Annotated in this window: 47 protein-coding genes and 1 pseudogene (2 of these 48 running past the window's edge); 23 read left to right on the top strand and 25 right to left on the bottom strand. The window is 38.1% G+C overall.

Features of this window, described 5'->3' with window-relative positions; translation table 11 throughout:
- On the top strand, positions 1-543 hold the 3' end of the coding sequence (adeS, locus tag ACZ5QH_RS08605) for a two-component sensor histidine kinase AdeS (RefSeq protein ID WP_303577313.1). 549 nt of this gene lie to the left of the window's left edge; the window shows 543 of its 1,092 coding nt (coding positions 550-1,092); the start codon falls outside the window, past its left edge; the stop codon is at positions 541-543.
- 176 nt (positions 544-719) lie between these two features.
- Here the strand turns inward: adeS and mobR are convergent, their stop codons facing one another.
- Positions 720-2,402 (bottom strand): phenol degradation transcriptional regulator MobR, encoded by a 1,683-nt coding sequence (gene mobR / locus ACZ5QH_RS08600; protein ID WP_303577314.1) that lies wholly within the window; start codon positions 2,400-2,402, stop codon positions 720-722.
- 406 nt (positions 2,403-2,808) lie between these two features.
- On the opposite strand from mobR, the gene ACZ5QH_RS08595 reads away from it, so the two are divergent.
- The 8 genes from ACZ5QH_RS08595 (at position 2,809) to ACZ5QH_RS08560 (ending at position 9,525) form a co-directional block, all read left to right on the top strand.
- On the top strand, positions 2,809-3,099 hold the full coding sequence (locus ACZ5QH_RS08595) for a phenol hydroxylase subunit (protein ID WP_056512494.1): 291 nt from the start codon (positions 2,809-2,811) through the stop codon (positions 3,097-3,099).
- Positions 3,100-3,117: 18 nt separating this feature from the next.
- On the top strand, positions 3,118-4,119 hold the full coding sequence (locus tag ACZ5QH_RS08590) for an aromatic/alkene monooxygenase hydroxylase subunit beta (RefSeq protein ID WP_303577315.1): 1,002 nt from the start codon (positions 3,118-3,120) through the stop codon (positions 4,117-4,119).
- Positions 4,120-4,131: 12 nt separating this feature from the next.
- Positions 4,132-4,401 (top strand): MmoB/DmpM family protein, encoded by a 270-nt coding sequence (locus tag ACZ5QH_RS08585; protein ID WP_034615112.1) that lies wholly within the window; start codon positions 4,132-4,134, stop codon positions 4,399-4,401.
- A 66-nt stretch (positions 4,402-4,467) separates the two neighbouring features.
- On the top strand, positions 4,468-5,994 hold the full coding sequence (locus tag ACZ5QH_RS08580) for an aromatic/alkene/methane monooxygenase hydroxylase/oxygenase subunit alpha (protein WP_004820631.1): 1,527 nt from the start codon (positions 4,468-4,470) through the stop codon (positions 5,992-5,994).
- A gap of 94 nt (positions 5,995-6,088) precedes the next feature.
- Positions 6,089-6,451 (top strand): phenol hydroxylase subunit P4, encoded by a 363-nt coding sequence (locus ACZ5QH_RS08575; RefSeq protein ID WP_004721365.1) that lies wholly within the window; start codon positions 6,089-6,091, stop codon positions 6,449-6,451.
- A gap of 11 nt (positions 6,452-6,462) precedes the next feature.
- On the top strand, positions 6,463-7,524 hold the full coding sequence (locus ACZ5QH_RS08570) for an NADH:ubiquinone reductase (Na(+)-transporting) subunit F (RefSeq protein ID WP_096733830.1): 1,062 nt from the start codon (positions 6,463-6,465) through the stop codon (positions 7,522-7,524).
- A 124-nt stretch (positions 7,525-7,648) separates the two neighbouring features.
- Positions 7,649-8,569, top strand: coding sequence for a catechol 1,2-dioxygenase (gene catA, locus ACZ5QH_RS08565; protein ID WP_303577316.1), 921 nt, complete (start codon positions 7,649-7,651; stop codon positions 8,567-8,569).
- Positions 8,570-8,643: 74 nt separating this feature from the next.
- On the top strand, positions 8,644-9,525 hold the full coding sequence (locus ACZ5QH_RS08560) for a SphA family protein (RefSeq protein WP_303577317.1): 882 nt from the start codon (positions 8,644-8,646) through the stop codon (positions 9,523-9,525).
- Between the two features lie 192 nt (positions 9,526-9,717).
- Here the strand turns inward: ACZ5QH_RS08560 and cntB are convergent, their stop codons facing one another.
- The 6 genes from cntB to ACZ5QH_RS08530 all read right to left on the bottom strand — a co-directional run bounded on the left by cntB (position 9,718) and on the right by ACZ5QH_RS08530 (position 17,308).
- Positions 9,718-10,674, bottom strand: a complete 957-nt coding sequence (gene cntB / locus ACZ5QH_RS08555) for a carnitine monooxygenase, reductase subunit CntB (protein ID WP_303577318.1) — start codon at positions 10,672-10,674, stop codon at positions 9,718-9,720.
- Positions 10,675-10,785: 111 nt separating this feature from the next.
- Positions 10,786-12,237, bottom strand: a complete 1,452-nt coding sequence (locus tag ACZ5QH_RS08550; protein ID WP_303577319.1) for an NAD-dependent succinate-semialdehyde dehydrogenase — start codon at positions 12,235-12,237, stop codon at positions 10,786-10,788.
- A gap of 128 nt (positions 12,238-12,365) precedes the next feature.
- Positions 12,366-13,481 (bottom strand): carnitine monooxygenase subunit alpha, encoded by a 1,116-nt coding sequence (gene cntA, locus ACZ5QH_RS08545; RefSeq protein ID WP_004721375.1) that lies wholly within the window; start codon positions 13,479-13,481, stop codon positions 12,366-12,368.
- A gap of 66 nt (positions 13,482-13,547) precedes the next feature.
- Positions 13,548-14,501: an alpha/beta hydrolase gene (locus ACZ5QH_RS08540; protein ID WP_303577320.1), complete on the bottom strand. Its 954-nt coding sequence runs from the start codon at positions 14,499-14,501 to the stop codon at positions 13,548-13,550.
- Positions 14,498-16,153: a BCCT family transporter gene (locus tag ACZ5QH_RS08535; RefSeq protein ID WP_464016792.1), complete on the bottom strand. Its 1,656-nt coding sequence runs from the start codon at positions 16,151-16,153 to the stop codon at positions 14,498-14,500. Before ACZ5QH_RS08535 ends, ACZ5QH_RS08540 begins: the two co-directional genes overlap by 4 nt.
- Before the next feature lie 42 nt (positions 16,154-16,195).
- Entirely contained in the window at positions 16,196-17,308 is a 1,113-nt protein-coding gene (locus ACZ5QH_RS08530) for a tartrate dehydrogenase (RefSeq protein ID WP_303577322.1), read from the bottom strand.
- A 100-nt stretch (positions 17,309-17,408) separates the two neighbouring features.
- On the opposite strand from ACZ5QH_RS08530, the gene ACZ5QH_RS08525 reads away from it, so the two are divergent.
- Both ACZ5QH_RS08525 and ACZ5QH_RS08520 read left to right on the top strand, forming a co-directional pair.
- Entirely contained in the window at positions 17,409-18,389 is a 981-nt protein-coding gene (locus ACZ5QH_RS08525) for a LysR family transcriptional regulator (RefSeq protein ID WP_004721384.1), read from the top strand.
- Between the two features lie 75 nt (positions 18,390-18,464).
- Positions 18,465-19,298, top strand: coding sequence for a DMT family transporter (locus tag ACZ5QH_RS08520; protein ID WP_303577323.1), 834 nt, complete (start codon positions 18,465-18,467; stop codon positions 19,296-19,298).
- A 112-nt stretch (positions 19,299-19,410) separates the two neighbouring features.
- On the opposite strand, the gene ACZ5QH_RS08515 is transcribed toward ACZ5QH_RS08520, so the two are convergent.
- The 14 genes and pseudogenes from ACZ5QH_RS08515 to ACZ5QH_RS08450 form a co-directional block, all read right to left on the bottom strand.
- The gene (locus ACZ5QH_RS08515) at positions 19,411-20,595 is read right to left on the bottom strand and encodes a TonB-dependent receptor (protein ID WP_303577324.1); all 1,185 of its coding nucleotides are present in this window, start codon (positions 20,593-20,595) and stop codon (positions 19,411-19,413) included.
- Positions 20,596-21,024: 429 nt separating this feature from the next.
- The gene (locus ACZ5QH_RS08510; RefSeq protein WP_303577325.1) at positions 21,025-21,693 is read right to left on the bottom strand and encodes a tetratricopeptide repeat protein; all 669 of its coding nucleotides are present in this window, start codon (positions 21,691-21,693) and stop codon (positions 21,025-21,027) included.
- A gap of 83 nt (positions 21,694-21,776) precedes the next feature.
- Positions 21,777-22,232, bottom strand: coding sequence for a hypothetical protein (locus ACZ5QH_RS08505; RefSeq protein WP_303577326.1), 456 nt, complete (start codon positions 22,230-22,232; stop codon positions 21,777-21,779).
- Positions 22,233-22,363: 131 nt separating this feature from the next.
- Complete coding sequence (locus tag ACZ5QH_RS08500) at positions 22,364-22,612, bottom strand: hypothetical protein (RefSeq protein ID WP_056512549.1); 249 nt, start codon at positions 22,610-22,612, stop codon at positions 22,364-22,366.
- A 108-nt stretch (positions 22,613-22,720) separates the two neighbouring features.
- Complete coding sequence (locus tag ACZ5QH_RS08495; protein WP_303577327.1) at positions 22,721-23,164, bottom strand: hypothetical protein; 444 nt, start codon at positions 23,162-23,164, stop codon at positions 22,721-22,723.
- Between the two features lie 260 nt (positions 23,165-23,424).
- Positions 23,425-23,772: a hypothetical protein gene (locus ACZ5QH_RS08490; RefSeq protein ID WP_303577328.1), complete on the bottom strand. Its 348-nt coding sequence runs from the start codon at positions 23,770-23,772 to the stop codon at positions 23,425-23,427.
- A gap of 513 nt (positions 23,773-24,285) precedes the next feature.
- A complete protein-coding gene (locus ACZ5QH_RS08485; protein WP_303577329.1) occupies positions 24,286-24,711 on the bottom strand; it encodes a tetratricopeptide repeat protein in 426 nt (141 codons plus the stop codon).
- A 29-nt stretch (positions 24,712-24,740) separates the two neighbouring features.
- Positions 24,741-25,427: a tetratricopeptide repeat protein gene (locus tag ACZ5QH_RS08480; RefSeq protein ID WP_303577330.1), complete on the bottom strand. Its 687-nt coding sequence runs from the start codon at positions 25,425-25,427 to the stop codon at positions 24,741-24,743.
- A 195-nt stretch (positions 25,428-25,622) separates the two neighbouring features.
- Positions 25,623-26,723, bottom strand: a complete 1,101-nt coding sequence (locus tag ACZ5QH_RS08475) for an SEL1-like repeat protein (protein WP_303577331.1) — start codon at positions 26,721-26,723, stop codon at positions 25,623-25,625.
- Between the two features lie 112 nt (positions 26,724-26,835).
- Positions 26,836-27,300 carry a hypothetical protein gene (locus tag ACZ5QH_RS08470; protein WP_004820591.1) on the bottom strand — a complete coding sequence of 155 codons (465 nt, stop codon included), beginning with the start codon at positions 27,298-27,300 and terminating at the stop codon, positions 26,836-26,838.
- A 157-nt stretch (positions 27,301-27,457) separates the two neighbouring features.
- A pseudogene (locus tag ACZ5QH_RS08465) lies at positions 27,458-27,850 on the bottom strand (RHS repeat-associated core domain-containing protein); the annotation flags it as partial.
- Complete coding sequence (locus tag ACZ5QH_RS08460; RefSeq protein ID WP_004820588.1) at positions 27,850-28,284, bottom strand: hypothetical protein; 435 nt, start codon at positions 28,282-28,284, stop codon at positions 27,850-27,852. The pseudogene ACZ5QH_RS08465 and the gene ACZ5QH_RS08460, both read right to left, overlap by 1 nt.
- Positions 28,285-28,286: 2 nt before the next feature.
- Positions 28,287-33,155, bottom strand: coding sequence for an RHS repeat-associated core domain-containing protein (locus tag ACZ5QH_RS08455; protein ID WP_464016791.1), 4,869 nt, complete (start codon positions 33,153-33,155; stop codon positions 28,287-28,289).
- A gap of 69 nt (positions 33,156-33,224) precedes the next feature.
- Positions 33,225-36,809: a type VI secretion system Vgr family protein gene (locus tag ACZ5QH_RS08450; RefSeq protein WP_303577333.1), complete on the bottom strand. Its 3,585-nt coding sequence runs from the start codon at positions 36,807-36,809 to the stop codon at positions 33,225-33,227.
- A 702-nt stretch (positions 36,810-37,511) separates the two neighbouring features.
- Here ACZ5QH_RS08450 and sbnA point away from each other — a divergent pair.
- The 9 genes from sbnA to ACZ5QH_RS08405 all read left to right on the top strand — a co-directional run bounded on the left by sbnA (position 37,512) and on the right by ACZ5QH_RS08405 (position 49,880).
- Positions 37,512-38,516 (top strand): 2,3-diaminopropionate biosynthesis protein SbnA, encoded by a 1,005-nt coding sequence (gene sbnA, locus ACZ5QH_RS08445; protein WP_004820582.1) that lies wholly within the window; start codon positions 37,512-37,514, stop codon positions 38,514-38,516.
- Between the two features lie 22 nt (positions 38,517-38,538).
- A complete protein-coding gene (sbnB, locus tag ACZ5QH_RS08440) occupies positions 38,539-39,552 on the top strand; it encodes a 2,3-diaminopropionate biosynthesis protein SbnB (RefSeq protein WP_004820581.1) in 1,014 nt (337 codons plus the stop codon).
- Between the two features lie 17 nt (positions 39,553-39,569).
- Positions 39,570-41,264 (top strand): IucA/IucC family protein, encoded by a 1,695-nt coding sequence (locus tag ACZ5QH_RS08435; RefSeq protein ID WP_303577334.1) that lies wholly within the window; start codon positions 39,570-39,572, stop codon positions 41,262-41,264.
- A gap of 3 nt (positions 41,265-41,267) precedes the next feature.
- Positions 41,268-42,473: an MFS transporter gene (locus ACZ5QH_RS08430; protein WP_239045927.1), complete on the top strand. Its 1,206-nt coding sequence runs from the start codon at positions 41,268-41,270 to the stop codon at positions 42,471-42,473.
- Positions 42,470-45,997, top strand: coding sequence for an IucA/IucC family protein (locus ACZ5QH_RS08425; RefSeq protein ID WP_303577335.1), 3,528 nt, complete (start codon positions 42,470-42,472; stop codon positions 45,995-45,997). Before ACZ5QH_RS08430 ends, ACZ5QH_RS08425 begins: the two co-directional genes overlap by 4 nt.
- Positions 45,990-46,763, top strand: a complete 774-nt coding sequence (locus ACZ5QH_RS08420) for an HpcH/HpaI aldolase family protein (RefSeq protein ID WP_244015663.1) — start codon at positions 45,990-45,992, stop codon at positions 46,761-46,763. The genes ACZ5QH_RS08425 and ACZ5QH_RS08420 overlap by 8 nt, the downstream gene beginning before the upstream one ends.
- Before the next feature lie 162 nt (positions 46,764-46,925).
- Positions 46,926-49,154, top strand: a complete 2,229-nt coding sequence (locus ACZ5QH_RS08415) for a TonB-dependent receptor (protein ID WP_303577336.1) — start codon at positions 46,926-46,928, stop codon at positions 49,152-49,154.
- Positions 49,155-49,291: 137 nt separating this feature from the next.
- Complete coding sequence (locus tag ACZ5QH_RS08410) at positions 49,292-49,603, top strand: BrnT family toxin (protein ID WP_004820567.1); 312 nt, start codon at positions 49,292-49,294, stop codon at positions 49,601-49,603.
- Positions 49,566-49,880, top strand: a complete 315-nt coding sequence (locus ACZ5QH_RS08405; protein WP_004820566.1) for a BrnA antitoxin family protein — start codon at positions 49,566-49,568, stop codon at positions 49,878-49,880. The genes ACZ5QH_RS08410 and ACZ5QH_RS08405 overlap by 38 nt, the downstream gene beginning before the upstream one ends.
- 161 nt (positions 49,881-50,041) lie before the next feature.
- On the opposite strand, the gene ACZ5QH_RS08400 is transcribed toward ACZ5QH_RS08405, so the two are convergent.
- From ACZ5QH_RS08400 to ACZ5QH_RS08385, 4 genes are all read right to left on the bottom strand, one after another.
- Complete coding sequence (locus ACZ5QH_RS08400; RefSeq protein ID WP_303577337.1) at positions 50,042-51,220, bottom strand: thiolase family protein; 1,179 nt, start codon at positions 51,218-51,220, stop codon at positions 50,042-50,044.
- Positions 51,221-51,371: 151 nt separating this feature from the next.
- Positions 51,372-52,019 (bottom strand): 3-oxoacid CoA-transferase subunit B, encoded by a 648-nt coding sequence (locus ACZ5QH_RS08395; protein ID WP_004721431.1) that lies wholly within the window; start codon positions 52,017-52,019, stop codon positions 51,372-51,374.
- 2 nt (positions 52,020-52,021) lie between these two features.
- Entirely contained in the window at positions 52,022-52,723 is a 702-nt protein-coding gene (locus tag ACZ5QH_RS08390; RefSeq protein ID WP_004721433.1) for a CoA transferase subunit A, read from the bottom strand.
- A 147-nt stretch (positions 52,724-52,870) separates the two neighbouring features.
- Positions 52,871-53,752, bottom strand: a complete 882-nt coding sequence (locus tag ACZ5QH_RS08385; protein ID WP_004820562.1) for a LysR family transcriptional regulator — start codon at positions 53,750-53,752, stop codon at positions 52,871-52,873.
- Between the two features lie 653 nt (positions 53,753-54,405).
- Between ACZ5QH_RS08385 and ACZ5QH_RS08380 the strand changes: the two genes are divergently transcribed.
- From ACZ5QH_RS08380 to ACZ5QH_RS08370, 3 genes are all read left to right on the top strand, one after another.
- Positions 54,406-55,830, top strand: a complete 1,425-nt coding sequence (locus ACZ5QH_RS08380; RefSeq protein WP_004820560.1) for a GntP family permease — start codon at positions 54,406-54,408, stop codon at positions 55,828-55,830.
- A gap of 33 nt (positions 55,831-55,863) precedes the next feature.
- Positions 55,864-56,649 carry a 3-hydroxybutyrate dehydrogenase gene (locus ACZ5QH_RS08375; protein ID WP_096733811.1) on the top strand — a complete coding sequence of 262 codons (786 nt, stop codon included), beginning with the start codon at positions 55,864-55,866 and terminating at the stop codon, positions 56,647-56,649.
- Positions 56,650-56,855: 206 nt separating this feature from the next.
- Positions 56,856-57,671: the 5' portion of a 3-hydroxyacyl-CoA dehydrogenase NAD-binding domain-containing protein gene (locus tag ACZ5QH_RS08370; RefSeq protein ID WP_234622947.1), read on the top strand. The gene runs 141 nt beyond the window's last position; the window shows 816 of its 957 coding nt (coding positions 1-816); the start codon lies at positions 56,856-56,858; its stop codon lies beyond the right edge, outside the window.

Here is a 57,671-nt window from a genome sequence, read left to right as displayed (position 1 = left end):
GTTGAGCAACTGTCATTTTTAATCGAAGATCTAAGAACCCTAAGTCTGGCGGATAATCAACAACTTCGACTTAACCTAGAGTCAGTTTGTCTATCTGACGTCATTACACAATCTGTAAACTTACTTCAAGACCGTTTTGATCAAGCAAAATTAATCATCGAAACCGATCTATCAGATCAAGCCTGCTTTTTTGACCGACAACGGCTTGAACAGATTTTAATTGCATTATTTGAAAATGAAATTCGTTATGCACAGGCAGGGATTTTACGGATTAGCACCCAAAAAAAATCAGAAGGTTTGGTTTTAACCATTGAAGATCAAGGACCCGGTATTGCAGATCAGCATATCCCCTTTATATTTGATGCGTTTTATCGACTTGAAGAATCCAGAGGCAAGAAGAATGGTGGCAGTGGTTTAGGTCTATCTGTTGTCAATGCAATTATGATCGCGCATGAAGGTCGGATTGAATATTCCAAGTCACAAGCTTTAGGGGGAAGTTGTTTTAGTATTTTATTTAAGCCCGACGATTTAAATAAAATATAAGATCAGCATCCAAGTGTAAAATCGACTTCATTGAAACAAGCATTCAACTCATCTGTTTTAAATTGACAACTATCAGCAACTATAGACAGATAACATAGCGGCCTGTAGCTGATCAAAGCGCTATCCAAACACATTTCTATGGCTATTGGTCTATGGTTATTGATGCAAATTTGATTTTAACCTAGCGTAATTTTCTTTAAACGGTAATCCAATGTTGCTCGACTAATTCCAAGCATACGTGCAGCTTCTGAGACATTCTGTTGGCTTTTATCCATTGCGCTACGAATAATATTTTGTTCAAGTTGATCTAAAGAGAAATTCTCACTAAATAAATCTTCTACATTGATCAGCGATTGTGCAGTTTCACTCACTGCTTCTAAATCCTTATGTTGTGGAAACAAACTGTCTAATTTAATTTCCTGTTGATGATCGGTCAGTAAGGTGGCTCTTTCCAATAAGTTTTCCAACTCACGAATATTGCCAGGCCAATCATATTTCATCATAAAGTTTTTCGCTTTATCACTGAGCCCTTTTAGGGTCTTGTTATACATATTTTCAAAGCGTACCAAAAAGTGATTAATCAGCAAGGGAATATCTTCTCTTCGCTCACGTAAAGGCGGAATAATCACGGGAAAAATATTTAAGCGATAATATAAATCTGCACGGAATTTTCCATCTTTAACGGCCTGCTCTAAATCCTCATTCGTCGCAGCAACAAGTCTGACATCGACTTGGCGGGTGCGACTATCTCCTACCCGTTCAAACTCACCTTCTTGTAGCATTCGTAATAACGCAGCTTGTGCACGCGGTGAAAGCTCAACCACTTCATCTAGAAAAATTGTTCCGCCATGTGCACGTTCAAATTTTCCCATTCGAGATTGAACCGCACCAGTAAATGCGCCTTTTTCCACTCCAAACAGTTCTGACTCAATCAGATCAGGAGGAATACAGGCACAATTCACTGCCACAAACGGTTGCGCTTGACGCTGACTGCCATTATGAATACCACGTGCAAATGCTTCTTTGCCAACGCCTGTTTCACCTTGTAATAAAACTGCGACTTTACTCCCTGCTGCTTTTTTAAGTAGATCACAGACTTTGCGGTAGGCGACCGACTCGCCTACCGCATTAAACATGGTGTAATCACTTTCAGCATCGGTATAGATATTTTTCTTTAATTGATTGAGTTCCGCCTGTAAGGCAATGATTTCGTCCGAGACAGCATCGGGTGACATAAAGCGAATCAACTCATCGGCATTTTCCCATTCACTCAACGGCTTTCCAATGATTCGACAATGCTCATCACCCTGAGCAACGCAATGTGTCTCTTGATAGATAATGGTCTGCCCCATGACAAAGCTGCTATAGCCACAGGCATAGCCCAATAACATCCAACAAGCAGGTTGATCTGAAGCACCAAATTCACTTAAATGCACCTCTGCCTCAAATGAATTAAGCCAGTTAAAATCAGCATAAAACTGTTTTAAATCATGACTTAAATGCAGCTCATTGACGTCAACCTGCACCATGCCACGGATGCCATGCATTTGCGGTCCAGCCATAAAAGCTTCTGCTTCATTTAAATTTGGTCGTAGTTTTGAGGTTACTTCTGCATCGCGCATGCCAGCTTGGTAACCACAACGAATAAAAAAGCGTTTGGTGCGTTCAAGCCCCAGCATTTGATAGAGATCTTTTCTTAAAAAGCCCAGAATACTGGTATGCATTAATAACATCCGATTTTCATCAAACCAGATTTGTCCGTGTTGAGCATCAAAAACGATTTTATCAAGTAAATCTTGAATATCTTTGTTCTGTTCCAGTATTTTTTTATATACCTTCACATCTTTGGCTGGGGGCATGATATATCCATCCTTGGCTATATGTCTTTGTGAATGCAATCTTGATATTACCTAATTCTGACCCAAAAGCTTCACTACCTTTTCTTATATTTTCATACCTTTAAGGTATATTGTTTTTATTTTAATCGATATCAAGTCTTTATTGGTTTTTATAAACATTAACTCGACCTTCCCCCATCAAAATCACTGTTTCATCTTTTGATGAAATCAGCATCTCTTTAGGTTCATTATTTGATGAAAATAATGCTGTCGTTCTTCATACCTTAATGACCAATAAATAGTAAATAATTGAATTTTAATTAAATTTTAAAGTTGGCATGACTTTTGGAATATCTAGATCAAACCTAGCACATGAGCATGAAGCTCTACATCAAAATTGTTTTGATGTTGATAAAAGGATAAGCACATGATTGACGCTAAACAGCCTACCGCATTGGTCAAATATATCCGTATTACTGGTGAGCGGAATGCCAAATTTGTCGAGTTCGATTTTGCCATTCAAGACCCCACGCTTTTTGTTGAACTTATTCTCCCCCAACAGGCTTTCCAGCATTTTTGTGAAATTAATCATGTCATTGAAATGACCGCAGAACAACAAGCTTGGAACGATGCGCAGGAAGATAAATGGCGTTATGGCATTGAACCAACTGTTTTAAATCATGCTCGCCAACATTCTGATCAAGAAGATCAGGCTTAATTCTACAAGGAGAAGCTAATGACTTTAGAAATTAAAACATCCAATTTGCAACCGATTCGTCAGACTTATGCGTATATCGAACGCCGTTTTGGAGCCAAGCCCGCAACACGCTATCAAGAAGTCAGCTTTGATATTCAAGCTTCGACAAATTTTCACTATCGCCCCTTATGGAAGCCAGATAAAACCTTAAATGATAAAACCCATACCGCTTTGCAAATGCAAGATTGGTATGCATTTAAAGACCCTCGTCAATTTTATTACGGCGCTTATGTGCAACATCGTGCACGTCTGCAAGATACCGCTGAAAGTCATTATGCTTTTTTTGAAAAACGTCAGTTGGTCAATAATCTCAGTGATGAAGTGAAACAAAAAATCATCCAGTGTTTATTACCTTTTCGCTATGTCGAACAAACGGCCAACTTACATATGATGTCAGGCAGTGCCTATGGTTATGGCACCGTCATCACCCAAGCATGTATTTTTGCGGCTATGGATCGTCTCGGTATGGCGCAATACATTTCACGTATTGGCTTGATTCTTGATGGCAATACAGGTGAATCCTTACAACAAGCCAAACACGCTTGGCTAAATGATGAAACTTGGCAACCCTTACGTAAACTTTGTGAACAAAGCCTAACCGAACAAGACTGGTTCAAACTTTATATTTTGCAAAATCTTTTGATTGACAGCATGTTACAAGAGCTGGTTTTTGGACAACTCGATGAATGGCTGGTTGAAAATGGCGGGCGTGATATTGCCATTCTTACTGAATTTATGAAGGACTGTTTAACTGATTTAGCGAAGTGGTCAGACAGTGTTTTAAAAACTGCAATTTCTGAATCTGAAGACAATAAAACCCTGATTCAATCATGGATCACGGAATTACTACCCCAAGTTAAACAAGTATTTAGTACTTGGGCACAAACCGCACTCACGGATTCAGGGATTGATTCAGGTCTAAATAAGATCTCTGAACGTAGCAAAAAAGCCGGCAACATTTTACTCGATTTAGCAGCATAAGGATTTGCCATCATGACCTCTAAAGTTTATTTAGCATTGCAAGACAATGACACCTCACGCTACATCATTGAAGCGATTGAACAGGACAATCCTCAAGCAACAATTCAATATCTTCCCGCGATGATTCGGGTCGAAAGCACTGGCGAGCTGGTGGTACGTGCAGAAACAGTATCAGAAAAACTTGGGCAAAACTGGGATATCCAAGAACTACAACTCAACATGATTACCTTGGGTGGCAATGTTGATGAAGATGATGACAGTTTTACCTTGAAGTGGAACTAGCCGTACTTCCCCTAGATTTAAAGCATAAGTAGCAGGCAGCTGCATGTAAGTTAAAGGATGATCAAAATGAATAGCCAAGCCAAAGTAAACAATAAAAAGCTCAATGCCAAAGAACGTTATAGGATACTCACCCGTGATCTAGATTGGGACTTTTCCTATGCAGATCGTAAAGATGCCTTTCCGTATGAAGAGTTTGAAGGCATCAAAATTACCGACTGGTCGAAATGGGAAGATCCTTTCCGTTTAACCATGGATAACTATTGGAAATACCAAGCAGAAAAAGAAAAGAAGCTATATGCCATTTTTGATGCTTTTGCACAAAACAATGGGCAAATGAATGTTTCAAATGAACGTTATGTCAACGCGATTAAATTGTTTTTAACCGCGGTAACCCCGCTTGAGTATCAAGCTTACCAAGGCTATGCCCATGTTGGGCGTCAGTTCAGTGGCATTGGTGCACGTATCGCCTCGCAAATGCAATCCATTGATGAATTACGTCATGTACAAACCCAGATTCATGCGATGAGCCATTACAACAAGTTCTTTGATGGCTTCCAAGACTGGGCACATATGCATGACCGGGTCTGGTACTTGTCTGTACCTAAATCATTCTTTGAAGATGCACGTTCAGCGGGGCCTTTTGAGTTTTTATTAGCAATCAGCTTTGCCTTTGAATATGTTCTAACTAACTTATTGTTCGTTCCTTTCATGTCGGGAGCAGCTTACAACGGTGATATGGCAACCGTAACATTTGGCTTTAGTGCACAATCAGACGAAGCACGCCACATGACGCTAGGACTGGAAATCGTAAAATTCTTACTGGAACAGCACGAAGATAATGTGCCAATCGTACAAGAATGGATTGATAAATGGTTCTGGCGAGGAACTCGCCTGCTGTCCATTGTCGGTATGATGATGGATTACATGTTGCCAAATAAAGTCATGTCATGGAAAGAAGCTTGGGAAACTTATTTTGAAGAAGCAGGTGGTGCTTTGTTTAAAGACTTAAGTCGCTACGGGATCCGTATGCCGAAATATAGTGAAGTGATTAGCAAAGAGAAAGAACATGTTTCGCATCAAGCATGGTGGATTTTCTATAACTTCGGTCATGCAGCAGGCTTCCATACGTGGATCCCAACAGATGAGGAAATGGATTGGCTCTCAGAAAAATATCCTGACACGTTTGATAAATACTACCGCCCACGTTGGGAACTTGCTCGAAAAATGGAAGCTGAAGGTAAACGCTTCTATAGCGCGGGTTTACCTCAATTGTGCCAAGTGTGCCAAATTCCAATGACCTTTACAGAAATGGATGGCGACCCAACACTATTTAGCTATCGTGATTCAATTTACAAAGATGAGCGTTATCACACTTGCTCTGATGGTTGTCATGACATTTTTGAACGCGAACCTGAGAAATACATCCAAGCGTGGTTACCTGTACATCAAATTTTGCAGGGTAACTGTGGTGGTCCAGATTTAGAAAGTATTTTAAGGGATTACTACAACTTTAATGTCGGTGCAGACAATCTCGATATTGAAGGTTCACCTGACCAACAGCGCTGGAAAAAGTGGAAAGGCAACGCAGCTTAAACCCTCATCCAAAAATTAAAAAATAAGCAATGGATGTTGTCTAACTCGACAGCATCCGCTCAAGGATTTATTCAAAAGTTTAAGGAAATACACCATGACTGTACAAGCGATTGTTGAAAAATATCAATTTGAACCACTAGATCTACAACAAAATTACGGCGAAAACATGTTGTTGTTTATTGGTTGGGATCATCACACCTTATTTTGTTCGGCACATGCTTTTGTGGTTTCACCAAAACAAAGCTTACAAGCCTTGATTGATGGGCAAATTCAAGCAGGTTTTGAGCAACATCCCGATTTTAAACATATTGATTGGTCTAAAGTTGAATTCCGTTTAAACCGCAATCTTTTACAGGCTGATTTTTCTAAGTCCCTAGAAGATTTGGGTTTTGATCATAAATCTCTCCTGCGCTTTGTAACGCCTGATTTAGCAGGTTACCAAGGCACACATGTTTAAGGAGAACACAGATGAGCTATCAAGTCACGATTGAACCAGCAGGAACCATCATTCAAGTTGAAGAGGATCAAACCATTTTAGATGCAGCATTGCGTCAAGGTGTTTGGTTGCCCTTTGCTTGCGGACATGGCACTTGTGGTACATGTAAAGTTCAAGTCACAGACGGTTTTTATGATGTAGGTGAAGCCTCGCCTTTTGCACTTATGGACATTGAACGTGAAGAAAATAAAGTGTTGGCTTGTTGTTGCAAGCCCGAATCTGACATGGTCATCGAAGCGGACGTGGATGAAGACGAGGATTTCTTAGGCTATTTAGTCCAAGACTACCAAGCTAAGGTTATTGAAATAACGGATTTATCGCCGACGATTAAAGGTGTCCGACTTCAACTTGATCGACCAATGCAGTTTCAAGCAGGCCAATACATCAATATCCAACTCCCTAATATTGAAGGAACCCGGGCATTTTCAATCGCCAATACACCGAGCGAAGCAAATCTGATCGAATTACATATTCGTAAAGTGCAAGGGGGTGCTGCAACACGCTATGTGCATGATGAACTGAGTGTTGGTGAAGAAATGGCGCTTTCAGGACCTTATGGACAATTTTTTGTGCGTAAGTCTGATCAGCAAAATGTCATTTTCATTGCAGGTGGTTCAGGTCTTTCAAGCCCTCAATCGATGATTCTGGATCTTTTAGAACAAGGTGACACCCGTATCATTTATTTGTTCCAAGGTGCACGGGATGTTGCTGAATTATATAACCGTGAAAAATTCGAACAGCTTGTCAAAGAATATCCAAATTTCAGATACATCCCTGCCTTAAATGCGCCTAAGCCAGAAGACCAATGGACAGGGTTTACAGGTTATGTACATGAAGCGGTTGCCAATTATTTTGAAAATAAATGCAGTGGGCACAAGGCATATTTATGTGGCCCGCCACCGATGATTGATGCCGCCATCTCCACCTTGATGCAAAGCCGTTTATTTGAAAAAGACATCCATACTGAACGCTTTTTAAGTGCGGCAGATGGTGCAAATGGGCAATCACGTTCGGCACTTTTTAGACACATCTAAAGTTGAGTGGTTGAACCCTTAAATTATCCAATATAGCAACACCAGCGTGAGTGATCTGCACCAATTCCAGATCGCTCTCAAGATACTCATGCCAAATACTCATATCAATCAAAGGAAGATGATGATGAATAGACAACAAATCGATAGCCTCGTTCAGCAAATGAATGTCGCGACAGCAACAGGTGAAGTCAATCTGCGTGTTCAGCAAATCGTTGTTCGTTTACTTGGTGATTTATTCCAAGCCATTGAAGACTTAGATATGTCTCAAACCGAGCTTTGGAAAGGCTTAGAATATTTGACAGATGCAGGTCAAGCCAATGAACTGGGACTTTTGGCAGCAGGTCTCGGGCTAGAACATTACTTAGATTTACGTGCAGATGAAGCAGATACTAAAGCCGGTATTACAGGTGGAACACCACGAACAATTGAAGGACCGCTTTATGTTGCAGGTGCGCCTGAGTCCGTTGGCTTTGCTCGTATGGATGATGGCTCTGAATCTGGGCACGTCGATACCTTAATCATTGAAGGCATTGTCACAGACACTGCTGGACAGATTATTCCCAATGCAAAAGTAGAAATCTGGCACGCCAACAGTTTAGGCAACTATTCATTCTTTGATAAATCTCAGTCTGCATTTAATTTACGCCGCAGTATTTTCACCGATACACAAGGTCAATATATCGCTCAAACCACCATGCCTGTCGGTTATGGCTGTCCACCTGAAGGTACAACACAAGCTTTACTCAATTTGTTGGGTCGACATGGTAACCGCCCTTCGCATGTTCACTACTTTGTCTCTGCGCCGGGTTATCGCAAACTGACCACTCAATTTAATATTGAAGGTGACAAATACCTTTGGGATGACTTTGCCTTTGCTACTCGTGATGGACTGATCGCTACTGCGCTGGATGTAACGGATCTCGCGAAAATTAAACAATACAATTTGGATAAAGCCTTTAAACACATCAAATTTAATTTCCAATTGGTCAAAGACGTTGATCAAGTCCCCTCTACAGAGGTTGATCGTCGTCGAGTAGCCGCTTAGTCAACAATGTAGTGATACTAAATCCGTTTAACTACAGCTACCTGCAATAAAAATATCATTGAAAAGGATTTTCTATGAAACAACTGATGTTCAAACTTTCAGTTCCATTGATGCTCGGTTTAACCAGTAGCATTGCCTGTGCCACAGAAAATGGGGCTGACTCATTTGCCCTCGGTGCTGAAGGTATGATGGCAGGCGCACTACCACCTGCTGGCGTGTATCTATTAAGTTATTATCAAAATTACCATGCTGGAAGTTTTGATAAGGGCCCAGCGAATTTTCATTTAGATGTAAATGCCTTTATACCCCGTTTGGTCTGGATGACAGAACAAAACTATTTCGGTGGTCAACTGGGTTTCTATGCCATACAGCCTATGGTTGATCTCAGATTATCTGCAGCGGGGATGTCAGATCATAACACTGCCTTAGGTGACTTAATGTTGGGGTCAATGTTAGGTTGGCATCAAGGAGATCACCACTGGATTGCTGCGATAGAAACAGTACTCGCCACAGGTCAATATGATAAGGCCACAGCACAACAGCCTTTGGTCGCCAATATTGGCAAAAACTACAATACTGTTCGACCGATTTTTGCCTACAGCTATGCCCCAAAAAATGGTTTAGATATTTCAACTAAAATTTCTTATAGCTTTAATACTGAAAATGATGATACCCAATACAAATCTGGGGAATATTTTGCTGGTGATTATAGTCTTGGATATAAACTTACTGATCAGGTTAAAGTGGCTGTTGAAGGCTACGCTTTTAAGCAAACCAAGTCAGATAAGCAACAGGGTGAAAATATTGCGATGCGTGGACAAGTTTTGGCAATTGGTCCTGCAATACAATATCAAGATAAAAACTGGTCAATTGAAGCAAAGTATTTAAAAGAAACTCATGTTGAAAATCGCCCTGAAGGCCATACCAGTGTATTAAAATTTGTTTGGGCTTTTTAGTGGCTATGCTTTGCACTCAGCAATATTTGGTTTTTTGCGCAGATGCTCAATTGTAGTCGCTAAATCATACTATTAACCAGTCATTAACGCCGAATGAAACTCATTCGGCGTTAATTTAGAAACCGTCAATTCGGGTTAAAGTAAAACTGCAATATATCAACATAAATCACTTCGGTTTACGCCAATAATCATTTATAAATCTAATACCAATCTTTTGCCTTTGGCACGAGATACACAGATCATCATCGATTGCTGTGATGCCTTTTCATCATCACTCAAATACTGATCAAAGTGCTCTGCTTCACCATCTAGAATTGCAGTTTCACAGGTACCACACACCCCTTCACGACATAAACACTCAACATCAATATTCAATGCTTCAATTGCCTGTAAAATAGTCTGGTTGCCTTGAACTTCGACTTGCTGATTGGATTTCGCCAAAACCACAGTAAATGCTTCACCATCTTCAGGTACGGTTGAAGCAAATTGTTCCCAATGAATATATTCATCTCGATAACGATGAAAATTACAACGATCAATTACCGCATCAATCATTGGCTTTGGCCCACAGACATAAACGTGTGTGCCCTTTGGCTGTGCGGAAATTAATTGATCGAGATCAAGGCATTTCCCATCTGAATCGACATAACTAAAAATATGTTCAGCATGTTTTTGTTTGAGCTCTTGCAACAGTGCAGCATGCTCTGGTGAACGATAGGCATAATGCAATTCGTAATCTGCCCCACGTGCAGCCAACTCATCCATTTGCGGCACAAAAGGCGTAATCCCAATCCCACCTGCAATTAAAATATGTTTTACACCATTTTCAGCCAGTGGAAATAAATTTTTAGGTTCTGAAATCAGAATTTCACAGCCTTCATTGCATTGCTCATGCATATAGACCGAGCCACCTTTACCTTCTACATCTTTGCGTACGCATACTTGGTAAGTGCTAAGATCCTGAGCACAGCTCATCAGTGAATAGGCATTGGAAAGCTGATCATTCATTTTAACAATGATATGACTGCCCCCATTAAACTGAGGAAAATTTTGTCCATCCTGACGTTTAAATGTAAACCGTTTGATCAATGGTGTAAGTTGCTCTACCCCTGTGACCACTGATGCAAACATTTCATAATGACTTGCCATGTCTAAATCCTCTTTACCACATGTTGCTTTTTTAAGTACTTATTCAAGCGCTTTCTCATTGGAGGGCAGCGTGTTGGATGATCATCAATGAATGTCCAACACGCCTTTATCCTATAGCCCTAAACACATATATTTAATGGTCATGAATTCTTCTAAGCCATACTTAGAACCTTCACGACCTACCCCAGATTGTTTCACGCCACCAAACGGGACCACTTCATTTGAAATTGCAGTTGAGTTCATCCCCACCATGCCATATTCAAGTTGTTCTGCGACACGCCAGATCCGTGAAATGCTTTCGCTATACACATAGGCTGCCAAACCAAAGATGGTGTCATTGGCCTGAGCAACCACATCTGCTTCATCACTAAATCGAATCAGCGGTGCCACTGGCCCAAAGATTTCTTCTTTGACAATTTCCATGCTTTGATCCACATCAGTAAGCACGGTCGGTTCAAAGAAAGTCTGTCCAAGTGCATGCTGTTTACCACCACAAGCCACTTGTGCACCTTTTTTACGTGCATCATCGATTAACTGTTGTGCTTTAAGGACGGCCTTTTCATTGATTAAAGGCCCTATCTGTACATTTTCTTCAAGACCATTGCCAATCTTAAACTTTTCAACTTCTTGCACAAATTTCTCAGTAAATGCCTGATAAACCTTGTCATGTACATAAATGCGGTTGGCACAAACACAAGTTTGCCCTGCATTACGGAACTTGGCAAAAATTGCACCTTGTACTGCTTTATCTAAATCTGCATCATCAAAAATAATCAATGGCGCATTTCCACCAAGTTCGAGCGCAAGTTTTTTAATCGTGTCTGAACATTGCTGCATCAATAAACGACCAACAGGTGTTGAGCCAGTAAAAGTCAGTTTTTTGACTTTTTCATGACTGGTAAATACTGCACCGATTTCTTGTGACTGACCTGTTACAACATTGATCACCCCAGCAGGAATCCCTGCCATTTCTGCAAGTTTTGCAATGGCCAAGGCGCAATAAGGCGTTTCATTGGCAGGTTTAATCACAATCGTACAACCCGCAGCTAAAGCTGGCGCAGCTTTACGGGTAATCATAGCGATTGGGAAATTCCAAGGCGTGATCGCTGCAACCACACCTACAGGTTCCTTGGTAATGATAAAACGCTGTTGATTATTGGTGGTAGGAATCACATCACCATAAACTCGCTTGCCTTCTTCTGCGAACCATTGAATAAATGAAGCAGCATATTTCACTTCACCTAAGGCTTCAGCCAAAGGCTTGCCTTGTTCAATGGTCATGATACGAGCCAGTTCGTCAGCATGTGCCAATACCAACTGATACCAAGCCAATAATAAATCTGCGCGTTTTTGTGCAGTTAAGGCTTTCCACTTTGCTAAGGCTTGATATGCAGCATCAACCGCTAGGCTTGCTTCTGCCGCCCCCATATTGGGAATAAGCCCAATCTCTTCACCTGTTGCTGGGTTGGTGACGGGTACAGTGGCATTGGATTGTGCATTGATCCACTGACCATTTACCCATCCACGTTGTTGAAATAGCGGACTACCTTGCAAACTTGACATGTCATGATCCTATGGTTTGAAAGCAAGGTACGACTTTATTTGCCGCACCTTTAACTTGAGCGCTTCTCTAAACAACACATGATCGAGCTCTTGGCCCCAGTGATATTTTGAGAGGCTCCCTTAAATGATTATTTGTGATATTGCGCAACGAGGTTTTGGAAATAAGCAATGCCGTGTTCACTAATCCCCGAACGTTGCTTATCCGTCATGATTCGCCCTTGACCGCGATAACCACGTGACTTTAAGCCACGTTGCACACTTTCAACCAGATTTAAATCTTCTGGGCGGAAGACATTACGATACCATTCAATCAAATCTTTTTGGTCTTGAGTCAGTTCTTCATTGGTAAAGTAAATATCATAATGTTGTAATGTCGTTTCAGCATCTACAGGAAATTCATAGATCACGGTCATAAAATTACCGCCTGGTGGCACATTAAACATGGTGCAAGGCCATGTCCAAAAACCACTAAAGGTTGGATCTTGTACCGATGGATCCAGCTTGAATGATTTTTCTGAAGAACGTGCATATCCATATTGCAAGGTCCAGTTTTGATGTGTGGTATGCCAATATTTATCCACCTGAACAGAATCAGCAAAGCCTGGATGCGCAGGCCCGCAGTGATAACATTCCATATAGTTATCTACAATCACTTTCCAGTTCGCTGGTGTTTCCGTCACAAAGCGTGCTGCAAGTTTTAAATCTTTGATCACCGCACAAGTTTCATTGAGCTTTTGTGCAAACTCAGGCAATTGATCTTCAACACAAGTGGCATTTTCATCCATATTGATAAAGATAAAACCGGCATACTCTTCAACTTTTACAGGCACCATACTTGAGTTTTGTTTATCAAAGGATTCAACATGATCACAGTTACGTGCCAGCGCCAAACTTCCGTCTAGCTTAAATGTCCATGCATGATAAGGACAGGTAATCACATTCTTCGCTTTACCACTGCCACTTAACAACTCATGCCCACGATGCGGACAGACATTATAAAAAGCCCGTAATACGCTGTCTTTACCGCGAATCACAATAATATTTTCACCAATGACCTTACGGGTAATATAGTCATTGGCCTGTGCCACTTCACTGCCGTGTGCAACGCAAATCCAGCTTTTTGCAAAAATTTCTTCTTTTTCACGCTCAAAAACCTGAGAAGATGTATAGAACACTTTGGGAAATGTCCAAGCAACGTCTGGGTTTGAACAGAAATCTTCTGGTAATTTTTCAACTGCATTCATGTTTTTACTCCATTAAACTCTTTTTTGTCCTAACGACCGTTTGTTTAAAATTGGCTGATGTTCAAATCAATTGAACATTGGCTTTAACGAACTCAGCATGCGCTGATATAAATCTTGCACCACAGGACAGTCACGTACTAACCGTAAACTGCCATGTAGTAATCCTTTACCGAGATAAAATTCGGTTGCAATATTGGCCTGTTTTAACTTGTCAGCAAAAATACGCCCATCATCACTGAGAGGGTCATACTCAGCGACGGCAATAAAACTACAGGGCATATCGGAAAAATCCTGTGCCAACAGTGGTGATAAACGTACGTCCTGCCAGTCGCTTGTATTTGGCGCATAGGCTTGCAAGTAATCATGCATATCCGCTAGCGACAGTAACGGTGCATCTGCTTGCTGCTGACAGGATGCCGTATCAAAACCACTACTCAAACATGGATAAATCATTGCAAGACCACAGGCTTGAGCCCCTGTATGTTGTAATTGCACTGCAAGTGCAGCCGCTAAATTACCGCCCGCACTGTCCCCCATCAAAACTATTTGATTTGGATTAATCTTCCATTGCAGGCCATGTTGATAGAGCCAGTGATATACCGTTTCACAGTCTTCATATGCAGCTGGAAAATGGTGTTCTGGTGTTAAGCGATAATCCACACTCAGCACAGCAACATTTAAATCACGACATAAATAGCGAGTGATAAACTCATGTGAATCAAGATTTCCCACCATCCAACCACCACCATGAAGATATAAAATACATGGCCAACCTGTCGCTGGTGCTTCACCCAATGGTGAATACAACCGAACATTGACTGGATGATTGAGCTGCGGCACAGTTTTATCTTCAATATTGACCGTACCATCACGTGGTAAGGTGTAATGTAAGCACATCGCATCATACGCAGCCCGAATAGAATCGATATCATTATCCGCCGGTGAATAAATGCTGCTCCAATACACCAGACTTTGCATTTCTTCACTCAATCTATAGTGCATGCTCGGTTGTTGTGTCATGACAATTCCTTTTGACTGGTTTTATCCGCAGTGGGTTCAATTGCAACATCAATGTGCATATGTTTATTTGCATCTGTTTGATCTAAAGATTCCAACTCACTAAAACTCATTTGCTCTATCAGATGGGATGGAACCTTTGAATAATCCTCAATCAACCATTTCACCAAGCCATAGGTCTGTATCAAAATAATCACAATGAATGGCAAGGCAGTCACAATGGTCGCGGTCTTCATGGTGTCCAAAGGCGCTTTAGAGAAAATCATCGCAATCGAAACAAGAGTTAACATCACACACCAGAACAAACGGGCATTTGGTGATGGGTCTTGCCCCTCACGTAAACCACGGGTACAAGTTGCCGACACTGCATAGCCCACAGCATCCATATGTGCTGCAAGAAAAATCACCATAATCCCAAGGAAAATCCACATCATCAGCTTGCCAGCAGGCAATAAACCAAGCAGTTGGCTAATCGCAACTTCACCACCTTGTTGGCTTAAAACTTGTGGCACATTGACCATACCGTGAATAAAGTTATAGACACTGTAGTTTTCAAACACCCCAAAGATGAACCATAAACCAACGCTACCACCGATGACCATGGCAAGAATCACTTCTTTGATGGTACGTCCCTTTGAAACACGCGTTACAAATAACGCCACACCCGGTGCATAAGAAATCCACCATAACCAATAAAATACGGTCCATTCACGGGTGAACTTTCCATCGCCCATTGGGTCGGTAAATAAACTCATATCGACAAAATTGGTTGCCATTAAGCCAAAGCTCATCAGCGAGTTATTCATAATGAATTGGGTCGGCCCAAAGCACAGCACATAAATCGCAAACAACACCACACCTAAACACACCATATGGCTGAGACGTTGCATGCCCTTATCCATCCCCACATAAGAACTCAGGGCGAATAAAATCGATACTGCAAAAATAATCACCACTTTGGTCATAAAGGTATTGGGGATACCTGTCAGCTGCGACAAAATATTGGTAAAAGTTACCGCAGTCAGCACCAAAGAAATTGTTAAAGCACCGAACATACACAACAAGAACATCAGATCGACAAGGCACCCAACAGGTCCAGTTGCCTTAAAACCAGTGACCGCTTCAATCATTGACGCCAAACTTAAGCCTTTATTTTTTCTGACGTGGTAGCTATAACATAGTGAAATTGAAGCCAGCGCATAGATCGACCAAGCACTCAATCCCGAATGAAAGAATGAGTAAGCAACGCTATATTTCAGTGCTTCCGCAGATTCAGGAGTTAAATTTAAACCCGGTGTTTGATAATAATAAGCCCAGTCTAAGAAGCCCCAATATAAGGTTGAAGAACCAATACCCGATAAAATGAACATGAAAATCCATGACATAGTACTGTATTGCGGTTTGCCTTCACCTAACTTGATTTTTCCATACTTACTGAACGCCAAAGCAAAGGTAAAAATAATTGATAAAAATGCAAATAAAAGCACTGGTGTAGTAAAAACAGATGTTGTCCACTTCATCCATTGAGCAGCAAGCTGTATAGATTCAGTCGAGTAAATTGCCAAACCAGCCACCGAAATAAACACAACGGCAAGACTGGTTATTGCAAGTGTCTTATCTGTATAAAGTTTTGTATTTTGATTATCCATATCCATTCAATCCATCTTGGATCCTGATTGTTTATTCCCTAAGGGCGATTACTCCATCGCGAATAAGTCCATTTTTTGATGTGTTACAAATGCTGCTATCGCATCACCAACATCGTCCGTTTTGGCTGTTCCACCCACATCTGGTGTTTTTGGGCCATGTAACAATACATGTTCAATTGCCTGCATAATCTCTTGACCTGCTTGAACCACTTGTTCGTCGCCATCTGCCAAGAAATCTAACATCATTGCGCCAGACCAGATTGCAGCAATTGGATTGGCAATGTTTTGACCATAAATATCGGGTGCAGAACCATGTACAGGTTCAAACAACGATGGGAAATTACGTTCTGGATTTAAGTTTGCAGAAGCAGCTAAACCAATCGTTCCTGTACATGCAGGTCCCAAATCCGACAAAATATCACCAAATAAGTTTGAAGCAACCACGACATCAAAACGTTCAGGCTGTAACACAAAACGAGCGGCCAAAATATCGACATGCTGTTTGTCTGCCTTGATTTGCGGATATTGTTTTGCCATCTCATCAACACGTTCATCCCAGTACGGCATACTGACTGCAATACCATTTGATTTGGTTGCAGCGGTAACTTTTTTAGCATCGCGTTGATTGGCAAACTCAAAAGCATATTTCAAAATGCGGTCTACACCATGACGGGTAAACACAGCTTCTTGTAAAACAAACTCACGCTCAGTACCTTCAAAAGCCTTACCACCAATCGCAGAATATTCACCTTCGCTATTTTCACGTACCACGTAGAAATCAATATCCCCTGGTTTTTTACCTGCAAGTGGGCATTTCACCCCTGGCATTAAACGTACTGGACGTAAATTCACATATTGGTCAAAACGACGACGGAACTGTAGCAATGACCCCCAAAGAGAAATATGATCTGGCACTTTTTCAGGCCAACCCACTGCACCAAAGAAAATCGCATCGTATTGCTGTAAAATTTCAAACCAGTTATCCGGCATCATTTTTCCGTGTTCAAGATAGTAATCACAACTTGCCCACTCAAACGCATCGAACTGTAGCGCTATGCCATATTTGTCTGCAGCTGCCTTTACAACCTTGATCCCTTCTGGTAGAACTTCTAACCCGATTCCATCGCCTGCAATCGTCGCAACTTTATACTTTTTTGCCATAACGCTCCCTTACACCTTTGGTTAATATCCTTAGCTGTAAACATGCTATTTTCAGCAAAAATGATCAATAATAAAACTATCACCCCAATGGACACGGATCGTGAATAATCTACCTAACCTATCGGATTTAAAGGTTTTTTGCACAGTCGCAAAACGTAAAAGTTTTGTTGATTCTGCTGAGGAACTGGGTGTTTCGCCTGCGTTTATTAGTAAGCGCATCAATATTTTAGAAAACAATTTAAACTGTAAATTGTTTCATCGCAGTACCCGTCATGTCAGTTTGACTGAAGATGGCAAACTGATTTTGGAGCGAGTCGCTCATATTTTGGATGAATTTGATGAAATCAGTGAGTTGGTCAATAACCCATTAAGTACCCCCACAGGCCATCTGGATATTGTCAGTAGCTTTGGTTTTGGACGGAAACATGTTGCACCGATCCTGTCTAAACTGCTGACCATGTATCCAAAATTAGAAATTCAGTTTGATACAATTGATAATACGAAAGATTTAATTCAACACAGTATTGATCTAGATATTCGGATTGGTAATGAAATTGCACCCAATATGATTGCCAAAAAAATGGTTTCTAATTTCCGAATTTTTTGTGCTGCACCAAGCTATTTACTAAAAAATGGAATGCCTGAAAGTTTAGACGATTTGCGTAGTCATGATTGCTTAACCATCAGTGAACGTGATCAATCCTCAGTATTATGGAAATTACGCCACGCTTCAGAAGATATGTCGGTACATGTCACCCCACGTTTTATTTCCAATAATGGTGAAATTATTCACCAATTGGCAGTCGAAGGTCATGGCATTATCTTACGTTCAATTTGGGATGTTGCAGATGAGTTGATTAGCGGTCAGTTACAGCATATTTTGCCTGAATACTGGCAAGATGCCGATGTATGGGCAGTCTACCCGTCACGTTTAAAAAGCTCATCTAAATTACAGACCTGTATCCTGTTTATCCAAAATGAATTACAGAATCGATTGCAGCATGTTCAGAACCTATCACGTGGACAACTGATTCAACCGGTAGAATCGGTAACACAACATGCTGAAAAGGTATTTTTATAATCGAGATCAGCTGCCTGCTTTCTTTTTTTAACAACATCATGCACATTAATTCAATCATGAACATGCAGGCAGCATATGAACACGGCAATATTTGGCCTTATTTTAATCGCAGCGGCATTTCACGCCACATGGAATGCTATTGTCAAAGCAGGCTCAAATAAATTTTTAACCACTGTATTGGTGACTGCATCAGCAGCAGTTTTAGCAGCGCTACTACTGCCCTTTTTCCCGATACCACATCGCGCTAGCTGGTCTTATATTTTAGCCTCAACGGGAATACAGATTCTCTATTTTGGTATGGTTGCCAAAATTTATCGCGTCGCGGACATGGGACTAAGCTATCCTCTGATGCGTGGTACTGCACCGCTTATTGTGGCAGTTTTAGGGACATTCTTGCTGCATGAAACACTAGAATTCAATGCTTGGCTTGGGATCATTACCATTTCCATCGGCATTTTATCCATGATCTTCGCAACCTCTCAAACAGGACGAAAAGGAATTGGTTTAGCCTTGCTCAATGCAGTTTTAATTGCTGGCTATACCTTGGTGGATGGTCATGGAATTCGTCTCTCAGGATCACCCATTTCTTATATCTTATGGAGCTTTGTGCTCTCGGGTCTGATCTTTTTTATGTTTGCCTTGAAAATGCAATATCACCAGATGGGTAATTATTTTCGTCATAATTGGCATTTCGGTTTAATTGGTGGGATTGGCTCATTTTTCTCTTATGGACTCGCATTGTGGGCGATGACACTTGCACCAGTTGCTATTGTTGCCGCACTGCGTGAAACCTCGATTTTATTTGCTACGCTAATTTCGATTTTTATTCTTAAAGAACAAGTTAATGTTATACGTATTGTCTCGTCATGTATTATTTTAATCGGGGCATTGGTCCTAAGAGCTGCCTAACCCTAACAGCCGATTATTCCTAAGTACCATCTATTCCTAAGAGTTGCTGGCGTAGGCAGAACTGAAAGAACCAGCCTATTTTAAATAGACTGGTTGATCTTCAATGTTAATTTTAGAAGTAATAACCCAGTGATAAGTAAAATAATTTATTCCACTGATTACTGTCGCCTTGTGCAAGACCGTTGGCACTGCCGCCTGTCATTGGATCATTACGACTCCAAATATATTCGCCCTGAATCCCTACTGCTTTATAATTAAAATACACCCCAGCTATTAAACGATCTGAATCTTGATAGCTCTTTTGATCTTTAAAGAAACGGCTATAGGACAGATAAGGTTTAATATTTTCCAACTGATAAAAGGGTTGAGCCAAAGTGTAATTAATTTCATTGGCCATAAATTTGCCTTTATTGGCCACTTGGTAGGGATAATCAAATGCCCCGATGGTTGAGCTATTTGGCAGAAGATTATCGGCATTTTTAATGTTCTGTTCACCTGCAAGGAAAAGCCATTGCCATGCTTGATAATTGGTTGTACTAAATACACTCCATGTACTTCGGTGACCATCTTGCTGCGTGCGATTATTTTCCAGATCTGAGTACCAGAATGAACCACCAATCTCAGTTGAAAACTTTTGTGCTGGGTCCAACTCAAATTTTTTAGATAAGCGAGTCACCCACATATTTTTTTCATCGATATCTGTGCCTTGGCTTAAATCATCGGCTTGAACAAAGTTACCACTATAGCGGCTGGCGTCTTTAGACGTTCCTGTATAATTACCACCATCTGTTGGGTAAAAACCTAAAATAAAATTGTATTGATCATTTTTAAACTGATACTTCGCACCTAGATTTTGAATATCTTCTAAGCCCACCGTATTTAGCAAGGTTTCATAATAGCTGTTACCCCACAGTCGACCAAATCCAAAATCAACTGATTGAAAGCCCACGGTAAAGCGTTGTTGGTCTGAAATTTTATATCCAGCCCAAGCATCTTTTAGAAATAATCCATCACATAAACGGCTGTATTGGTAACAGCGTAGATCTAATGAGGCAATCCAATTTGGATTTTCATAACTCAATACTGTTTTAATATCTGCAAGCTGCCAATCCTTGTTTTTAGAACCTTCATTTGCCTCAACGATATAATCTTTGTACATATATCGGGTACGGATTGCGCCAGAAAGTTTAAGTTCACCTGATTCTGTTTTAGGGTCACCTATACTTAAATCTGCTGCAAAACTAGGCATGCTGACCAAAAGCCCCATTGAACCTATAAATAGAAATAACTTCTTCATTGTTGTACATCCTTGTTTAACCTCATATAAAAATGAAGAATTTATGTACAACAAACAATGGGCAAACTATAAAGTCGGAATTTACAGACTGTGTTTAATGCGGATTGATTCAATCACGATAAGGGGGTAAAAAGCTGTGATTTTTAGGTTTTATTGAAAAACCAAACTTATGGCAACGATTCAAATCAAAGCGTCTTAAAATCAATAAAATCGTTTGAATTTTGATTACATGCAGCTAACTTTGATGTACTGTTATAAACAGAAATCTGCCAGAAATTAATGTCATCATAGCTTAATGGAATACCTGCCGGAGTCTTTGCGAATTTTCCTAATGGATATAAAATAATTAGAGAAAAATCTTCTCTAAAAAACCTAACTATAAGTATTTTTTAATTCTATTTGGCACTTTGCTTAAAAGACCTAATTTTTTCATCTCTGCATAATATAGAGCGTAGTTTTTCCTTGCGTGAGCTTCATTTTTTGTGCAACATATATATCGGCTATATTTAAGTAAGCTACTGCTCTACTTGGATCTAGCTTTATAACATAGTTTAAAATGCTTAAAGATTCATTGTAATAACCTAATTTATATAAATAAAATGCAGAATCATTAAGCTCTTGAATATCATTTTTGCTATATACAGGCAATTGGCAATTTATACTTTTGATTATTTCATCTATTTCTAATCTTTCAGACTTTTTCATTTTTTTTAAATTTTGGCTTGTTGAATAATTCATATAAACAACTGCGCCTCTTCCCCCACCTACATCAGCCTCCCAAATAGGTAGATCTTTTTGCTTATCCCACTTTCCAGCACACATATCACTTAACATTGTTGGAATAGCATCGACAATCACTTTATTTTTATTATTGATAATTAAACAGTAGCGTTGATCTTGATCTGAAATCGGTAACGTCAAAAAGTTATAATTTTTAGTGATGTATGAATATTCAGGAAAGACATCTTTCGATGAAAGACTAAAATTTGCATCACTTAAATTTAGCGGACTGCAATTTTTATAGCTTAAAAAATCAGGAGTTGCATGTACTGAAAAAATTGTACTGCTTAACAATATAAAGAGCGTTTTCTTTAGCATTATCGTTGTCCTAATGTTTATATCTTTATTATACGTACAGGTTCATTCATTGGCTCATAGAATTTGTTACTTTATAAAGTAATTTAGAGGCTATATGCTGTTTTAATTTTCTTAGGCCGATAAAGTGTAATATTCCAATCAATTTCATTTTGTCTCAATATATCGCCATCTTCTAGTTCAGAATTTCCTATAATACTTTTAGGAATAAACACTTCTAATTGACTTTGGTTTCTACAAAAAATTTGACTAAAACCTTCACTCCTTAGATATATCCATACTCTTTGCTTAATTTTACTCATTTTTAAATTATTAAATGATTTTAAATCCATATTTTTAGGCTTAATTTTAAATATTACATACTCAGCACCAGCTGAGTTATAATAAGTCATATTTTCAGGGTTAGCTTCACCAAAAATCATATTAATTTCATGAGTAGAATCTTTCTGATTCTCTGTAATATTTTGACTTGAATCAGGTTTCACTTCTGTACAACCACTAATGTATACTAAAGAAAAAATTATTAATAAATATTTTAACATTTCAATCACCTAAACCAAATCTATTTTTTACTTTATTAACAACTTCTTCTAATGAAATAAAATCACTTCTAGCAATATCAAAACATTTTCCACTGGTTGAAAACATTATCACTATCTATAATTTTATATGTTTATCTTTCAACATTCTCTCGCCCTATCTCACAAATCCTAGCAATAAAACTTATTAACAGTCCAATAAATAAAGAACAACCAACTAACCAATTTAAACTTACCACTATTTCTTTCCCACTAGATTCAAAAATAATTAAAAATAATGCCGTTATTAGACTAATAGTAACAGTCCTTATGAAAAAAGTTAGATATGGCTTATCCTCAATCCTTAAAAAGCTTGATATCAAAGTGATAACAAATTCTAACATTGTAATTTCCTAAAATTTAAAAATTAGTAAACAAACTTCACTTTTCTATTTATCAATTATTACCATATATTTCAATAGAATACTTAATTAAAATATACGATTAGGAGATTATTTTTTACGACAATCGTTAACTTTTCCCTCGCCATAATCAAGGAAGATTATCCAACTATTTTTACTAGAAGGCATAACCTCATGTCCAATAAAGCTATAGTATTTATCTTTCTCTGGAAATAAAGCTCCGAGATAAATTTTTTCTCCTAAACAATACTCATAAAAATGATCTTTATTAGAAATCATCCTCCATCCATCCTTTTTCAATTTTGAATGCACTTGATTGTATTCAACTAGTGATAATTTAGATTTCTGTATTTTAACAATTGAATATTTATTTTCTGGCTTATCAATAGAAACATATTCATCAGGATCATAATTTTTAAAATATTTATGAGTGATAGTCTTGAAAAATCGCGCATCCTGAGTAGTTTCACTATTTACACATGAAGAAGTTAAAACTATGAGAATAGTAATATAGCTGAATTTCAAAAAATTCATTTCGCATTTTCCTTATAAATAATTTTAACTTGAAATGAATTACTCCATTCTCAGTTTCAGAAATATCAAATTTGCTTGAACCTGTACCCATCTTAACACCAACTTTAGCATCAAGATTAAACCATTTTCTGCTTCGAGAGTGCTTAATTCACTATTTAAAATATTTTTTACAATTAGTGGTTCCATATACATTATATACATAGGATATAACCCATTTATCCAAATTCCAATCTCCCACACTCATACTATTACCTTCTTCATTACGATAATTTACGCGAGTTGGATAAACTATACTTATTGCATTTTTTATCGAAACAATACATATATTGATCATCAAATAATGCTGGTATTTTTCTCCAACCTTTGTTAATTAATTTATTTTCGACTACATTTTCAAAGTCTTCTTTGCTCATTTTATCTTTTGAAATATATACATTACTCCCGTCAGATGTTTCTTTTGAATTGTGCATTTCATATCGATAGCCATATGATGAAAATAATTCTTTAGATAATTCTTCAAAATTAACACGATCATTTTTATTATTTTTAATTGTGCAACCTGAAATAAAAATTTTACAAAAAATCATTATAACAACCAGTTTTTTCATTACACCTCTAGTTTTATTTAAAACCTTCAACTTACAACCTGTATCATAGCTCACAGACTCATTAATTAGAATAATTATTTTTAAAAATCCTCATCTTTCTTGTCAGGAAATAAATAATCGATTAAAAAAATTACTAAAACTATTACTCCTATTGCTTGTGTTATTAAAAGGAAAAATATTAGGTCGTTAAAAGGCATTAGATAATCATCATTAAAATAATTATAACTGACCGCTAAAAAAAACCTATCAGCCCCAATAAACATCCCTTTATAAAACAAAATAAATAGGGATGATTCTCTGCTTTCAGATTAGATATAAATTGACCCAACACAACTTCAATAATTATGGTAAACATATAAAAACACTTTCTTATTTATTGTACTGTGATTCATTTAACTTTAGACTCGATTTCTCTTGATAGACTTCGTTACAATGGCTTTTATGAGCTAGCAATCTCAAAAAATCTCTTAAATTATCCTATTTAAGAGATCTTAAAAATCAATTTAAAAAGATCTATAGTTCTTTTAACATATCCTTAGCAGGCTCATAACCTCCATTTGCAGCTATTTCCAAGAACTCTTTAGCTTTAATTTTATTTTTTGGTACACCTAAACCATTTAAATACATATATCCTATGTTTGAGGCAGAAACAACTTTAATATCTTTATCTGTAGAGTTAAATAACATTAAAAAAATATCCAAAGCTTGTCTATAGTTTTTATCACAATTTCCTCCTGTTAAGTATTCTGCACCTAAATTTATACCAGCAGGCATATACCCATTTTCAAAAGAATTTTTATATAATTTACAAATTTCAGGAGTTCTTAAATTTTGATAATGAAAAACTTTTGCTTTGACAAAATCACCAACGATCACATCATGTTCAATTAGTTTGTTTGCCAATAAATCAGCTTTTTTTAGATCACGATAATCTTCCAAGTTTGGCATTTCACCTAAATATAAAGAGGCTAAATCAACAAGTGCAAACCAATATTTTTTTCAACTGCTATATTATTATTTTCAATAAAACCATCAACATCTCCTTTTTGTAAATCTAGTAATGCTATTTCCGAATAAGAGGCTGGAATAAATTCTTTTGATTGATTTAATAAAAATAATGCTTTCTCTGTATTTTTTTCAACACCACTCCCTCTAATATACCTTGCACCTAAATTATGCATTCCCAAAGGACTACCCAAATCTGCCGCTATTTTTATGTATTTAATTGACTCTTGAATATCACCTTTTTTTGAAAAATAATCTCCTAACCAAGCATTCGCCTCAGGATTATTATTATCTGCAGAAAATTTTATAAGTTTAAATCCTTCACTTTCATTCTTAGTAAAATATTTACCATAATATTTAAAATTCCCTAAGATATATGCATCAGCTGGTCTATTATAGTTTTCTTCTAAACATTTCTTTTCATTTTCAGTAAAATTATTAAAATCTATATCACAATTTGGATAAAGCTTTTTGTTTACCTCATCATTAATGCTAATAGGTACTTTACCACATCCTATTACTCCATTTGCATTGGTTATTTCACAAGGAACTTTTATAACATCAAAACGATTGGATTCAGTATTAGAATTTATACATCCATTTAAACCTCCCAATATTAAAAAAAATGGTATTAACAAAAAAACTTTCATAAACCCTCTATATAAAACATTCTTCATCTACAGAAATCAAATTTTTATTAGTCAAATTCTAATCTTAAATTTCCTATTAAATAAATATAATTTCTATTGTTTAAAATTAAAAATCCCAAACAATAGAAAAACAATAAAATTATTTTACTTTTTCAACATATCTATAGCAGGCTGAAATCCATAGTTTTTAGCATATTATAGATATTCTTTTGACTTATTTAAATCACGATTAACTCCCAACCCATTTAGATACATATAACCTAAATTAGAAGCCGCTACAACTTTTACGTCTTGATCTGACTGACTATATAGTGAATTAAAAGTAGTTAATGCTAATTTATAATTTTTAGAACAATTATTACCTAACAAATATTCAGAACCAACGCTTAAACCAGCAGATAAATAACCTTTATCAAAAGATAATTTATATAAATCACAAATCTCAGGATTAGCAACTCCATCTGATTTATATTGTAATACTCTAGCCTTCAATGCATACCCTACAGAAACATTATGTTCTATTAATTTATTTGACAAATCAATAACCTTATCCAAATCACGATAACCTTCAAGATTAGGCATTTCTCCCAAGTACAAAACAGCTAAATCAGCATAAGAAAACCAATACTTTTTATCAATTGCAATATTATTATATTTAACAAACCCCTCAACATTACCTTTTTGGAATTCGATCAAAGCTATCTCTGAAAAAGAAGCAGGAATATATTCTTTCGATTGATTTAATAATAATAATGCTTGATCTAAATTTTTATCTACACCAATCCCTCTGCTATATCTTGCACCTAAACTATGTATTGCCAGAGGATTTCCTAGATTAGCTGCTTCTTTTATTAATATAGTTGTGGAATTAATATTACCATCTGCTTCATATTTTTTTGCTAACCAGAATTTTGCTTGAGGATTCTGATGCTCTGCAGCATATTCGATATATTTTAATCCTTCTGCCTCATTTTTATCATAAAACTCTCCATAAAATTTTAATTTTCCTAAGATATAGGCATCAGCAGATCTTTTATCATTGTGTTCTAAGCACTTTTTACTACTATCATTAAAATTTTCAAAGTCTATTTGACAATTTGGTATCAATTTTTGATTGACTTCATTTTTTAGACTTATTGGGATCTGTCCACATTTGATCGTGCCATACTCATTTGCAATTTCACATGGGATTGAAATTATATTTGGATTTTTATCCTCAATAGTATTTATCTTTGAGTTTGTACATCCGCCAAGCAAAAACACAAATGAAAAATTAAATATCAATCTATTATACATCAAATGCCCTATCTAAAGACTCCAAATAATTAGATTACCGTAAATTAAACAAGATTAAATTTCGACCTACCCAATTATTTTTAATGAATTATTTCCAATAAGAATAATAAATTTATTTGCTTTGCAAATAACATCTATTTAATGTTCCATTAATTGTATGACTTAATATAATGTTCCATTTATTTTCTATTTGCTTACCTATATCTCCACCACCTAAAATTTTATTGCCTACTAATTCCTGTGGAGGAATAACTTCTAATTGTCTTGTTCCTTGACAAAAAATATTTGCTTGATCTTTCTTTTTTAAAAAAACCCATCCCCTGTCTTCAATCAAATTATTTTTGATAATATTGAATTGTTGCATGGATAAATTATTAGAACTGATTTCATAAAATACATCACTAGAAGAATATGATTTGTAACTTCCCTCATTTTCTAACTTATTTTTAAAAATTTCTTTAGCTTCATGTTTTAGCTCTTCATTTATAGGATCATTACTTTGTCCTCTACCAATATTATTATCTTTCACACAAGCTACTAATAAGATAATTAAAAAAAAAGGAAGTATTTTTACCATTACTCTTCTCCTGATACGAGCCCTATTCCTGCAAAATTTCCATTAATGCCACTACTACCAACAACTTCATGTGCTGTAGCCCCATATACCATACTATCTTTCGGTACAACAGGTTTAACTCTATTATATCCAACTCCTAAAAGTGGAGTTCCTACTAGTCCCCTAACTCATTACTTAAAGTTTGTGGTGTGCCCACTTGGTCATAGTGGTAAAAGGCAACACGTTCTAATTCAGCTTTGTTCTTTCTGGTTTCAGTTTTCCATACAGGATCTTTATAAATCGAATAAGGTACGTTTTGGAATTGGCGATAGTCAGGTGTTTCTATCAGTTTAATAAAGCCTGCATAATCTGTCTGTAATAACGGTACAAAGCTATTCGGTTCATAAACATAGTGTTTGGTATAGTCTTGCTGTTTTGATTGAGTTTGGTTTGCTTGATATGACTCCCATATCATTAAATCACCATCCCAACCAAATAATGTCAGACTATTTTCATTCGCATTATTCTTAAATAATCGGCGACCAAACACATCATAACCATAATCAGTAATTATTTACAAAGATCATCACCCCATTTATTGTAAGAATACAAAACACCATCGACATTATTTTTTGGTAATTTTCCACCTTTAAAATCATAAAGTTCCCCATTCCCAACAATTACTACATTGATACGATTATTCAAACCTAAACAATATGTATTAACGCCTACTCCTTTTCCTTTAAGCATCCATCCATCTTTTTCTAATAAATTTGTTATTTCTAATATTTTCTGACTATTATTAGAACTCTTTAGATCAAAATATGAAACTTGTACTTCTGCTCTTCGTAATGAATCAATAACGTCCAAATTTTCACCTAAAACAGTTTTCATTTTTTCATCAAAAGGGTATTTATCTGAAGGTTCATTATAAATTTTATTACTACTGCATCCTATTAAAGTGATCATAGAACATATTAAAAAACTTAAACTGCAAAATTTCATATTTAATCCCTAATTTTTTCTGTAAGAGAGCGGCCTTGACCTTCAACACCATATCCAACATTAAAATCAGCACCTGGAGTACCAACCCCAATTTCAAAACCTTTCATCGTTTTAGAGGTAAAATAAGCTTTAACTTTTTCACTAACCGATGTAGAACTTGTATCAATAGGTAATACTAAACCTGCACGTACTCCCCATATACCACCACTTGCACTTCCTGCTAAACCAGTTAAAAATGCATCTGTATTATTTGCATCACTATCCTTTACTGGTTTATTAAAAATATAACCTGCCATGCAACTAGCCGAAAACTTACCTTTTAATTTTGTAAGATCAGAAGCACCTAGTTTTTTAGTTCCATCAAGTACCATCACAGCATTCTTACCTATCGCTTTAGCACCTTTTACATCTGGCCTTGATGATGCACCTACTTGAAATACCTTACCATTATGTAGGTTAGTAATCTCTGCGTAAGCAAAGGGGCCTACCCCTCCCGAACAATAAACATAATCGAATAATGGAGGCCCTTGCAACCGACAAATATCACCTGTTTTCATCCAACAGTCATAATTTCGATAACCTTCGTATTCTAAATTTGCTGAAGCTTGACGACTTAAACCGATAAATTCTCCACCATAGGTTACTTGCAATCCCAAAGCATCTACCCACAAAGTTGGATTAATTACATAACTGTAGTGATTCAATCCTGCGTATAAATCTATGGGGTCTTTACTCATATATCTTGCACTATACGGATCGTAATAACGATAACGGTTATAGTGTAAGCCTGTTTCTTTATCGTAATATTGCCCCTGAAAACGAATATTACTTTGTTGCAATGGATTGTCTTGGTTTGTTGTATTAATTTCTAAAGCTGTGCCCCATGTATCTTGTTTGATTTCCCAAACACACTCGCCTAACTCATTACTTAAAGTTTGTGGAGTACCGACTTGGTCACAGTGATAAAAGGCAACACGTTCTAATTCAGCTTTGTTCTTTCTGGTTTCAGTTTTCCATACTGGATCTTTATAAATCGAATAAGGTACGTTTTGGAATTGACGATAGTCAGGTGTTTCAATTAGTTTGATAAAGCCTGTATAACCAGTCTGTAATAATGGTACAAAGCTATTCGGTTCATAGACATAGTGTTTGGTATAATCAGTTTGCACTTTTGATGATTTCACTGATTCCCAAACCATCTGATCACCATCCCAACCAAATAAGGTTAAACTCTGGTCTTGATGATTATTCTTAAATAATCGGCGACCAAATACATCATAACCATAATCTGTGATTTGACCATTGTTGTCACTTTGAATCAGGCGGTTTAAGTTATCCCAAGTTAACTTTAAGGTCTGACCTGCTTGAGTGGTTTCAATCACATTGCCCTGCGCATCATATTTATAATGTTTGCCTTGATACTGGCTAATCAAGTTATTTTTCACTTGCGCAGCTTGTGTCGCTATTGGATCAATTAAGTTCCCCGCAGGATCAAAACTAAAGCTTTCCGATTTAAATGGATTTTGGGTTTTGATTAGACGCCCGATTGGATCATATTGGTAATTTAACTTACCTAAACGGCTATCATCGACTTGAGTCAGCAAATAGTTGTTATCATAGTGATAATGACGTTCTACTTGAAATTGTACCCTGTCCGTAATTTCTTGTTCAGGGCGAATGACTTGTGAGCTGAGTAAGCCCACAACATTATAATTCTTAGTTTGCACTAAACCATTGGCCAGCAGTCGTGTGGTTTCACGATGTAAATCATCACGTTGGAATGCCACCATATCTTGTTGGTTAAAAGCAATACCATAAATATGCCCTGATCCATAGCTTAAATTGGCTTGTACTTGTCCATCTGGTCGAATGGTTTGAGTCAAGTTACCCAATTCATCGTACTCATAACGTAATACTGCTGTGAGTGGGTTTAGATTCGGTATTTTATAGTGTTGATGCTCACGTACCAATTGTCCAAGTTGATTGCGATAAAAATCAATTTGGCTTTCTGTATTTGTCGCTTTACTGAGTTGATTATTTAAGTTGTATTCAAATTCTTCAACTTGACGATGTCGAGTTTGTAAATGAGTAAATGTTTTTGACGCAATCGAACCATCCGTATGATAGCCAAATTGGGTCAGAATATTTGGTTGACGAATGTGAAACAGTTGCCCATTGTCATTATAGTTGTAATGTTTTTCTTCTCCATCAAAAGTATGTTCACGTACCAATTGCCCGAAACGGTTATAGTCGAATAAATATTCTGCATGGTTTTGATTAATCAGCTTTTTAATACGACCTTGTTTATCCCACTGGTAGCCGATTTGGTAACTCTTGGCATCGATCCGTTCCTCTAATAGCCCAACTTGATTGTATTTATATTTGGTGATTAAGCCTTTGCTATCGGTATGCTTAAGTAAACGCCCTTCTTCATCATGTTCAAATTGTTCTTTTAATCCATCAGGATAAATAACAGATTGAAGTTGCCCCTTGTCTTTACCTTGAGTACTATAGAGATACTGAACTTGTTGTGCATCCGCAGCAGCTTGTGCGGTCAGTGTCCCTTCTTCATCATATTCCCAAGCACTACTTTTCCCGGAACAGTCGGTATACCACACCATCTGCCCAAGATCATTATATTGAATTTTCTTTAAGCCACCTTTGGCATCAATCACTTCAACCAATTGATTGTCATTATTATATTTATACTGGGTGGTATGTCCTAAAGGATTAATTTCTTTGCTGATATTACCATCCTGATCATATTCAGTTTTCCAAATATGACCTTCAGGATCTTTGATTTCAGTTAAGTCCCTTGCTTCATCATAGGCAAATAGGATGATGCCACCATTTGGCTGTACAATTTTCACCAATTGATCTTGATCATTATAGACTTGCTCTGTTTCTAAGCCTGCAAAATCTATTTGGCGCGTAATCCGTTTTCGACTATTTCGTGATATCCACTTTTCACGACCATCGGCTAAACGGGTACGATAGGTAAAACCATCCAAATCAAAATAATAATAGGTCGGAACATCATAAGCATCATAGACGGCCACTTGACGCAAACGTGGATGCCATTCTAAACGTGTTTTAAAACTACCATCATCTGCCCATTCCTCAATCGCCTTGGCTTTGGGTGCGGTAGAGTCATATCGAATATTTTGCCCACGCCCAGTACGATCTGTATAACGGGTCAATTGATGTGCATGGTTATATTCATAACTGCGTGTATGTCGATTTTGATCAATGGCTTTGATCAGATTGCCTTGTTGATCGTATTCATAACGTGCCAATGCTTCTGTTTGTTCATCGACAAATGCGGCAATCACTTTGGCTTGTTCATTAAAAGCAAATTTAACTAAATGTTTAGCGCGCTTCAATTGAAAATCAATCGCTTGTAAATAGGCAAATTGTTCAAACAATAAATAGGTCAGTACTACTTTTTCATCAGTCTGATCATTAAATTGTTGAACGAGGTGATAATGTTTTCCAGCATTAAAACTATGAAAATGGAAATTCCAGTCTGAACCAAAATTCAGCAATAAATCTCCATCGTCATGTGGTGCTACAGTGAAACCTTCAAAGGGTACCTGATACGTTGCATACACAATCGAAGCAGGCAGCTGATGTTTACGTCCATTGCTGTCAATAAATAAATACCCATTTTGGTTTTGTATGATCACATTGGAAAATGGCATCATCCAACGTGCGCCGATCATACTGTGGTCAAACTCATTCATTTGAGAGTTATATTGACGACTAAAGGCAAAATCAACTTTAGGTAAGTAAAAGTCTGAATGATTAATTCGTTCTGCACCAATTGAATAGCTGATACTATGACCTGTTTGTGTATCCGTCCCTGGACAAGGTGGATTATTTAGTGCATCAGATTGTAAAGTGACAAACTCTAAAATATCACCATTGATATGCTGCTCATGTTCGCCTGTTTGGTTTAACGGCACACTGGCTGTGGCTTTTTTACCTTGAGTTTGGATGGCTTTTAGAGTTTCTTGAATCAACCAAGCAAGGCTATATTGAGTTCCTGCATTGCTTTGTTGTTGAATCACTGTAGCAAGTTGTGGTGTCGCCTTAAGCACTTCTTCTGTTAATCGTGTTGCGATATTCGGGGTCATCTTTGCGGTCATGTCAGCTTGTGCAGGTGTACCCAACAAATCAATCAATGGCTGTGCCCAGTTGCTAAACTGCTTGCTGGGATCACGTTTTTCAGCTGTGGCTCCCGCTGAAGCAACGCTGCGTAATCCAGCTACAGCGCTGCTGCTAAAGGCTTGCAGAATTGAAGTCCCCAATGTCGTTGCACTCGACAATAAACCTGATAATTTACCTTGTGTTTCTTGTAGGAATTTTTCTAAATCGCCTGCCATCTGCGCATTTAAGTGTAGCTGCATACGACGTAAATCAGCTTCTTTGATTTTACCATTGGCTGGGTATAAACATTCAGCCATTAAACCCAGCATTGGACGTAAAGCCATACGCACATGTGCTTCTGTATTCGGTTGTAAAAATAAACCGATTAAGTTCATGCTTAACAATGCCGATTGTTGTACGCCTGCCTCGGCTTGCTTGGGTTCAGTGGCAAATAAAATAAGGTCTAAAACACTGCCGGATAATGCAAAGATATTGGCGACTGTCGGTACACTGGCGCTTGCTTTGATCTGTTCTAGGCTGGTATTTCCGCAAGCCTGTAAATAGTTTTGGATTTGATGCGCGATAAACTTATGGTCTTCTGTATGCGTCAGACTGGCCAAATTAAATACTGCCAATTCTACCGCTGGCTTGGTCTCTTTAGCGGCTGGTTGTTGCTGTGTATTTGACCCTGTGGTCTGATTTTTACTGTCTATAAATGCCATAAGCTTAACCTTAATACGTTCTAATTTTTAATTTAATTTCAATCAATTAAAATTCAAAAAAATGTTCAATTATTTATTTCGCGCGTTATATACATCTGGTTGTTCAGCAGCCGTTTTTCGCACAGTCACTTGTTTGGTGACATAACGAGACTCTTCCATATCCATCCGTACCACATCCTTATCCATATCATAAATCGACTGCGGTTTTTTCACTTCGACAGGTGTTGTCGCTTGTTGAGTCTGTTGAGTCAAAATTGGCGCAGGCTGACTGACTTGTTGAGGAATGTTTTGCGGGATCGTGGGTACTGATGCATCGCCTTTTCGAGTGGTAATGCTATAGGTTAAGAAGCGAGAGAAATATTCATCTTTTTTAATAAAATCATCCACTACTTTCACTGGGGCATCTAATCCATTTTGAGCAGCGCCAAATGACTCTGCAACAAAACCTTGCCCCAGTGACGACCCAAATCCTGTTCCAGCAGTTAAATTAGAAACCAAACCGCTGGTCTGTTGAGCAAACAATGCTGAGGCTTGGTCTTTAAAGAAATCGATGCCTTGATCTTTAATGTTTTGTAGGGATTGACTTGGATTAGCAATCATCTGTCCCACATTCATCATCTGTGACGGAGATAAATTTAAATTCAATGCTGAAGAGACTGAACCTAATGCACTTTGAGTAAATTGTTCTTTAAATTGTCCCAAGCTTTGTGTGCCTAAGTCTTTTAAAGCATTTTTGCCCATATCTTTCAATGAGTCAGCATTCAAAGAGAATAAATTGTTTTTGAGTTGGGACATCATATTTTGTCCCACTGAATTTAATGCATTTTGTGCAAAGCTTGTGGCACCACCGACCACTTCTTCTGACCAAGTATAATCACGGTTAAAATGACTTGCTTTATCCCATGCACTCCGTGGATCAGTTTCAAATTCAACTTTGGCAGGGCCAGGTGCAATACCTGTCACTTGGGCAAAGCCATTGCCATTCAGCTTGCCAGACACTTGCTTGCCAAATGAATCAATCACTTTAAAGCCGGTTTGTTTAAAGAAGTCTTGCCCACCATAGCTTTTTAATAAGTCGAGTGCGCCTTTAAGTGGATTCGATGGGGGCAGTTGTGCTGATTTACTCACACTGGCACCCGGCTTAAATGTGTGCTGCCCTGCATTGACCTCAAATTTCCCACCTGTTTTGGGGAAAATCCCTGAGCCATTTAGGGCAATCTGTGATGAGCCACCAGTAATCAACACTTCTTTTGGACTACTGATTTCTATCCGATCTTCTGTAGACGAGATGGTAATCCCCAGTTTAGCAAATACATCTAAAGCATCTGACTGTGCTTGAATTTCAACTTTACTTTGTGCTGCAATGGCTTTAATGCCACCTTGTGCAGCAAATAGGCTTACTTTGCCTAAAGCTTGTCCCAAAAGATTCTTTTGGGTGCTAAGGTTAATACTATCGCCCGCAGTATGGTTAATGATGCCTGTGGCTGAAAGATGGATATCTTCAGGGGTACTTAAGGCAATCCCATCAACAGAACTGAGTAACATGATGGCTTTTTTATACTTGGCAACATCTTTTTCAATTTCTTCTGCAAAAGCTTTGAGTTGCTCAATCGATTCTATTTCATCCGTCTTTTGATTCTTGGCAATATCGCTTAAAACTTTACTGTTGGTCTGACTGCCTTCAAGTTGCTTTTTGGCAAGCTCTGAATCAAGGTGATCACCTTTAGCTTGGTCTTGTTTATAGGTTGAAAGCAGTAAACCTTGCCCTGCACGTACTGCTCCCCATTGGTCAGTCCTCAGTTCAAAGCCTTCACCACGATCATCACTTTCCGCTTTGTCTTTAGGATGACTCAGTTTGCCCAAGTTGAGTTGGCTGGCAGCATGACTACTCTGTAGCTGACTGCTGATTTGGCCAGTAGTATCGTCAAACCTTAGCTGATTGTAGCCACTGCCTTGATACTCTCGACTTTTGATTCCTGCCAGTTTCTTGGTGTCAGGCAGTTTACCTTTGTCATCAAATTTGCTTGGATGACGTTGTGCTTCATGGATGCGCCCAACCACAAATGGACGGTCAATGTTGCCATCAAAGAAATCAATAACAACAATCTCACCGATTCTCGGTAAGAATCGCGCCCCATAGCCTTCACCTGCCCACGGGGTCAGGACATCGACCCAAGCTGAATCTGTGTCATTGTCATTGGAACCCGCACCGCCATCATGGGTATTGTCTTCATTACGGCTAAACAGGAAACGAACTTTGATACGCCCCCATTCATCGACATGAATTTCTTCTCCACTTGGCCCCACTACTTTGGCCCGTTGTGGTGATGCCATCGGTCGGTGTTGTAATGGGTTATAGGCTGGAACCGTGCTGATATTACGACGTTGAATGATTAAATTACTGGCTTGACGTTCATCACTCGTGTTGCTGGTGATTTGACTTGTTTGCCAATTGCTTTGTTGGACTAAAGCGGTGACTTGATCGGTGAGATCTTTAGGTAAGTTATTTTGGTTATAAAAGCTTTTAGCCGTGATTAAAAACTCTTTGTCTGCACCTGAGTGTTGATCTATCTCAGGGTGTTCATTCAGTTCAAACCAATAACCAACATGTGCATCGCGCACTGTTGACGTTGCTGTAAATTGTTTGGCTTGTGAATCGTAGTAGTTGCTGAGGTTTTGATTAAACTTTTCAATCTGACTGTTGCCCGATGGCGTTGCGCCATCTTCGCCATTAAGGTCTTGAATCCAAGCAGGGCTAAAATGCCATGCTTGTTCTAAAGCTAGACTGGCATTGTCATAATTTTCACTATGGCTGTGTTTACTTTGGACACTGCCAGCGCCTTCATCAATATCCAATACATCAGCTTGCCAACGCTGGATATGTACCGAAGTCGGTTGAATGGAACGCTGACCAATAAAATTGGTAATTGAATCAGTTTTTTCTACGGCGCTGCTTCTATGGAAACGAATATTGCGGCGTTCTAAGGCACTAAATTGCGAATTATCATCAATTAAACGAAGCTTTTGTGCTTGGATTTGTTCTGTTGAACTCGACACTTTAAGTTGTGCTTCATCGATCAGCCAGTTAATCCCTTCACTTCTCATCAAACGGGTCAGGAAGTCAAAGTCGCTTTCAGATGCCTGCATAATGAATGGGCGCACATCATAGTCTTTGCTTAAACCACTCTTGTCCAATGTCAGACTTGAAGCAAACAGTGGACTGCGTTGTGCCCATTCTTGGAATACGGTTTGGATCACATCCACAACCGACTTATTCATAAATACTCGAGAGTTTCTACGGTGTTTCCAAAGTGCTGTTGGGTCTTCTACAGTCAGGCGATAGATGGTAAGAGAACCATCAGATGCGCCAATATCGGCTTGGGTCACAATCCCTGAAATACGGGTTAATTCGGATTTATCTGTGACGATATCAATCGCAGCTTGAGTTCCAATAAAGCTTTTTAAAGGGATTGTTGCTGACGTCGCAAGACAGATGAGTTGGAGCCGAACAGCCTCATTGATTTGATGTGTTCCATCGATACGTTGTAGGAACACCTGTTGGCTCAACGCCGAATTAGAAAATTGTACGTGGATCGCACGTTTTTGTGCTGATAAGCCAAGCTGCTCCAAAGCAGCGTAAATATTGTTAGACATGCATTATTATTTAATTCTAAATTGTGATCAATTGTACTAAAAAATTTAGGGCTTTGTCTATACAGACTAGTCTATCTTGTGGTTAATATTTAAGCAAAACTGCATCTATTTTTATTATAACTCATATAAAAGATAAAAATTTCTCATTGTTTTATCAAATATTTATTTAAAAATACGCTCCTGCTTAAAACACGATTATCACACTGAGCTGATGTTTGACTCTCTTTATTTCGATTTGGTCGATTGGCATAATGTGTTTTAAACAGTATGAGTAAACTAAACAGCTTTGAACTGAGCTTATGCCACTACAATCTGTAAAAGTCCTAGAAATAGATCTGCCCTTTTTTAAGAATGCATCATAAATATGAATCACGATTTTCTATTATGATTTTTGGTCTCTATGGTTTTATAGCGGCAATTCTCTTTAATAAAAATAAATGTGATAGCGATCCGCTTTATAAATTTTTTCTAATGATTGATTAACAATTTTAATCAAATGGTCATCTAATTTCACTATAATTCAAGCCAATAATTAAATATAAACCATATTTATCAAAAACTTATAAAACAATATCATTACTTACTCCCCCAGTTTACTCTTCAATAAAATTACAAAACACAACAAATTTCACGTAAATTTTAATAATAACAAAACCAATAATGATTATCATTTGCAACAGATAAAACCAGAGAATTCTAACGATGATCCATAACAATATTCTCGATTGCATAGGTAAAACTCCTTTAATCAGACTCTCAAGGATGTTTACCGATCAATCCATCACCGTTGTCGCAAAAATGGAGTTACTCAATCCAGGTGGAAGTATCAAAGATCGACCTGCATTGTATATGTTACAAGAGGGGCTTAAATCTGGCCTCATTCATAAAGATAGCCACATTGTTGAAAGTTCATCGGGAAATCTAGCAATTGCACTTGCTATGGCATGCAAAATTTACGGCCTAAAATTCACTGCCGTGATTGACCCCAAAATTGCTTCAGCCAACTTGCAAATGTTGAAGCTCTATAAAGCCAATATCGAAATGGTCTCTGAAAAAGATCAAAACGGCGGTTATTTAAAAACAAGAATCGATACAGTACAACGACTTTGCCGCCAGTTGCCCAATGCTGTTTGGATCAACCAATATGCAAATCCCAACAATTGGAAAAGCCACTATTATGGTGAAGCAGAAGAAATCATAAATCAAATCGATCGCAGTATTGATTACTTGGTTGTTGGTGCAAGTACTTCTGGAACAATCATGGGCGTATCTCGCCGCTTAAAAGAAAAATTCCCGCATTTAAAAGTTATTGCAGTCGATATCGTCGGTTCTGTTCTCTTTGGTGGTCACTCAGGCCCACGTGAAATTCCGGGTATCGGTGCAAGTACCGTTCCAGCCCTACTCTCCCCAGATGAAATAGATGATGTCATCTATGTTGATGATTATGAGTCAGCTTTAGGCTGCCGAGAACTCCTCGAACATGAAGGCATTTTTGCGGGTGGATCTAGCGGCTCATCTATTTCAGCAATAAAAAAACTTATCCCGACCATCCCGTCTGGATCATGCGTTTTAACCCTTTTAGCAGACAGAGGCGATCGTTATTTAGATTTAGTTTATGACGAAGAATGGTTCGAAATGATCAAGAGAAGACATTTCAATAAAAATCATCTCAATCAAGAAAATTTTACTTTGCAATCCGTTGTTTAACTCCACTTTTTAGGAAATATTTATGAGTAATTTGGCTAGCCTTCGTTACCTTAGTCAATCAGATTTACTCCATCTTGGTGCAAATCACAGTAATTCGTTTATCGAAGCAATTACTGAAGGCCTCACACTTCACGCAAATAAACAGTTTGTACAACCCTTAAAACCCTATTTACGTTGGCAAGGTGCGGACCATATTGCAGACCGAATTATTGCCATGCCGTGTTATTTGGCTGGAAATGATCCTATTGCAGGGATCAAATGGATTGGCTCTCGCCAACATAATCCTAAGAAATTTAATATTCCTCGTGCCAGTGCCTTAATTGTTTTAAATGACGCTGAAACAAATTACCCCGTGGCAATCATGGAAGGCAGTTTAATTAGTGCGATGAGAACAGCTGCAATTACTGGTGTATCAATTCAATATCTCGCCAAAAAAGACTTCTCAGATATCAGCGTGATTGGTTGTGGTCCGATTGCCCAAATGCAAATCAAAACGGTCTTAGAACAATATCCACAAGTTAAAAAAATACATTTATTTGATCTAAACCCTGAAGCCGCAGAAAAACTTAAAGCTTTATTTATTGGCGAATATCCAAATCTTCAAATCGAAATTCATGAAACTGCCAAGTCGGCGATCCAACAGGCAGATGTATTAATCACTTGCACAGTATCTGACAAACCCTATATCCCGTTTGAATGGCTTAAAAAAGGTTGCTTCGTTTCAAATATATCAATCATGGATATTGAACCAGAAGTTTTCCTCAAAGTTGACAAAGTGATTGTGGACGACTGGGATCAATCCAATAGAGAAAAGAAAGTCATCAATGTGTTGGTTGAAGAAGGTTTATTTAGCCGTGAAAAACTACATGCTGAACTAGGTGACATCATTATTGGGCATAAAAATGGCCGTGAAAATGATGATGAAATCATTTTACTCAACCCAATGGGTATGGCGATCGACGATATTGTTTGTGCGAAATGGTTTTTCAATGCTGCACAAAAACAAAATATTGGCACAGTTTTGCCACTTTTATAATTATAGGAACAATGCACATGTTAGATCGGATTTACACAACACAACTTCAGAAAACTATAGATGCGCTCTATATGGAAAATTATGGTGAGTTCAGAAACCATATTGTCTATAAAAAGCCTTATCTTGTAATACATCTGAGTAGTGAGTTGGAACTACATTTCAACTGCTTAAAAGTAAATAGTGTAAATCCTTTCTATATCACAAAAGCAGAAGTTTTACTTCATAACACGTTGAGTCAACAGACCACTGAGATTGCGATTGCTGACGTTTTCAATTATTTAACTCAATCCTCATGGTGGCCATCAATCAACCACCAAAAGGCCATTACGTATTGGCATGATAATTTAGTTACTGCTGAAAAAATTCCTCAAATCTTACAATCAGCACTTTCTTTTTCTTCGCCACTCATAATGAGTGAACAACTTTCGCTTGTCGCTGACCGTGCATTTCATCCATTTGCGCATGCGAAAGGTGAACTCAGTCCACTCATTACTCAAAAAGAAATTGAAGTGTATTGGTGGGCATTTAAAAAAGCAGATGTCATAAATAATATGGAATCCATTCCACATGATGAACTGGCTCTCCCTGCTGAGGAAAAAAATCTTATTATTGAAAAAATGCAGGCTCTCTCAAATGAATACCTTGCAATACCTGTACTTAAAACACAGCATGACTATTTAAGATTTCAAGAAAACAAATATCTAGGGATTGACCTCGGCCTCGCCACTGCAATTGGTTGCCCAACATCCTCGCTACGAACTTTAATCAATCACCTAAATTCAAATCAGCACTTAAAGCTCTCGACCAATGCCAAAACTTTGGGTGCTATTCGCTCTATGCCTGCTCGATATTTAGCCAATGGTCATGCAGCATATGATTTTCTCAATGATGTCATCGACAAAACACCATCGTTAAAACATCAGCTCTTTTTAAGCAATGAAACCCATTGGTGGGTCTTAGGAAAACAAGAACCGCTGGTGCAAAATTTAGGTGTTATCGGCTGTCAAGTGAGGCATTTACCTCATTTTTGCCAAGAAAAAAAAATAGCACCAATTAGCATGTCTGCTTTAAGTTGTCCTTATATTGATCCATGGCAAGCTTTAGGTATAACAGGTGACAAATGGAACTTACTTAAAGATTTGAGTACCCATTTTATTCACACTTTTCTCACACTGTGGTCTTTTGGTCTTATGCCTGAGTGTCATGGTCAAAACACCCTAGTATGTTACCAAGACAATCAATTTAAATGCTTTATTCTGCGTGACCATGACACCTTAAGAATATGCACCCCTGCGATTCAGGACAGTGGTTTTGTTCCGCCAGTCTATAAAATTGATACCAGTACGCCAAACAATCTTATCTTTAATAAAAATGAGGATTTATTTAATTATTTTATAACCCTCGGGATACAAATCAACCTATACCCTATCGCATTAGCAACATTGAAATATACCGATCATACTGAAATTGACTTCTGGGAAATGATCCAAGCGATTATTGTCAACTTTATAGAAACTGCCGCGCTTTCTGAACAATCGAAAAACTGTATTCAAAAATATGTTTTTGAAAGTAGCCGCTGGCCATTCAAACAATTACTCACCCCTTTATTAGCCCAACAAGGTGATTCAACAGGGATGCCAAGTAAAATTGGTATGACGTCAAATCCCTACCATGCTTTATTCCAATCTTGCTATGAGACCATGGATATCTAAATCATGCGTTCCTCTCGCCTAGATCATTTGATTATTTTACTGTGTCAATTTTTTTCGACTTTTGGCTTGATGGTCTTAATACCGATCATGCCGCTATATATGGAAAAATTAACGGCGCAAATGGCAACCCCCGCCATTTGGGCAGGTATAGCGCTGTCAGCACCAGCTCTAGGGAGTCTATTTACAGCCCCCCTTATTGGTCATCTATCAGATACATTTGGGCATAAAAAAGCACTATTACTTTCCTTGGCTGGTTTCTGCATTTCTATACTTTTAATGGCGGGAGCACAGCATCTATTTGTGTTTATTTTTGCCCGTATTCTATTAGGATTTTGCGGTCTATCCGTGATTCTTTATGCCTATACCTCTTACTTGTCTAGCGAGCGACAAAGAGGTCTTGCCTTTGGACAGCTCCAAAGCAGTGTCGCATTGGCCTGTTTATGTGGTCCGGTACTCGGGGGCATATTTATGGACCATTGGAAAGTTGAAACCTTACTCAATGCCACTGCATATATTGTCATCGTTTTAATCTTAGTTGCTGCCATTTTATTGAGCCAACCTGTACAGACATCTGTCACTGAACCCGATAAAAAACCATCAACACTGCAATCCTTTGATCGAACAATTTTTTCTTGGCTCAGTGCGGGAACCTTTGTTCAAGCTGGCGGGTTCGGTTTAGTGTCCTGTTTTATCTTATATATCAGTGAAATCAGTCGAAATATAACTACCCCCTTATCTATTGCGAGTTTAACAGGAACAATCCACGCACTTTCATGGGGTGCTGCATTTTTTGCTGCAACCTATTGGGGGAAACGTAACGATGCAAGAGGCGATTCATTTCATAATTTTGTCAGTGCAACACTGATCTGTGGAATCACTGTTCTGGCTTTGACATGGACCACTAATATTTGGTTAGTGCTGCTCTTAAGACTCATACAAGGTTTCTGCTTCGCTGCACTTATTCCCTCTATTTTTCATACGATTTCTTTAAAAACTGATGCAAGAAATCAAGGAAAAGTGATTGGTATTTCAAATAGCGCCTTTGTTCTCGGTCAACTGTTTGGGCCGATTGCGGTCACCCTCACATACTCATTTTTCAATATCACTGCCGCGTTAATTTGCACTGCATTATTTTTTATTGGTGCTGGATTAATCGTGACTTTAAACAAATTTTTAACCAATACAATTTTAGAAGAGGTACAAGAATGAACCCGATCATTACCACCGATGCATGGTCTTACAAGCTTTTTGAACAATACTTGAATACTTTTTTTCGTGAACTTCAAGTTCAACTCGAACAGCATATTCTCTCAGAACAGGATTCACCTTTAACAATACATGACGCAAATAATTCATCCTATTTTTCATACCCATTTACTGCATCTAACTCAGTCATCTATGGTGCGATACAGCATTTCTCAAGCACAGGTTATCATCGTTACCAGCGCTCTTTTTGTGTATTCAATACTGAGGATAAGACTGTCAAAAGTCTGACTGATCCTAAAGTGTTGGTTAAAATGATAACCGATGAGTTAAAGTTAAATCAGCGATTTAAAGATAAAAAGCAAAATCAGAATCTCTATGCAGAAATCGCAAACAGTATCGAAAATACCAAATTCTTTTTAGAAAACAGCGTAGATCAAATAAAGCCTAAACTGGCCTCTAGTTTTCAATCTGCTGAACAAGGCATGTTATATGGACATCCATTTCATGTGACCTCAAAAGCCAATCTAGGCTTTTCTAAAGAGGATATGAAAAAGTATAGCCCAGAGCTAGGTGCGACGTTTCAGTTACACTACTTCGCAGTGCATTCATCCTTAATCCAAAAACTTGTCAGCGATAACAATGTTGATCAACTGATTGAAGAAGACGTTTTGAAGCATGCACGACAGCGCCTTAAAGATGACTTCGAAAATTATGAACTTTTGCCTACACATCCGTGGCAAGCAAACTTTTTACTCCTACATCCTTCCTTAAAACGCTATTTAGAAAATCATGAGGTTCGATATTTAGGTGCTTTAGGACAAACCGTTTGGCCTACATCTTCAGTACGAACCGTTTGGTTACCGCAATCTAATATTTTTTTAAAACTCTCCATTGATGTGCGTATTACCAGTTTTATTCGTAACAATCCTATGGATGAAATGGAAAGAGCGATTGATGCCAGTAAAATCATTCTTAAACATCAGATCAATCAACACTATAAAAATATGCTCATTCTTCCAGAGCTTACAGCCAAAACTGTCAAAATCCCTGAGTTAGAAAGTTCTTTTGGCATTATATATCGCGCAGGATTAGCTACGGAAACGCTTGAAAATACTCGGATGCTAGGTGGTTTAGTCGAAGAAAATGAGCATCATCAGATCCCATTAATGACGTTTATTGATCAGGCCGCACAAGCCCAAGGACTTCCAAATAGTCACTCAAAAGCCTTTCTTGCTGATTGGTGGAAACAATATATTCAAGTTTCCTTGGTTCCACTGATTGAATTGTTTGCAAATAAAGGGATTAGTGTTGAAGCCCATATGCAAAACAGTTTGATGGAATTTAAACAAGGCTTCCCTGCTCGACTGATTATTCGTGATATGGAAGGAATTAGTGTGGTTTCTGAGATGCTCAATGATCATTCCTCAGTCTCTGAAGATAGCACTGTTTGGTTTTCTCAAAAGGATGCATGGATTTTTCTGCAATATTATTTAGTCATCAATCATATTGCGCATCTGATTAGTGCGATATCAAGAGTAAGCATTATTGAAGAAAGTGAACTTTGGCAAACCACCAGACAAACCCTGATCGATGAAAACTTCTCAGATAAAGCACAGCACTACTGCAACCTTTTGCTTAACTCTCTCACTTTACCTATTAAGGCAAATATGATGAACACCTTATATCACAGTGGTGGTAACCCGATTTGGATTGATATTGAAAATCCGATTTATAAATACAGAGGCGCTCAAACACTGACCCCTCTTCAAGCTACGCAACAAGTTGATTATAAAGTCCAAGCGGAAAGACGTGTCATCGGGCAATTATTAGAAGCATTAATCTTTGAAAATGCCTTTAACTACGAAAAATCAAATGGGCATATTAAATTCTTTATTTCAGATGATCTTTTTTATAGCTGCGACGCTAAACAACATTTTAGTTTTAACCGAATTAAATTAAATCCATCGAGTTTAGTCCGTTATGATGCCGTTCAAAAGTCATCAAGCAGTCCAAATTTAAAAGCATTATTGGCTGATTTAAAACATATCATTGATGCAGATCCAATCAAATGGCAAAGCTTTAATGATGAGCTCAATCTTACCTATGTCAAACATGCACAAACACTGGGTCTATCACCGAATCAACCGTTAAGAACACTGTCATATATTGAGCAAGAAGCCCGTATAAACAATGCACATCTCTATCATCCAAGTTTTAAATCTAGAATAGGCTTTGATCTTAAGGAAAATCAAAAATACTCACCTGAATTATCCCAAGGATTCTCTGTTCAATGGGCTGCTACTCATAAAAGCTTATGCAAATTGGTTTTGAGTGAAACGATCAACTTAAATCAACTGTATAAACAGCATTTTTCAGACAAAGACCTTCACGCAATCCGTGAGGAATTGACAGCACATCAAGTTGATTTCAATGATTATATTCTTAGCCCCATTCATCCTTGGCAATGGGATAAAATTATTGAATTGTATTATCAAGATGCAATCAGCAATCAACTGATCATTCCATTGAAAATCGCTGGACCTACTTATTTACCGCAACAATCAATCCGAACATTATCAAACATCACGGATATTTCAGCGTTATCACTAAAATTAGCGATGAATTTAGTTAACACGTCGACCTCTCGTGTTTTAGCACCACATACTGTGCAAAATGCGGCAAAAATGAGTGACTGGCTGTATAAAATCGTTGAGCAAGACCATATTTTAGAAAAACAACGTAAACCCGTTATTTTAAGAGAGATTGCTGGACTTTCTATCAATCAGCCGATCGCCTTACCTATTCAATATGGCGCACTAGCCTGTATTTGGCGTGAAAGTATTTATCATTATCTCAATGAAGGTGAATCAGCAACTCCGGTTACAGGTCTGATGCAACTTGATACTGACCAAAAACCGCTGATAGACCACTGGATCAAACAATACGGGATCGAGTTTTGGTTAGAGAAGTTATTAAAAAATGCCTATCTGCCAATTATGCATATTTTATGGTGTCACGGCTTAGCATTGGAATCTCATGCACAAAATATGGTGTTAATTCACAAAGATGGTCTACCTGTTAAAGCTGCTCTAAAAGATTTCCATGATGGTATTCGCTTTAGTCGTCATTTGTTAAGAAATCCAGAGCTATTACCCGATTTACAAGACGCGCCTAAAGAACATGCCAAAATTAACCCGAATTCTTTTTTAGAAACACACGCAGCAAATGAGTTAAGAGATTTTACCCAAGATGCACTTTGGTTTGTCAATCTAGCGGAATTGGCCATATTTTTAAACACGCATTATGATTTTGATGAAATCAAATTTTGGACAATGTTAAGATCGATCATCAATCAACATAAAGAAAAGCATCCAGAATTTGCACAAAGATATGAATTGTTTAACTTTACAGATGACACCATCGATATTGAACAACTTGCAAGTCGTCGCTTCCTACCTGAAATCCGATTAAGAGTACAAACCACCCCAAATCCGTTGAGTTTAATTAAGGAAATTGAATATGAATAAAACTTCAGTTCCCTTTAAAAAACGCATGGAAAATGGTGAGTCACTGTATGGCATATTCTGTTCTATTGCCTCGCCAATTCATGTGGAGCAATTGGGGCTGGCTGGCTATGACTTTATTATTATTGACTTGGAACATACTTTATTTAGTACATCCCAAGTTGAAAGCATGATTTTAGCCGCTAGAGCCATGCAGCTTGATGTATTGGTTCGAGTCCCCTTAACCGCCAATCACTTGATCTTACCTTTACTCGATGCTGGCGTGACTGGAATTGTATTACCACGTATAGAAAATGCACAACAAGCCCAAGAAGCTGTGAATTATTGCCACTACATGCCCCTAGGGCAAAGGGGCTTAAATTCAACTCGGTTAAATCGCTATGGCATGCAGAGCTTAACTGATTTTGTGCAACACGCACACAAAGAAACAGTTGTCGTCGCAATGATTGAAAGTTTAGCTGGTGTAGCAAATATCGATGAAATTTTAGCTATTGATGGGATCGATATTATTCTTGAAGGTGCGGCAGATCTTTCTCAGTCTATGGGCGTTCCTTGGGAAACGCGCCATCCGCAAGTTCAAGCAAAGATCCAAGAGATATATAGCAAAACTCAGCAACAGGGTAAATATTTCTGCGCAATTCCGCGCCAGCCTGAAGATATTGCGTTGTGGAAACACCAGTCTGTAAAACTTTTTGTGCTCGGTGATGATCGCAGTATTACCCGTCGAGCACATCAGATTCATATTGATTCATATAAAGAAATTGTATAGATCTCTAAACCTTGAGTGGTGTATCAGCTATTCCACTCAATTAAATTTAAGCTGAATATAAATGTTTTATTGTTTGTTTATTTGTTACTGTGAATTACAATCATTCTCAATTATACTTTCGTCAATTTAAAGCAATCTCAGGGTGAGATAAAAGGAAGCAAGATGAAAAGCAACAAAATTTTTAATAAGAAGTCTGATGTAAAAAAAATCATTCCACTTATATCAATTGGTGGGTTCATCTTTTTATCGCAATCCTCTTTTGCTATTTCACCCACAGAAGCTACAGATACAGAGAACAAAGCTGCAGTGCTTCCGACCATTACTGTCAGCGCATCACGCTCAGATGAATTCTCCTCTTCTGCAAAACAAGTGACCAAATTAGATGAAAAACAAATTGAATTTCTAAAAAATGCGTCTTCTGGAAATATCGCCACTGTTTTAGCCAAAGTTGTGCCTGGCTTATCTGATTCAAGTCGTACAATTACCGATTATGGGCAAACTTTACGCGGACGTAATGCCTTGATCTTGGTTGACGGCGTACCCATGAATTTGACACGTGATACATCAAGAGGTCTTTCATCAATCGATCCTCAAAGTATTACGGGGATAGAAGTCATTCGAGGCAGTAATGCGATTTATGGAAGTGGTGCTGCTGGCGGAACGATTTCAATCACCACCAAAGCGGCGGGCGGTGAACCGACTGCAAAAACTGTGATTGGGCTACAAAGCGCTTTGACCAACTTTCGTACAGATGCTTTAAGTGGAGATATTCATCAATATTTTTCTGGAAGCTTAAATAACTTTGACTATGCATTTGATTTTGGCTATCAACGTATTGGTAGTCCATACGATGCCCGAGGCGATCGTGTTGCACCAGAACCAAGTCAAGGTGATTTATTTGATGCGGATGCATATAGCGTAGGCGGTAAACTTGGCTATCACATTGACGACAACCAATATCTACAATTTGCAGCAAATTACTATAACGCTGAACAAGACTCTGACTATGCCTCTGACCCAAGTGTAGCAAAGCTTCCTGCAGGTAGCGTACCTGCGAAAGCAATCAAAGGACTTAAATTAAAAGACCAGAATAAAAATGAAAATCAAATCTACAATTTGACCTATAACAATAAAGATTTATTTGGCAGTAAAGTTGACGCGCAAATCTATTACCGAGACTTTTTTACTCGCTTCTCGCCATTTGATGCCCGTAAAGTCAGTACACGTGGTGGAAAAGTCGATCAGGTTTATCAAAACAATAATGTTCTTGGTAGTCGCCTAACCGTAAACACCCCACTAGAATTTTTAGGTGATACGTCGATTGTTTGGGGTGGCGATTTTAGCCGTGAAAAAAGCGAAATGCCTCTAGATACGTTTGATCCTACAATTTATGACCAATCTGGTGGTTTAGAGTTTGTTAAAAATGGAAAACTGATCTATTTACCTGAATTAACCACCCAAAGCATCGGTGGTTTTGCGCAATTAAAACATAATTTTAATGAACAATGGTCTGCTGAAGTTGGTACGCGTTATGAAGACAGTTATGCAAAAATTGATAGCTTTGTTCCATTATCACAATTAGGTAAACCAAAGCCTTATACCGTTAAGGGTGGTAAAGTGACGGCGGATGCATGGTTATATAATGCCAATATCACCTTTAAGCCAACAGATCAGCACTCAATTTACGCATCTTTTAATCAAGGTTTTCAATTGCCCGATGTAGGGGTTGTAATCCGTAATGCAACAGAAGGATTTAACTTAGCATCATCATTCCTTGAACCCGTTAAGGTGGATAATTACGAGCTCGGTTGGAATGGTCATTTTAATAATTTTAGCTCAAGCTTAGCGGTGTTTCAGTCAACGTCAGATCTGGGTGCTGTTCAATCTTTTAACAATGGCTTGATACTGACGCGTACCAAAGAAAAAGTGACCGGTGTAGAAGCGACTCTTGATTATCTTGATGATGCAAAAGTATGGGGAACTGGAGGAAGTGTTACATGGATGAAAGGCCGTGAAACGCCACAGAACAGCAATAAAGAACAAGACATGACGGGTTACCGTATTCCACCTTTAAAAGTAACAGGATACATTTCTTATAGCCCAACAGACACATGGACAAATCGTTTACAAGCGACATATTTTGGTTCAGAAGATTATCGCTTAAACGGTCTCAACAGTTTTGGTCGTTATGATGTGAAGTCATATACCACTGCAGATTTAATCAGTAGTTTTGCCCTCAACAAAAAAGATACTGTTACGATTGGATTAGAGAATATGTTTAACCGTAAATACTATCCTTTATACAGCCAACTTCTCCGTACCAGTAATAACACCAGCCATCTGCTTGCATCAGGTGCAACATTGAAAGTGACTTATAGTCATAAATGGTAAGATTTGATAATAAAGCCTTATAGAGATCTATAAGGCTTTGTTGTTTTTTTATATTGTCTAGTCAAGAAATTGGCTGAATTTTGCATTTTTTACATTTTTGTATTAACATTTTTATACTAACAAAAAGCGATGCAGTGATGGAAATTGAATTTTCATGGGATGAGCATAAAGCAGAAATAAACTTAAAAAAGCATGGTGTAACTTTTGAAGACGCAGTACTGGTTTTCTATGATGCTTATGCCTTATACCATCAAGATCGCTTTGAAAATGGTGAATATCGCTGGCAAGCGATAGGTTTGGTATATGGGCAGGCTGTTTTACTGGTTGCCCATACTGTAAAGGATCATGATGGGATTGATCATATCCGTATCATTTCGGCACGTCAGGCAGAGAAAAAAGAGAGGAAACAGTATGAGCAAAACCGTTACTTACAAAGTGGATTTGAATAATCCACCTACCTTGTCAGATGAACAAAAAGCAAGGTTTGAAACTTTGGCTGAACGTCCAGACAGCAAGATAGATTTTTCAGATATTCCCCAACTTGATGAAAAATTTTGGAAAAATGCTGTGCAAAATCCCTTTTACAAGCCCACCAAGCAAGTGACTACTGTCCGTATTGATTCAGATGTTATGCAATGGCTAAAATCTCAAGGCAAGGGCTATCAGACCCGTATGAACAAAATTCTTCGAGATGCTATGCTTCAAGAATTAAAGAACAATCCTTGAAAATGCAAACGAGATTTTATTTTTAAATGATTCCAATAAAATCAAAATACGACCTAAACTCACATGACAAAGAACAGCAAAAAGCCGGCAGTATTGAAACGACCGGCTTTTTTAATTTTGAATCACAAACTATTTAGCTATTTATTACGATAAACAATAAATTACGCGCTTAATTCAACTGCAAGTGCTGTAGCTTCACCACCACCAATACAAAGTGTTGCAATCCCTTTGGTTTTACCTAAGCGTTTTAAAGCATGGATCAAGGTCACAATGATTCGTGAACCTGATGAACCCAGTGGATGCCCGAGTGCACAAGCGCCACCATTAATATTGACTTTTTCAGGATCAAGTTTAAATGCATCAATTGCAGCCATAGTGACCATGGCAAAAGCTTCGTTAATTTCCCAAAGATCAACATCGTCTACAGACCAACCGAGATTTTTCAGTAATTTTTCAATTGCGCCCACAGGTGCAATGGTAAATTCTTCAGGATGTTGGGAATTGGTTGTATAGCCTTTGATTTCAGCCAACACAGTCAAACCACGCTTTTGCGCTTCTGACGCCGACGTGATCAGTAGTGCAGATGCACCATCACTGATTGAGCTAGAGTTTGCAGCAGTAATCGTACCATCTTTGGCAAATGCTGGTTTCAAGCTTGGGATTTTATCAATCTTGGCATTTTCAGGATTTTCGTCCACTTCTACAGTGATCTCCCCCTGACGTAGCGCCACTTTAACAGGTGTGATCTCGTCTTTAAAATAACCTTCTGCAATCGCTTTTTTTGCACGTGTCAGTGAGCGAATTGCAAACTCATCCATTTGCTCACGGCTATAGCCCTTTTTATCCGCCATTTCCTGTGCAAAACTTCCCATTGCACGCCCCGTACCCGCATCTTCCAAACCATCAAGGAACATATGATCAATCACTTGACCATGCCCCATCCGATAACCTGAACGTGCTTTAGGTAATAAATACGGTGCATTGGTCATAGACTCCATCCCACCGACCACAATAATTTTGGCACTTCCTGCTTTAATGGCATCGCTGGCTTGCATTGCAGCTTTCATCCCAGAACCACAGACTTTATTGATTGTGGTTGCGCCAACATGATCCGGTAAACCCGCTTTTCGCATCGCTTGACGTGCTGGACCTTGTTTTAAACCCGCAGGTAATACACAGCCCATAATTACTTCATCAATATCAACAACAGGCACATTGGCTTGTTCAACAACTTTTTCAATAACGACTGCACCCAAATCCGGTGCAGATAAACTTGCAAAACTGCCTTGAAAACTTCCCATTGCAGTACGACCAGCAGCGACGATGACAATCTTTTCCATTCGAGTTCACCTTGTATTTTAAATGCGTATACTTTTGAAGCGGGTATTTTTGAAAATAGCATATCCATTGATAACATGTCTAAGCCGCCAAAGCGACTTAGCATTTAAACTTGGCTGGTTAAATTATAATTTTAAGCTTGCTTTGTCACAATCAAGCCACAGCGAGGTTTGAGGTGATCAGTTCTACCCCAGTTGCCGCCTGAATTTGTTCTAGGCTTACATCTTTAGCCAATTCAATCAACTCAACACCTTGGGGAGTGATATCCATCACCCCTAGATCCGTAATTATACGGTTTACGACCAGTCTTCCAGTAAGCGGTAATGAGCATTCAGCGACGATTTTAGGACTGCCATCTTTAGCACAGTGTTCCATCAACACCACGACTTTTTGTACACCAGCAACCAAATCCATTGCACCGCCCATGCCTTTTACTTTTTTCCCTGGGATCATCCAGTTGGCTAAATCTCCCTTTTCGGAAACTTCCATTGATCCTAAAATAGCAATATTGACCTTACCACCACGAATCATGGCAAAAGATTCAGCACTAGAGAAAAACGCAGCGCCCTTACGAGCAGTTACGGTTTGTTTACCCGCATTAATTAAATCTGCATCGACAGTAGCTTGTGTTGGAAATTCATCAATCCCCAATAAGCCATTTTCAGATTGAAGCCAGACATTGATATTGTCAGGAATATAGTTTGCAACCAAGGTAGGTAAGCCAATGCCTAGATTGACATAAAAGCCATCTTCAAGCTCTTGCGCTGCACGTTCAGCCATTTCATTACGCGTCCAAGCCATGATTAAATCTCCGTCTTCAATGTCAATTGTTCAATTCGTTTTTCAGGCTGCGCATTTAAAACAATACGACTTACATAAATGCCCGGTAAATGAATTGAATCTGGATCTAACTCACCAATTTCAACAATTTCTTCAACTTCGACAATGGTCAATTTGCCAGCCATTGCACACTCAGGGTTAAAGTTTCGTGCAGTCTTACGAAAAATTAAGTTGCCAGCTTTATCTGCCTTATAGGCTTTTACCAAAGCAATATCTGCAACCAATGCTTGTTCGAGTATGTAATCTTTACCATCAAATTCGCGAACTTCTTTGCCTTCAGCAATCAATGTTCCAACACCTGTTTGGGTAAAGAACGCTGGAATGCCTGCACCACCTGCACGTAACTTTTCAGCCAAGGTGCCTTGAGGTGTCAACTCAACTTCAAGCTCACCATTTAAATATTGACGTTCAAATTCTTTGTTTTCACCGACATAGGATGAAATCATTTTTTTAATTTGTTTGGTTTGTAAAAGCTTGCCTAGACCAAAATCATCCACACCTGCATTGTTAGAAATACAAGTTAGGCCCGTTACGCCAATTTCTTTTAAGGCATCAATCAATGCTTCTGGAATACCACATAATCCAAAACCACCCACTGCAAAAGTCTGGTTGTTTGCAACTACATCAGCCAAAGCTTCATGTGCATTCGCGACAACTTTGTTCATCGTTTTAACTCTATGTCCTTTAGAATTATTATTATTAACATCGAGCAAATTATTTTAGAAATTGATTCTTTCAAATGTCTAATGAGTAAAACTCATTAATCTGATTTCATCCTGAAACAGTGGGCTTTATGATGAGGTGATAGTCTCTTAAAACTGATGTGCCAATATCGTTTCAATAAATTGCGAAGAAATATTAGAAAGTTCAAAATCTTTTTTATAAATGATCCCAACAGAAAGATTGACATTGCCCTCTTCAATTTCAACCAAGACATTATTTTCTTTATCGATATAATTTTGAAAATGGCGTGGGATCGCACTGACCCCCATACCAAAAGCCACGAAATGCGACAATGAACTAATCTGATGACACTCAAGTTTTAAATCTAAGATCATATTATTTTGTGAACATTTCTCTTCCACCACGTGTCGAATGATCGAAGGTTTCTGTAAAGTGATAAAAGGATAAGCATACAGCTCACGCCATGTCACACTTTTACGCTGCGCCAACTGATGATCTTTGGGAAGTAGTGCTAAAAAATCTTCATTGAAAAATGGCTTAAATATTAATTGATCATTGTGTTGTGGTTCAAAGCAAATCCCAATTTCAAAAATGCCCTCTTGGACTTTTTCAATAATTTTTTCATTGGGAATATCATGGATTGAAAAATTGATATTGGGATGATTCTTATTAAATTCATGCAGTACAGCAGGTAAAACAGCATGAGTCGCGAAAGGCATCGAGGCAATATTCAATGTGCCACGATGTAATTTAAAACGCTGTTTAACATCTCTTTCCATGTCTTCCCAATTTGCCAAAAGTTTTTTAGCAAATGGAATCAACGAATTTCCCTCAGCGGTAAGATCCACACGGCGGGTATTGCGCTTAAACAGCTTGCCACCCAACTCATCCTCTAAACTTTTGATACTTAAGCTTAAAGCAGATTGACTTAGGCAAAGTTCATTGGCAGCATTGGCATAATTCAATGTCCGAGCAAGAACTAAAAAAGCTTTTAACTGTTTGAGTGTCATACGGCAACCTAACTGATTTATAGCTCTATAATACGCTAAACCAAGCGAGTTTTGATCCTAAAATGAGTCATTTGAGCTATCGATTTGCTTATAGAATTAGATATCAATCCATGCTAGCTGATCTCACTTTTGCTCAGATTGATGCCTTAATGAAAGTTTTTAATTTATGTGATCTATAAAAATATGTTTATGCATTTAAATCAGGGCAAAATCGATATACGACGTATTTCAAGCAACATACTTGTCAATAAAGCCACTGCTGTAAATAAAAATTAAAACGTTGAACATATACTCATTCATCTGCATCTCCAATTTGGCTTTTTTCTTTTGCTTATCTATGACCTATTGCGCAAAAACCTCATGAAACTTGTTTCTATTCATTAGTTTTCCATATTGACTCATAAATATTTTCAAACAATGCCTCGAATAATTTGGATTATAGTTTTATCCATCATTTGGAAATGGATATTCCAATTTATAAGTCTGGACGATTTATAAAAGCTAAATTTATTGATCAATATTAATTTCTCTAGATATCCATTTTTATTGGTTTCACTCACTAATGCATTTTTATGATTGAGATAGCCTTGTCGTGATTTGAAATAAAAACAAGGTGGGTTTTGACATATATTCTTTAAGGACGGAGTAAAAATATGTGGGAACTGGGTATAATTTTACTTTCTCTTGGCTTGTTGATGTACACAGCCTACAGAGGATTTTCTGTAATTCTCATGGCACCGATTTGTGCCTTATTGGCCGTCTTGCTGATTAACCCTGCCAACGTTTTACCATTTTATTCTGGTGTGTTTATGCCAAAAATGGTGGGCTTTATTAAAGATTATTTCTTGGTGTTTTTGCTGGGTGCGATTTTTGGTAAAGTCGTTGAAATGTCAGGTATTGCTGAATCCATTGCCAAAACGATTGTTAAATTAATTGGCTCTAAAAATGCAATGCTTACCGTTGTTCTGCTAGGGGCAATTTTAACCTATAGCGGCGTCAGTTTATTTGTCGTGGTTTTTGCAGTCTATCCCTTTGCAAACCAATTATTTAGACAAGCAAATATCCCTAAACGTTTGATTCCTGGCACGATTGCACTGGGTGCTTTCTCCTTTACCATGGATGCCTTACCGGGTACGCCTCAGATTCAAAACGTTATTCCAACTACATTTTTTGGAACCAATATTTATGCAGCGCCATTTTTAGGGATTATCGGTGCAATCTTTGTTTTAGGTGTGGGTTTAACTTATCTGGAATGGCGTCGTCGTGTTGCTGCTCGCAATGGAGATGGCTTTGCATCTGGTATTACTTTAACAGAAGCCGAACTTCAACAATTCGAAAATCAATCTCAGCAACAAGATAATGGTTCTGGTCTACGTCAATTCATGGCATTTGTTCCCTTAATTTTAGTTGCAGTGATGAATAAATATTTATCTACAGCAATTAAAACATGGTATCCAAATGGCTTTGATTTTAATGCGCTTGGACTAGCAAACTACACTGTCGATGTCGCAAAAACATCAGCGATTTGGGCAGTTGGTTTGGCCTTAATCGTTGGGATTGTCACTGCGATTATGTTCGATTATCGTCGTGTTTCAACCAGCTTTAAAGAAGGTGTAAACGCAAGTATAGGTGGTTCTTTACTCGCTGTGATGAACACTGCATCTGAGTATGGTTTTGGTGCAATTATTGCCGCCTTACCGGGTTTTGCCGTGATCAGCCATGCTTTAGGTCATACATTTACCAATCCATTGGTCAATGGTGCAGTCACCACAACCGTTTTGGCAGGGATTACAGGTTCAGCATCTGGCGGTATGAGTATTGCCCTCAGTGCCATGGCTGACCAATACAATACAGCTATTGCAGCAATGGGCATTCCTGCTGAAGTGATGCATCGTATTGTTGCAATGGCATCTGGCGGTATGGACACCTTACCGCATAACGGTGCCGTGATTACCCTACTTGCTGTCACTGGACTTACACATAAACAATCTTATAAAGACATTTTTGCCATTACCATCATTAAAACAGTTGCAGTATTTGTCGCAATTGCTGCATTTACATGGTTTGGTATCGTCTAAGTTTATCTTCAAAATGAACACAGGGAGTCAATAATGAGTCAACTTCTCAAAGATAAAGTTGCATTTATCACAGGTTCAGCAAGTGGTATTGGACTTGAAATTGCCAAAAAATTTGCCCTTGAAGGTGCAAAAGTGGTGATTTCGGATATGAATGCGGACAAATGTAATGAAGCAGTTTTAGCCTTAAAAACTGATGGATTTGAAGCCTTATCTGCACCTTGTGATGTTTCAGATGAAGATGCTTATGCTGCTGCTATTGGTCTAGCACATAGTACCTTTGGTCGTTTGGATATTTTGATCAATAATGCTGGTTTTCAGCATGTTGCTGCCATCGAAGAGTTTCCAACTGCCATTTATCAAAAACTACTAAATGTCATGCTGGTGGGTTCTTTTATTGGAATTAAACATGCATTTCCAATCATGAAGGCACAAAACTATGGCCGTATTATCAATATGGCTTCGATCAATGGTTTAATCGGCTTTGCTGGAAAAGCGGGTTATAACAGTGCCAAACATGGGGTGATTGGTTTAACTAAAGTTGCAGCGTTAGAATCTGCTCGTGATGGAATCACGGTCAATGCATTATGCCCAGGTTATGTCGACACACCTTTGGTACGTGGTCAAATTAAAGATTTAGCCAAAACCCGTAATGTCAGCGAAACAAGTGCACTTGAAGATGTCATTTTAGCCATGGTGCCACAAAAGCGCTTACTCAATGTTGAAGAAATTGCAGATTATGCCGTTTTCTTGGCGAGTGAAAAAGCAGCGGGCGTGACGGGTCAGGCAGTGGTTATGGATGGTGGTTATACCGCTCAATAATACAGTTGATGATTGCAATGATCATGAATTTATCTCTATGTAAATCATTCGATAAAGCTTACTAAACATTCATTTGTAGGGGAGATTCTCCCCTACTGTTTTTTAGTTTTTCTATCTTTAGTTTTTATCAAAGTGAAAGGCTCACTTTGTCATGTGTCATAACGAGACAATCCAACGTTCTCAGGTTATTCAAGGAAAATGAATATATGAAACCCATAAATAAAGTTGCCATTATTGGTACTGGTGTTATTGGTGCAAGTTGGGCAGCATTCTATTTAAGTAAAGGATTTCAGGTGAGTGCTTTTGATCCCGCAGCTGATGCAGAATTAAATTTAAAAAATAGAGTTCAGACCTATTTACTTGATTTGTTCGAATTGGCTGAAGAGCAAACCACCTCTTCTAATCATTATGTTTCAGACACTTTAAAAAATCTTACTTTTTATCAAAATCTAGCAGATGCGGTAAAAGATGCCGATTTTATTCAAGAAAATGGTCCTGAGCGAATTGATCTAAAAAAAGACTTATATGCACAGCTCACTCAAAACTGCCCCAAAGATAGCATTATCGCCTCAAGTTCATCTGGCTTAAAAATCTCAGATATTCAACATGATTGTCTATATCCTGAAAGAATCGTACTGGGTCATCCTTTTAATCCGCCACACTTATTACCTTTGGTTGAGATTATTGGTGGAGAAAAAACCCAAGCAAACTATATCCATGATGCTTTTGAATTTTATAGATTATTGGGGAAAAAACCGATTTTAATTCAAAAAGAAGTCAAAGGCCATGTCGCCAATCGTTTGCAGTCTGCAATTTGGAGAGAAGCGTTTTATCTGGTTTCTGAAGGTGTATGTAGCGCAGAAGATATTGATATCGCCATCACCAATGGCCCCGGATTACGCTGGGCAATATTTGGACCTTATTTAAATATGCAGTTGGCTAATCAACATGGATTTAAAGCCGCTATGCATCATTTAGGTGAACCGATGTCTGAATGGTGGGCTGATATGCACCCTTATACC

Source organism: Acinetobacter sp. Ac8 (assembly GCF_055392545.1).
This window is presented reverse-complemented; position numbering and strand designations above follow the sequence as displayed.

Excerpts from the sequence above, each read along its gene's own strand:
- ACZ5QH_RS08590 (WP_303577315.1), top strand. The coding sequence starts at position 3,118 with ATGACTTTAGAAATTAAAACATCCAATTTGCAACCGATTCGTCAGACT.
- ACZ5QH_RS08480 (WP_303577330.1), bottom strand. The coding sequence starts at position 25,427 with ATGAAAGTTTTTTTGTTAATACCATTTTTTTTAATATTGGGAGGTTTA.
- ACZ5QH_RS08585 (WP_034615112.1), top strand. The coding sequence starts at position 4,132 with ATGACCTCTAAAGTTTATTTAGCATTGCAAGACAATGACACCTCACGC.
- ACZ5QH_RS08385 (WP_004820562.1), bottom strand. The coding sequence starts at position 53,752 with ATGACACTCAAACAGTTAAAAGCTTTTTTAGTTCTTGCTCGGACATTG.
- ACZ5QH_RS08415 (WP_303577336.1), top strand. The coding sequence starts at position 46,926 with ATGAAAAGCAACAAAATTTTTAATAAGAAGTCTGATGTAAAAAAAATC.
- ACZ5QH_RS08570 (WP_096733830.1), top strand. The coding sequence starts at position 6,463 with ATGAGCTATCAAGTCACGATTGAACCAGCAGGAACCATCATTCAAGTT.
- ACZ5QH_RS08550 (WP_303577319.1), bottom strand. The coding sequence starts at position 12,237 with ATGTCAAGTTTGCAAGGTAGTCCGCTATTTCAACAACGTGGATGGGTA.
- ACZ5QH_RS08390 (WP_004721433.1), bottom strand. The coding sequence starts at position 52,723 with ATGAACAAAGTTGTCGCGAATGCACATGAAGCTTTGGCTGATGTAGTT.
- ACZ5QH_RS08455 (WP_464016791.1), bottom strand. The coding sequence starts at position 33,155 with ATGGCATTTATAGACAGTAAAAATCAGACCACAGGGTCAAATACACAG.
- ACZ5QH_RS08395 (WP_004721431.1), bottom strand. The coding sequence starts at position 52,019 with ATGGCTTGGACGCGTAATGAAATGGCTGAACGTGCAGCGCAAGAGCTT.
- ACZ5QH_RS08560 (WP_303577317.1), top strand. The coding sequence starts at position 8,644 with ATGAAACAACTGATGTTCAAACTTTCAGTTCCATTGATGCTCGGTTTA.
- ACZ5QH_RS08530 (WP_303577322.1), bottom strand. The coding sequence starts at position 17,308 with ATGGCAAAAAAGTATAAAGTTGCGACGATTGCAGGCGATGGAATCGGG.
- ACZ5QH_RS08470 (WP_004820591.1), bottom strand. The coding sequence starts at position 27,300 with ATGGTAAAAATACTTCCTTTTTTTTTAATTATCTTATTAGTAGCTTGT.
- ACZ5QH_RS08410 (WP_004820567.1), top strand. The coding sequence starts at position 49,292 with ATGGAAATTGAATTTTCATGGGATGAGCATAAAGCAGAAATAAACTTA.
- ACZ5QH_RS08515 (WP_303577324.1), bottom strand. The coding sequence starts at position 20,595 with ATGAAGAAGTTATTTCTATTTATAGGTTCAATGGGGCTTTTGGTCAGC.
- ACZ5QH_RS08580 (WP_004820631.1), top strand. The coding sequence starts at position 4,468 with ATGAATAGCCAAGCCAAAGTAAACAATAAAAAGCTCAATGCCAAAGAA.
- ACZ5QH_RS08575 (WP_004721365.1), top strand. The coding sequence starts at position 6,089 with ATGACTGTACAAGCGATTGTTGAAAAATATCAATTTGAACCACTAGAT.
- ACZ5QH_RS08475 (WP_303577331.1), bottom strand. The coding sequence starts at position 26,723 with ATGTATAATAGATTGATATTTAATTTTTCATTTGTGTTTTTGCTTGGC.
- ACZ5QH_RS08495 (WP_303577327.1), bottom strand. The coding sequence starts at position 23,164 with ATGAATTTTTTGAAATTCAGCTATATTACTATTCTCATAGTTTTAACT.
- ACZ5QH_RS08505 (WP_303577326.1), bottom strand. The coding sequence starts at position 22,232 with ATGTTAAAATATTTATTAATAATTTTTTCTTTAGTATACATTAGTGGT.
- ACZ5QH_RS08510 (WP_303577325.1), bottom strand. The coding sequence starts at position 21,693 with ATGCTAAAGAAAACGCTCTTTATATTGTTAAGCAGTACAATTTTTTCA.
- ACZ5QH_RS08420 (WP_244015663.1), top strand. The coding sequence starts at position 45,990 with ATGAATAAAACTTCAGTTCCCTTTAAAAAACGCATGGAAAATGGTGAG.
- ACZ5QH_RS08375 (WP_096733811.1), top strand. The coding sequence starts at position 55,864 with ATGAGTCAACTTCTCAAAGATAAAGTTGCATTTATCACAGGTTCAGCA.
- ACZ5QH_RS08435 (WP_303577334.1), top strand. The coding sequence starts at position 39,570 with ATGTTAGATCGGATTTACACAACACAACTTCAGAAAACTATAGATGCG.
- ACZ5QH_RS08500 (WP_056512549.1), bottom strand. The coding sequence starts at position 22,612 with ATGTTAGAATTTGTTATCACTTTGATATCAAGCTTTTTAAGGATTGAG.
- ACZ5QH_RS08450 (WP_303577333.1), bottom strand. The coding sequence starts at position 36,809 with ATGTCTAACAATATTTACGCTGCTTTGGAGCAGCTTGGCTTATCAGCA.
- ACZ5QH_RS08400 (WP_303577337.1), bottom strand. The coding sequence starts at position 51,220 with ATGGAAAAGATTGTCATCGTCGCTGCTGGTCGTACTGCAATGGGAAGT.
- cntA (WP_004721375.1), bottom strand. The coding sequence starts at position 13,481 with ATGAATGCAGTTGAAAAATTACCAGAAGATTTCTGTTCAAACCCAGAC.
- cntB (WP_303577318.1), bottom strand. The coding sequence starts at position 10,674 with ATGGCAAGTCATTATGAAATGTTTGCATCAGTGGTCACAGGGGTAGAG.
- ACZ5QH_RS08430 (WP_239045927.1), top strand. The coding sequence starts at position 41,268 with ATGCGTTCCTCTCGCCTAGATCATTTGATTATTTTACTGTGTCAATTT.
- mobR (WP_303577314.1), bottom strand. The coding sequence starts at position 2,402 with ATGCCCCCAGCCAAAGATGTGAAGGTATATAAAAAAATACTGGAACAG.
- ACZ5QH_RS08535 (WP_464016792.1), bottom strand. The coding sequence starts at position 16,153 with ATGGATATGGATAATCAAAATACAAAACTTTATACAGATAAGACACTT.
- ACZ5QH_RS08460 (WP_004820588.1), bottom strand. The coding sequence starts at position 28,284 with ATGAAATTTTGCAGTTTAAGTTTTTTAATATGTTCTATGATCACTTTA.
- ACZ5QH_RS08540 (WP_303577320.1), bottom strand. The coding sequence starts at position 14,501 with ATGACACAACAACCGAGCATGCACTATAGATTGAGTGAAGAAATGCAA.
- ACZ5QH_RS08380 (WP_004820560.1), top strand. The coding sequence starts at position 54,406 with ATGTGGGAACTGGGTATAATTTTACTTTCTCTTGGCTTGTTGATGTAC.
- ACZ5QH_RS08425 (WP_303577335.1), top strand. The coding sequence starts at position 42,470 with ATGAACCCGATCATTACCACCGATGCATGGTCTTACAAGCTTTTTGAA.
- ACZ5QH_RS08520 (WP_303577323.1), top strand. The coding sequence starts at position 18,465 with ATGAACACGGCAATATTTGGCCTTATTTTAATCGCAGCGGCATTTCAC.
- ACZ5QH_RS08490 (WP_303577328.1), bottom strand. The coding sequence starts at position 23,772 with ATGAAAAAACTGGTTGTTATAATGATTTTTTGTAAAATTTTTATTTCA.
- catA (WP_303577316.1), top strand. The coding sequence starts at position 7,649 with ATGAATAGACAACAAATCGATAGCCTCGTTCAGCAAATGAATGTCGCG.
- sbnB (WP_004820581.1), top strand. The coding sequence starts at position 38,539 with ATGAGTAATTTGGCTAGCCTTCGTTACCTTAGTCAATCAGATTTACTC.
- ACZ5QH_RS08595 (WP_056512494.1), top strand. The coding sequence starts at position 2,809 with ATGATTGACGCTAAACAGCCTACCGCATTGGTCAAATATATCCGTATT.
- sbnA (WP_004820582.1), top strand. The coding sequence starts at position 37,512 with ATGATCCATAACAATATTCTCGATTGCATAGGTAAAACTCCTTTAATC.
- ACZ5QH_RS08405 (WP_004820566.1), top strand. The coding sequence starts at position 49,566 with ATGAGCAAAACCGTTACTTACAAAGTGGATTTGAATAATCCACCTACC.